This window comes from Roseateles sp. GW821-FHT09H10, from assembly GCF_059415865.1.
Genome location: NZ_JBWKOB010000005.1, coordinates 332,472 through 388,130 on the forward strand (window position 1 = coordinate 332,472; position 55,659 = coordinate 388,130).

General features: G+C 68.5%; 49 protein-coding genes and 1 pseudogene (2 of these 50 running past the window's edge). 23 read left to right on the top strand and 27 right to left on the bottom strand.

What is annotated here, in order from left to right:
• From AC07OY_RS22725 to AC07OY_RS22740, 4 genes are all read left to right on the top strand, one after another.
• Window positions 1–480, top strand: partial view of a 2OG-Fe dioxygenase family protein gene (locus AC07OY_RS22725; protein WP_495044849.1) — the 3' portion only. Its footprint begins 249 nt before the window's first position; only the last 480 of its 729 coding nucleotides appear in the window; its start codon lies off the left edge, out of view; the stop codon is at window positions 478–480.
• 95 nt (window positions 481–575) lie between these two features.
• Window positions 576–1,631, top strand: coding sequence for a Leu/Phe/Val dehydrogenase (locus tag AC07OY_RS22730; protein WP_495044850.1), 1,056 nt, complete (start codon window positions 576–578; stop codon window positions 1,629–1,631).
• A gap of 154 nt (window positions 1,632–1,785) precedes the next feature.
• Complete coding sequence (locus AC07OY_RS22735; protein WP_495044851.1) at window positions 1,786–3,258, top strand: OmpP1/FadL family transporter; 1,473 nt, start codon at window positions 1,786–1,788, stop codon at window positions 3,256–3,258.
• Window positions 3,259–3,271: 13 nt separating this feature from the next.
• Window positions 3,272–5,608 (top strand): alkaline phosphatase D family protein, encoded by a 2,337-nt coding sequence (locus tag AC07OY_RS22740; RefSeq protein ID WP_495044852.1) that lies wholly within the window; start codon window positions 3,272–3,274, stop codon window positions 5,606–5,608.
• Between the two features lie 142 nt (window positions 5,609–5,750).
• Here AC07OY_RS22740 and AC07OY_RS22745 read toward each other — a convergent pair whose 3' ends face one another.
• Genes AC07OY_RS22745 through AC07OY_RS22760 form a run of 4 tightly spaced genes read right to left on the bottom strand, consistent with a single transcriptional unit; the run spans window position 5,751 to window position 9,307 of the window.
• Complete coding sequence (locus AC07OY_RS22745) at window positions 5,751–6,473, bottom strand: ABC transporter ATP-binding protein (RefSeq protein ID WP_495044853.1); 723 nt, start codon at window positions 6,471–6,473, stop codon at window positions 5,751–5,753.
• A gap of 16 nt (window positions 6,474–6,489) precedes the next feature.
• Window positions 6,490–7,275, bottom strand: a complete 786-nt coding sequence (locus tag AC07OY_RS22750) for an ABC transporter ATP-binding protein (protein WP_495044854.1) — start codon at window positions 7,273–7,275, stop codon at window positions 6,490–6,492.
• Window positions 7,276–7,288: 13 nt separating this feature from the next.
• On the bottom strand, window positions 7,289–8,371 hold the full coding sequence (locus AC07OY_RS22755) for a branched-chain amino acid ABC transporter permease (protein ID WP_495044855.1): 1,083 nt from the start codon (window positions 8,369–8,371) through the stop codon (window positions 7,289–7,291).
• A 12-nt stretch (window positions 8,372–8,383) separates the two neighbouring features.
• Complete coding sequence (locus AC07OY_RS22760; protein ID WP_119047260.1) at window positions 8,384–9,307, bottom strand: branched-chain amino acid ABC transporter permease; 924 nt, start codon at window positions 9,305–9,307, stop codon at window positions 8,384–8,386.
• A gap of 298 nt (window positions 9,308–9,605) precedes the next feature.
• Between AC07OY_RS22760 and AC07OY_RS22765 the strand changes: the two genes are divergently transcribed.
• Entirely contained in the window at window positions 9,606–11,444 is a 1,839-nt protein-coding gene (locus tag AC07OY_RS22765) for a sensor histidine kinase (protein WP_495044856.1), read from the top strand.
• Window positions 11,437–12,777 carry a sigma-54-dependent transcriptional regulator gene (locus AC07OY_RS22770; RefSeq protein ID WP_495044857.1) on the top strand — a complete coding sequence of 447 codons (1,341 nt, stop codon included), beginning with the start codon at window positions 11,437–11,439 and terminating at the stop codon, window positions 12,775–12,777. Before AC07OY_RS22765 ends, AC07OY_RS22770 begins: the two co-directional genes overlap by 8 nt.
• On the opposite strand, the gene AC07OY_RS22775 is transcribed toward AC07OY_RS22770, so the two are convergent.
• From AC07OY_RS22775 to AC07OY_RS22795, 5 genes are read right to left on the bottom strand one after another with little or no spacing between them, the layout of a single operon-like run.
• Window positions 12,774–13,673, bottom strand: coding sequence for an amino acid ABC transporter substrate-binding protein (locus AC07OY_RS22775; protein WP_495044858.1), 900 nt, complete (start codon window positions 13,671–13,673; stop codon window positions 12,774–12,776). The genes AC07OY_RS22770 and AC07OY_RS22775 overlap by 4 nt on opposite strands.
• The gene (locus AC07OY_RS22780; RefSeq protein WP_495044859.1) at window positions 13,657–14,952 is read right to left on the bottom strand and encodes a replication-associated recombination protein A; all 1,296 of its coding nucleotides are present in this window, start codon (window positions 14,950–14,952) and stop codon (window positions 13,657–13,659) included. Before AC07OY_RS22780 ends, AC07OY_RS22775 begins: the two co-directional genes overlap by 17 nt.
• Window positions 14,953–14,959: 7 nt before the next feature.
• Entirely contained in the window at window positions 14,960–15,565 is a 606-nt protein-coding gene (lolA, locus tag AC07OY_RS22785) for an outer membrane lipoprotein periplasmic chaperone LolA (protein WP_495044860.1), read from the bottom strand.
• Window positions 15,562–17,958: a DNA translocase FtsK gene (locus AC07OY_RS22790; RefSeq protein WP_495044861.1), complete on the bottom strand. Its 2,397-nt coding sequence runs from the start codon at window positions 17,956–17,958 to the stop codon at window positions 15,562–15,564. The genes lolA and AC07OY_RS22790 overlap by 4 nt, the downstream gene beginning before the upstream one ends.
• Before the next feature lie 16 nt (window positions 17,959–17,974).
• A complete protein-coding gene (locus AC07OY_RS22795) occupies window positions 17,975–18,643 on the bottom strand; it encodes a Crp/Fnr family transcriptional regulator (RefSeq protein ID WP_025564077.1) in 669 nt (222 codons plus the stop codon).
• A gap of 164 nt (window positions 18,644–18,807) precedes the next feature.
• Here AC07OY_RS22795 and trxB point away from each other — a divergent pair, with 164 nt between their 5' ends.
• The 3 genes from trxB (at window position 18,808) to rpmG (ending at window position 20,390) form a co-directional block, all read left to right on the top strand.
• A complete protein-coding gene (gene trxB / locus AC07OY_RS22800; RefSeq protein WP_495044862.1) occupies window positions 18,808–19,767 on the top strand; it encodes a thioredoxin-disulfide reductase in 960 nt (319 codons plus the stop codon).
• Window positions 19,768–19,951: 184 nt separating this feature from the next.
• Window positions 19,952–20,185, top strand: a complete 234-nt coding sequence (gene rpmB / locus AC07OY_RS22805; RefSeq protein WP_025564080.1) for a 50S ribosomal protein L28 — start codon at window positions 19,952–19,954, stop codon at window positions 20,183–20,185.
• A gap of 34 nt (window positions 20,186–20,219) precedes the next feature.
• Window positions 20,220–20,390, top strand: coding sequence for a 50S ribosomal protein L33 (gene rpmG, locus AC07OY_RS22810; RefSeq protein ID WP_025564431.1), 171 nt, complete (start codon window positions 20,220–20,222; stop codon window positions 20,388–20,390).
• Window positions 20,391–20,485: 95 nt separating this feature from the next.
• Here rpmG and AC07OY_RS22815 read toward each other — a convergent pair whose 3' ends face one another.
• The 3 genes from AC07OY_RS22815 to AC07OY_RS22825 all read right to left on the bottom strand — a co-directional run bounded on the left by AC07OY_RS22815 (window position 20,486) and on the right by AC07OY_RS22825 (window position 23,683).
• Complete coding sequence (locus tag AC07OY_RS22815) at window positions 20,486–20,980, bottom strand: DUF3016 domain-containing protein (RefSeq protein WP_495044863.1); 495 nt, start codon at window positions 20,978–20,980, stop codon at window positions 20,486–20,488.
• Window positions 20,981–21,078: 98 nt separating this feature from the next.
• Entirely contained in the window at window positions 21,079–22,290 is a 1,212-nt protein-coding gene (locus tag AC07OY_RS22820; protein ID WP_495044864.1) for a DesA family fatty acid desaturase, read from the bottom strand.
• Between the two features lie 130 nt (window positions 22,291–22,420).
• On the bottom strand, window positions 22,421–23,683 hold the full coding sequence (locus AC07OY_RS22825; RefSeq protein WP_495044865.1) for an RsmB/NOP family class I SAM-dependent RNA methyltransferase: 1,263 nt from the start codon (window positions 23,681–23,683) through the stop codon (window positions 22,421–22,423).
• 26 nt (window positions 23,684–23,709) lie between these two features.
• On the opposite strand from AC07OY_RS22825, the gene AC07OY_RS22830 reads away from it, so the two are divergent.
• Window positions 23,710–24,357 (top strand): DUF1345 domain-containing protein, encoded by a 648-nt coding sequence (locus tag AC07OY_RS22830; RefSeq protein WP_495044866.1) that lies wholly within the window; start codon window positions 23,710–23,712, stop codon window positions 24,355–24,357.
• Here AC07OY_RS22830 and purN read toward each other — a convergent pair.
• Window positions 24,350–24,982: a phosphoribosylglycinamide formyltransferase gene (gene purN / locus AC07OY_RS22835; RefSeq protein ID WP_495044867.1), complete on the bottom strand. Its 633-nt coding sequence runs from the start codon at window positions 24,980–24,982 to the stop codon at window positions 24,350–24,352. The genes AC07OY_RS22830 and purN overlap by 8 nt on opposite strands.
• 44 nt (window positions 24,983–25,026) lie before the next feature.
• Between purN and trpS the strand changes: the two genes are divergently transcribed.
• The 3 genes from trpS to AC07OY_RS22850 all read left to right on the top strand — a co-directional run bounded on the left by trpS (window position 25,027) and on the right by AC07OY_RS22850 (window position 27,855).
• Window positions 25,027–26,031, top strand: a complete 1,005-nt coding sequence (gene trpS, locus AC07OY_RS22840) for a tryptophan--tRNA ligase (protein ID WP_495044868.1) — start codon at window positions 25,027–25,029, stop codon at window positions 26,029–26,031.
• 73 nt (window positions 26,032–26,104) lie between these two features.
• Window positions 26,105–26,515: a DUF3717 domain-containing protein gene (locus AC07OY_RS22845; protein ID WP_495044869.1), complete on the top strand. Its 411-nt coding sequence runs from the start codon at window positions 26,105–26,107 to the stop codon at window positions 26,513–26,515.
• Entirely contained in the window at window positions 26,512–27,855 is a 1,344-nt protein-coding gene (locus AC07OY_RS22850) for an MATE family efflux transporter (RefSeq protein WP_495044870.1), read from the top strand. The genes AC07OY_RS22845 and AC07OY_RS22850 overlap by 4 nt, the downstream gene beginning before the upstream one ends.
• On the opposite strand, the gene AC07OY_RS22855 is transcribed toward AC07OY_RS22850, so the two are convergent.
• The 5 genes from AC07OY_RS22855 to AC07OY_RS22875 all read right to left on the bottom strand — a co-directional run bounded on the left by AC07OY_RS22855 (window position 27,852) and on the right by AC07OY_RS22875 (window position 33,634).
• Window positions 27,852–29,231, bottom strand: coding sequence for a sensor histidine kinase (locus AC07OY_RS22855; protein ID WP_495044871.1), 1,380 nt, complete (start codon window positions 29,229–29,231; stop codon window positions 27,852–27,854). The two genes, AC07OY_RS22850 and AC07OY_RS22855, sit on opposite strands and share 4 nt — an antisense overlap.
• A gap of 228 nt (window positions 29,232–29,459) precedes the next feature.
• Window positions 29,460–30,179: a response regulator gene (locus AC07OY_RS22860; RefSeq protein ID WP_495044872.1), complete on the bottom strand. Its 720-nt coding sequence runs from the start codon at window positions 30,177–30,179 to the stop codon at window positions 29,460–29,462.
• Window positions 30,180–30,270: 91 nt separating this feature from the next.
• Window positions 30,271–30,759: a Spy/CpxP family protein refolding chaperone gene (locus AC07OY_RS22865; RefSeq protein WP_495044873.1), complete on the bottom strand. Its 489-nt coding sequence runs from the start codon at window positions 30,757–30,759 to the stop codon at window positions 30,271–30,273.
• Between the two features lie 120 nt (window positions 30,760–30,879).
• Window positions 30,880–32,544 (bottom strand): energy-dependent translational throttle protein EttA, encoded by a 1,665-nt coding sequence (gene ettA / locus AC07OY_RS22870; RefSeq protein WP_495044874.1) that lies wholly within the window; start codon window positions 32,542–32,544, stop codon window positions 30,880–30,882.
• Between the two features lie 97 nt (window positions 32,545–32,641).
• Window positions 32,642–33,634, bottom strand: a complete 993-nt coding sequence (locus AC07OY_RS22875) for a PEP-CTERM sorting domain-containing protein (protein WP_495044876.1) — start codon at window positions 33,632–33,634, stop codon at window positions 32,642–32,644.
• A 184-nt stretch (window positions 33,635–33,818) separates the two neighbouring features.
• Between AC07OY_RS22875 and AC07OY_RS22880 the strand changes: the two genes are divergently transcribed.
• The 7 genes and pseudogenes from AC07OY_RS22880 to AC07OY_RS22910 all read left to right on the top strand — a co-directional run bounded on the left by AC07OY_RS22880 (window position 33,819) and on the right by AC07OY_RS22910 (window position 44,823).
• The gene (locus tag AC07OY_RS22880; protein ID WP_495044877.1) at window positions 33,819–35,396 is read left to right on the top strand and encodes an ABC transporter substrate-binding protein; all 1,578 of its coding nucleotides are present in this window, start codon (window positions 33,819–33,821) and stop codon (window positions 35,394–35,396) included.
• 165 nt (window positions 35,397–35,561) lie between these two features.
• Window positions 35,562–37,076 carry a DEAD/DEAH box helicase gene (locus tag AC07OY_RS22885; protein ID WP_495044878.1) on the top strand — a complete coding sequence of 505 codons (1,515 nt, stop codon included), beginning with the start codon at window positions 35,562–35,564 and terminating at the stop codon, window positions 37,074–37,076.
• A gap of 175 nt (window positions 37,077–37,251) precedes the next feature.
• Complete coding sequence (locus AC07OY_RS22890) at window positions 37,252–39,054, top strand: methyl-accepting chemotaxis protein (protein ID WP_495044879.1); 1,803 nt, start codon at window positions 37,252–37,254, stop codon at window positions 39,052–39,054.
• Between the two features lie 24 nt (window positions 39,055–39,078).
• A complete protein-coding gene (locus tag AC07OY_RS22895) occupies window positions 39,079–39,711 on the top strand; it encodes a Rossmann-fold NAD(P)-binding domain-containing protein (RefSeq protein ID WP_495044880.1) in 633 nt (210 codons plus the stop codon).
• On the top strand, window positions 39,708–41,576 hold the full coding sequence (gene mnmC / locus AC07OY_RS22900; protein WP_495044881.1) for a bifunctional tRNA (5-methylaminomethyl-2-thiouridine)(34)-methyltransferase MnmC2/FAD-dependent 5-carboxymethylaminomethyl-2-thiouridine(34) oxidoreductase MnmC1: 1,869 nt from the start codon (window positions 39,708–39,710) through the stop codon (window positions 41,574–41,576). The genes AC07OY_RS22895 and mnmC overlap by 4 nt, the downstream gene beginning before the upstream one ends.
• A gap of 539 nt (window positions 41,577–42,115) precedes the next feature.
• A pseudogene (locus AC07OY_RS22905) lies at window positions 42,116–43,003 on the top strand (methyl-accepting chemotaxis protein); the annotation flags it as partial.
• Between the two features lie 236 nt (window positions 43,004–43,239).
• Window positions 43,240–44,823, top strand: a complete 1,584-nt coding sequence (locus AC07OY_RS22910) for a M4 family metallopeptidase (RefSeq protein WP_495044882.1) — start codon at window positions 43,240–43,242, stop codon at window positions 44,821–44,823.
• Between the two features lie 10 nt (window positions 44,824–44,833).
• Here the strand turns inward: AC07OY_RS22910 and AC07OY_RS22915 are convergent, their stop codons facing one another.
• Window positions 44,834–45,409 carry a hypothetical protein gene (locus tag AC07OY_RS22915; RefSeq protein ID WP_495044883.1) on the bottom strand — a complete coding sequence of 192 codons (576 nt, stop codon included), beginning with the start codon at window positions 45,407–45,409 and terminating at the stop codon, window positions 44,834–44,836.
• A 4-nt stretch (window positions 45,410–45,413) separates the two neighbouring features.
• Window positions 45,414–46,085 (bottom strand): ribose-5-phosphate isomerase RpiA, encoded by a 672-nt coding sequence (gene rpiA, locus AC07OY_RS22920; RefSeq protein WP_495044884.1) that lies wholly within the window; start codon window positions 46,083–46,085, stop codon window positions 45,414–45,416.
• Between the two features lie 149 nt (window positions 46,086–46,234).
• Between rpiA and AC07OY_RS22925 the strand changes: the two genes are divergently transcribed.
• Window positions 46,235–46,561, top strand: a complete 327-nt coding sequence (locus tag AC07OY_RS22925) for a hypothetical protein (protein WP_495044885.1) — start codon at window positions 46,235–46,237, stop codon at window positions 46,559–46,561.
• 46 nt (window positions 46,562–46,607) lie between these two features.
• Here the strand turns inward: AC07OY_RS22925 and AC07OY_RS22930 are convergent, their stop codons facing one another.
• From AC07OY_RS22930 to AC07OY_RS22960, 7 genes are all read right to left on the bottom strand, one after another.
• A complete protein-coding gene (locus AC07OY_RS22930) occupies window positions 46,608–48,365 on the bottom strand; it encodes a glycoside hydrolase family 16 protein (protein ID WP_495044886.1) in 1,758 nt (585 codons plus the stop codon).
• A 5-nt stretch (window positions 48,366–48,370) separates the two neighbouring features.
• A complete protein-coding gene (locus tag AC07OY_RS22935; protein WP_495044887.1) occupies window positions 48,371–49,009 on the bottom strand; it encodes a PEP-CTERM sorting domain-containing protein in 639 nt (212 codons plus the stop codon).
• A gap of 15 nt (window positions 49,010–49,024) precedes the next feature.
• On the bottom strand, window positions 49,025–49,690 hold the full coding sequence (locus tag AC07OY_RS22940) for a PEP-CTERM sorting domain-containing protein (protein WP_495044888.1): 666 nt from the start codon (window positions 49,688–49,690) through the stop codon (window positions 49,025–49,027).
• A gap of 192 nt (window positions 49,691–49,882) precedes the next feature.
• Window positions 49,883–51,364: a carotenoid oxygenase family protein gene (locus tag AC07OY_RS22945; RefSeq protein WP_495044889.1), complete on the bottom strand. Its 1,482-nt coding sequence runs from the start codon at window positions 51,362–51,364 to the stop codon at window positions 49,883–49,885.
• 10 nt (window positions 51,365–51,374) lie between these two features.
• Window positions 51,375–51,803 carry a DUF2141 domain-containing protein gene (locus AC07OY_RS22950; protein ID WP_495044890.1) on the bottom strand — a complete coding sequence of 143 codons (429 nt, stop codon included), beginning with the start codon at window positions 51,801–51,803 and terminating at the stop codon, window positions 51,375–51,377.
• 105 nt (window positions 51,804–51,908) lie between these two features.
• Window positions 51,909–53,030 carry a 3-deoxy-7-phosphoheptulonate synthase gene (locus tag AC07OY_RS22955; RefSeq protein WP_495044891.1) on the bottom strand — a complete coding sequence of 374 codons (1,122 nt, stop codon included), beginning with the start codon at window positions 53,028–53,030 and terminating at the stop codon, window positions 51,909–51,911.
• Between the two features lie 31 nt (window positions 53,031–53,061).
• Window positions 53,062–53,988 carry a DMT family transporter gene (locus AC07OY_RS22960; RefSeq protein ID WP_495044892.1) on the bottom strand — a complete coding sequence of 309 codons (927 nt, stop codon included), beginning with the start codon at window positions 53,986–53,988 and terminating at the stop codon, window positions 53,062–53,064.
• A 105-nt stretch (window positions 53,989–54,093) separates the two neighbouring features.
• Between AC07OY_RS22960 and AC07OY_RS22965 the strand changes: the two genes are divergently transcribed.
• Together AC07OY_RS22965 and AC07OY_RS22970 are read left to right on the top strand one after the other, a co-directional pair.
• Window positions 54,094–55,044 (top strand): LysR family transcriptional regulator, encoded by a 951-nt coding sequence (locus AC07OY_RS22965; RefSeq protein WP_495044893.1) that lies wholly within the window; start codon window positions 54,094–54,096, stop codon window positions 55,042–55,044.
• 14 nt (window positions 55,045–55,058) lie between these two features.
• A protein-coding gene (locus AC07OY_RS22970; protein WP_495044894.1) for a quinone-dependent dihydroorotate dehydrogenase crosses the window boundary here: on the top strand, window positions 55,059–55,659 show its 5' portion. It continues 440 nt past the right edge of the window; 601 of the gene's 1,041 nt are visible here — the first part of the coding sequence; its start codon is at window positions 55,059–55,061; the stop codon falls past the right edge of the window.

A 55,659-nucleotide genomic window follows, 5' to 3' on the forward strand; every position in this document is an offset into this window, starting at 1 on the left:
CACTGGCAGCCACTGGACTACAACGCCCTGCACGGCGGCATCCAGCGCTGGTTCGTGCCGCTGGCCCAGGAGATGGTCATTTCACCCGCCTGGACGGCCCTGCTGCTCGGCCTGGCGAAGACCGCCTCGGCGCTGAAGGGCGAACAGGCCTGGTTCATCGAGGCCCATCCTTTTCGCATCGACACCAGCGACGGCATCGGCCGTCCCACGCCCGAGGGCGCCCACCGCGACGGCGTCGACCTGGTGGCCGTGCTGTTCGTCGGCCGCCAGGGCATCAAGGGCGGCGAATCGCGCGTCTTCGACGCCGACGGCCCGGCCGGCCAGCGCTTCACCATGACCCAGCCCTGGACAACGCTGCTGCTGGACGACGCCCGCGTCATCCACGAGACCACGCCCATCCAGCCGGTGGAGCCGGGCGAACGCGGCTGGCGCGACACCCTGGTCATCACGCTGCGCAGCGGCGGATTCCAGGGCCCCTGATCGGCCCCAGACGCCAGATCCGTAGAATCCCGAACGGCTCCACCAAAAGTGGGGCCGTTTTCTCATCTACTGCCGCGCCAAAAGCGCCCACCGTCATGACCCCGACCTCCCTCTTCGGCCTGCCCGAGCAAGCACCCCACGAGCGCGTGCTGCTCGCCACCGACCCGGCCACCGGCCTCAAGGCCATCCTCGCCGTGCACAGCACCGCGCGTGGCCCTGCCTTTGGCGGCTGCCGCCTGTGGCACTACGAATCCGAAGCCGCCGCGCTGAACGACGCGCTGCGCCTGTCCCAGGGCATGAGCCTGAAGAACGCCCTGGCCGACCTGCCCTTCGGCGGCGGCAAGGCCGTCATCCTGAAGCCCGAGGGCCAGTTCGACCGCCCCGCCCTGTTCGCCGCCTTCGGCCGCGCCGTGCAGTCGCTGAACGGCGCCTACATCACCGCCGAGGACGTCGGCACGACGACTGCCGACATGCGCGGCATGCAGGCCGTGACGCCCTATGTGAGCGGCATCCCGCGTGAAGGCGCCTTCGGCGGCGACCCCAGCCCCAAGACGGCCTGGGGCGTGTTCGTCTCCATCCAGGCCGGCGCCCGCCTCGTGCTGGGCCGCTCGTCGCTGGAAGGTGTGCGCGTCGCCCTGCAGGGCCTGGGCGCCGTCGGCTGGCATCTGGCCGAGTTCCTGCACCAGGCCGGCGCCAAGCTGGTCGTGGCTGACGTGGACGCCGCCAAGGTCGAGCGCGCCGTCGCCCAGTTCGGCGCCACCGCCGTCAGCGTGGCCGACATCCTCGCCGTTGACGTCGACGTGCTGGCGCCCTGCGCCCTTGGCGCCTCGCTGAACGAGCAGACCGTCCCCACCATCCACGCCAAGCTCATCGCCGGCGCCGCCAACAACCAGCTCGCCACGCCGACCGACGGCGACGCGCTGCAGCGCCGCGGCATCTGCTACCTGCCCGACTACCTGGTGAATGCCGGCGGCATCATCAGCGTGGCCCGCGAGTACCGCAACGAGGGCGAGGAGAAGGCCGTCATGGCCGAGGTCAGCAAGATCGCCGAGCGCGTGGAAGAGCTGCTGCAGCGCGTGCAGTCGGCCGACTCGACCCCGGCCCGCGTGGCCGACGACTGGGCCCGCTCCAAGCTCGTGCGCCTGGCCTGAGTCCAGCCCCTAGTTGGCTGGGCGGTTGCGCCCAGCCAACACCTAGAGAGCTCTCCCCAGTCCAGGGTTTGTCTCAGGCGGTTTGTCCTCCAGGTGACACAGCCGATGCGCACAATTCGCGTCGGTTACGCACGATTACGGAGACAAACACATCATGAAGAACCCACGTCCTGCGGGCCCGTTGCGCCCGCTGCTGGCGGCCATCGCACTGCTGCCGCTGGCCCTGACCGCCCAAGCCGCCGGCTACCGCTTCGGCACCCAGAGCGCCGCCTCCGAGGGCACGGCCAATGCCAATGCCGCCGAGGCCGCCGACGCCAGCACCCTGTTCGCCAACCCCGCCGGCCTGACCCGGCTCAAGGGCTGGAACTTCTCCGGCGTCATCGACTACGTCGACCCCAAGGCCAAGTTCACCGACCAGGGCTCCTATATCTCCCTGCCCGGCAGCGGCCTGCAGTCGCGCCCTACGGGCACCGTCGGCGACACGCAGACCTTCGCCAAAGCGGCCGTCGTGCCCCACTTCTACGGCAGCTACCAGGCCTCGGACACCCTGGCCTACGGCGTCGGCTTCTTCGTGCCGTGGGGCACCAAGCTCGATTACCGCCCGGACTGGGGGGGCCGCTACAACCTGCAAAAGGTCGAGCTGAAGTCCTTCTCGCTGAACCCCAACATCGCCTGGAAGGCCACGCCTGAGCTGTCCGTCGCCGGCGGCATCAACCTGCAGTACATGGAAGGCAAGCTGAAGCGCGCGACACCCTACGCTTCGGCCTACGCCAAGGGCCTGCTCGGCGCCGCCCAGCAGGCTGCCGCGGCCGGTGCGCCGGGCCTGGCGCTGCAATTGCAGCAGCAAGCAGCCCAGGTCTTCGGCAACACCGCCTATGACGGCTCGGTCGCCATCGAGGGCAAGGACTGGGGCCTGGGCTTCAACCTGTCGGCCCTGTGGGAGCCGGTCGCCGGCACGCGCGTCGGCGTGGCCTACCGCAGCAGCGTCAGCCACAAGCTCAAGGGCGATGCCGACTGGACCCAGCCGGCCAACCTGCCGCCCGAAGTGCTGGCCGCCATCACCGGCAAGCCCTACAACGGCACCTCGGCCCTGGACCACAACGACTCCGGCGCCAGCCTCGCCGTCACCACGCCCGAGTCGCTGTCCCTGCACGGCTTCCACCAGCTGACGCCGACCATCGCCATCATGGGCGACTTCACCTTCACGCGCGACTCGCGCCTGAAGCAGCTGCGCATCGACTTCGACAACTCGACGGCCGACTCCATCACGCCCGAGCACTGGAAGGACAGCACCAAGGTCTCCGTGGGCGCGCAATGGCAGGCCCTGCCCTCGCTGCTGCTGCGCGCGGGCTATGCCAAGGACCTGTCGCCCGTGCCTTCGGCCACGCGCAGCCCGGCCCTGCCCGACGCCCACCGCACCTGGCTGGCCCTGGGCGCCAACTTCGCGGTCATGGACAACGCCAGCGTCGACTTCTCCTTCGGCAAGGTCAAGCTGAAGGACGCCGCGATGAACGCGACGGACGATGCCGAAGGCGAGACGCCGTGCAACTGCTCCTACGCAACCGCACGCGGCAACTACACCACCAAGGCCACCATCTTCGGTGTCCAGTTCAACTACAAGTTCTGAGGAGGCGAACACCATGGATCGCCGCAGTTTTCTACGCCGCAGCGCCGCGCAAGCGGGCGCCCTGATCACCGCCTCCACCGCCCTGTCCAGCCTCGTCGGCTGCGGCGGCGGTGGCGACGCGGGTGCGCCCATCGAGCCCTTGCCCGCCACCTTCCCGGGCAGCAGCACGCCGCTGCCGGCCACGCCCGCCGCCAGCGGTGCGTTCAAGTTCCCGCAGTCGGTCGCCTCGGGCGACCCCAAGCCCGACGGTGCCGTGCTGTGGGCCCGCGTCGTGCCGAACTCGGCCGATGACGTGGCCAGCGCCAGCGGTGGCGGCAGCTTCACGGTGACGCTGAAGATCAGCAGCGCCGCGGGCAATGCCGCCCTGCTGGGCACGACGACGGCCCTGACCGGCACCGCCGACGCCAGCGCCGAGGTGCCCGTCTACGAGTTCTACGACCACACGCTGCGCCACCGCATCAGCGGCCTGCAGCCCAACACGGTCTACTACTACCAGTTCACGGCCGGCAGCAACAGCTCGCGCGTGGGCCGCTTCAAGACGGCCCCGGCCGCCGACGCGGACAACAGCACGCTGAATTTCGCCTTCGCCTCCTGCCAGGACTGGAGCGTGAACCACTGGGCCGGCATGGACACGCTGGCGCAGGAAAACATCGACTTCATCGTCCACCTGGGCGACTACATCTACGAGGCCGTCGGTGCGGACTACCAGGCCGGCGGCGTCGAGAGCGCCCACACGGCCCTCAGCCTGCCCGCCGGCACCACCCTGCCCACGGGCGGCAAGTACGCGACGACCATCGCCGACTACCGCTACCTCTACAAGCGCTACCGCACCGACCGCCGCCTGCAGAACCTGCATGAGCGCTTCGCCTTCGTGGCCGTCTGGGACGACCACGAGTTCAGCGACGACTGCTGGCAGGATCGCGAAACCTACGACAACGGCACGTTCAACCCGACCACCCAGGTCGGCGACAACACCGCCCAGACCTCGCGCCGCCTGGCCGCCAACCAGGCCTGGTTCGAGAACATGCCGGCCGACATCAGCTTCACGCTGGACCCCGGCCAGGGCATCACCGGCATCCGCATCTACCGCGACCTGAAGTTCGGCAAGCTGATGCACCTGGTCATGACCGACCAGCGCCTCTACCGCGCCGACCACCTGATCCCCGAAGCTGCGCCCAGCCCGCTGACGGGCCAGGCCGTGGGCTCCATCGGCGCACGCTATCTGGTGCCGCAGGCCACGCTGGCCGGCGTCGAGGCCGCCAAGCTGGCCGCCGGCGCCGCCCTGCCCGACCCGCTGGCCCTGGTCAGCGTGCTGGGTGGCGCCCAGCGCCAGTGGTGGACGCAGACGATGACGACGTCCACGGCGCTGTGGAAGGTCTGGGGCAACGAGGTCTCGCTGCTGCGCATGGGCATGGACGGCAACAAGATCCCGACCGCGCCGGCCGCCTTCAAAGCCAAGTTCGTGCTGAACGCCGACCAGTGGGACGGTTTCAACGCCGAGCGCAAATACCTGATGGGCCAGCTGCTGGCCAAGGGCGTGAAGAACGTGGTGGCCGTCACCGGCGACATCCACGCCTTCTATGCCGGCGTGGTCATGGCCGACTACGACGCCGCCACGCCAGTGCCGGCCATGGTCGACCTGGTCACGGCCGGCGTGTCCAGCAACTCCAACTTCAGCTACTTCTACAGCGCGGCCACCCAGCCGGCGTTCGCGGCACTGAAGCCGCTGGTCGCGACCAGCGAGTTCGAGTCCGAGGCCATCGCCATCCAGATGCTGAGCGCGGCCATCGCCATCGCCGCCGGCGTGACCGACCTGAGCAACACGGCCGCCATCCAGGCCGCCGTGCAGGGCGCCATCATGGCCGGCAAGGTGCCGGCCGCGGCCTTCGCGCCGACGGCCACGCTGTCCAGGGCCGTCATCAACACCTTCGACGAGACCCAGAACGGCAATATGGGCACCATCGTCGCAGGCACGATTGCGGGCCTGGCCGGTGCGGGCAAGTCGGTGGCCGCGATGACCCTCTACGGCCTGATCCAGCAATCGCTGGCCGCGGCCCTGGGCATCCCGGCCAACCTCGTGCCGGCGTCCGAGGTGATCAAGCGACTCAACCCCTTCGCCAACTCGACGACGGGCGTGCCGCCGACGGTCAACAACCCCTGGATCAAGCATGTCGACAGCGACGCCCAGGGCTATGCCGTCGTGTCGGTCAGCAAGACGGAGATGCTCTGCACCTTCAAGAAGATGGCACGTCAGGTCGGCGGCACGGCACCGGCCAGCCCGGTGGCCAGCGTCAAGACCGTGCGCGTCGCGGCCGGCGTGACCGACGTCAGCGTGGTGGCCAGCCTCTAAAACCAGGCCGTCGCTCGAAAACACAAACGCCCGGTTCAACCGGGCGTTTGTTCATCCAGCGGCCGCCGTGGAACTGGCTTTGCCAGGCCACTGGCGGCGCCCCCTTGAGGGGGAGGCGCGTGAGCGCCTCGGGGGTGGGCTATTACTCGCCGAGGTAGGCGGCGCGGACTTTCGGGTCGTTCAAAAGGGCCTGGCCCTCGCCGTCCATGGTCACTTCACCGGACTCCATCACATAGCCGCGGTTGGCCAGCTGCAGCGCCCGGCTGGCGTTCTGCTCGACGAGCAGCACCGTCACGCCCTGCTGGTGGATGTCGTTCACGACCTCGAAGATCTTGTCCACCATGATGGGCGACAGGCCCATGGAGGGCTCGTCCAGCAGCAGCACCTTGGGGCGGGCCATCAGCGCGCGGCCCATGGCCAGCATCTGCTGCTCACCGCCGGACATGGTGCCGGCCAGCTGCTTGGCGCGCTCCTTCAGCCGCGGGAACAGCGCGAAGACCTTGTCCATGTCGGAGTCGATCTCGCCGTCGTTGCGGTTGTAGGCGCCCATCTGCAGGTTTTCGGTGATGGTCATGCGCGTGAAGGTGCCACGACCCTCCGGCACCATCACCAGGCCCTTCTTGGCCAGGTCCCAGGCGCCCTTGCCCTTGATGGACTCGCCCAGATAGCTCACGTCGCCGGCGGCGATCGGCTGGATGCCGGTGATGGCCTTCATCGTCGTCGTCTTGCCCGCGCCGTTGGCGCCGATCAGCGACACCAGTTCGCCCTCGCGCACCTCGAAGTTGACGCCCTTGACGGCCTGGATGCCGCCATAGGCCACCTTCAGGCCGCTGACCTTGAGCAGGGTTTGCTTTGCTTCTGCCATGTTGTTGTGTCCCCGTTCAATGAGCTTTGTGACCGGCGCCGAGATAGGCTTCAATGACCTTCTCGTTGTTCTGCACTTCGGCCGGCGTGCCTTCGGCGATCTGCTTGCCGTAGTCCAGCACCGTCACGCGGTCGCACAGGCCCATCACCAGCTTCACGTCGTGCTCGATCAGCAGGATGGTGCGGCCGTCGTTGCGGATGCGGTCGATCAGCTCGCGCAGCACGACCTTCTCGGTCGCGTTCATGCCGGCGGCGGGTTCGTCCAGCGCGATCAGCTGGGGGTCCGTCGCCAGCGCACGGGCGATCTCCAGGCGGCGCTGGTCACCATAGCTCAACGTGCGGGCCTTGTACTCCGCAAACTGACCGATGCCGACATAGTCCAGCAGCTCCTGAGCACGCGCCTTGATGGCGGCTTCCTCGGCCTTGAACTTGGGTGTGCGGAAGACCGCACCGACGAGGCCGGACTTGGTGCGGATATGGCGGCCCACCATCACGTTCTCCAGCGCCGTCATGTCGGCGAAGAGGCGGATGTTCTGGAAGGTGCGGGCGATGCCCGCCTTGGCCACCTGGTGCACGGCCTGGGGCGCATAGGGCGTGCCGCCGAGGGCGAAGCTGCCGCCATCCGGCACATACAGGCCCGTGATGACGTTGAAGAAGGTCGTCTTGCCGGCGCCGTTGGGGCCGATCAGGCCATAGACCTGGCCGCGCTGGATCTGGATGCCGACGTCGGACAGGGCCTGCACACCGCCGAAGCGCTTGGAGGCGCCGCTGACGTTGAGAACGATGTTGTCGTGTTGTGTCATGTGCGTGCTCCCCTCACTTCGCGGCCGGCGGTGCGACCTTGCCATGCTCCGGTGACGGCCACAGGCCGCGCGGGCGGGCCAGCATGATGCCGATCATGGCCAGGGCCACCAGCAGCTGGCGCAGGATGGAAGCGTCCAGGCGGCCGTCCGTCATCTGCTGCAGCGGACCGGCGACATAGCGCAGCACCTCGGGCAGGGCCGACAGCATCAGCGCGCCGAGGATGACGCCCGGGATGTGGCCGATGCCGCCCAGCACCACCATGGCGACGATCATGACGGACTCCTGCAGGCTGAAGGACTCGGGCGACACGAAGCCCTGGAAGCTCGCGAACATCGCGCCCGACACGCCGCCGAAGGTGGCGCCCATGCCGAAGGCCAGCAGCTTCAGGTTTCGGGTGTTGATGCCCATGGCCTTGGCGGCGATCTCATCCTCGCGGATGGCCATCCAGGCACGGCCGATGCGCGACTGCTCAAGCCGGTAGCAGATGATGACACCGGCCACCACGAGCGCCAGGAAGAGGTAGTAGTACAGCGTCACAGACGGCAGCGTGAAGCCGAAGACGTCCCAGGACTTGCCCAGATCCACGCCAAAGACGCGGAAGGAGTCGATCTGGCCGATGCCGCGCGGGCCGTTGGTGATGTTGAGCGGGTACTCGAGGTTGTTCAGGAAGACGCGGATGATTTCGCCGAAGCCGAGCGTGACGATGGCGAGGTAGTCGCCGCGCAGCTTCAGCGTCGGCGCGCCCAGCATCACGCCGAAGAAGGCCGCCAGCGCCGCCGCGGCCGGAATGACCAGCCAGAGCGGCGAGTGCAGGCCGGTCGGGAAAGCGGCCTGGAAGGCCTCGAAGTTCTCGCTCAGGTGCGGGCTGGCCAGCAGCGCGAACATATAGGCGCCGACCGCGTAGAAGGCGACATAGCCCAGGTCCAGCAGGCCGGCGTAGCCGACGACGATGTTGAGCCCCAGCGCCAGCAGCACATAGAGCAGGGCCAGGTCGATGATGCGGACCGGGCCGTTGCCGAGTTGCTGAGCGAACAGCGGCACGACCAGCAGGCCGACGGCGGCGATGAGGAAGGTGATGATCTTCTTGGTTTGCATGCTGTGCTCCCGTCAGGCGCGATCCGCCACACGCTCGCCGAGCAGGCCCGAGGGGCGCAGCGTCAGCACGAGGATGAGGGCGACGAAGGCGAAGATGTCGGCGTAGTGGCTGCCCAGCACACCGCCGGTCAGGTCACCGAGGTAGCCGGCGCCGATGGCTTCGATCAGGCCCAGCAGCACGCCGCCGACGACGGCGCCGGCCAGGTTGCCGATGCCGCCCAGCACCGCGGCCGTGAAGGCCTTCAGGCCAGGCATGAAGCCCATGGTGTGCTGCACCGTGCCGTAGTTGGCCGCCCACATCAGGCCGGCGACGGCCGCGAGAGCGGCGCCGATGACGAAGGTGGTGGAGATGATGAAGTCGGGCTTGACGCCCATCAGGCCGGCCACGCGCGGGTTCTCGGCGGTGGCGCGCATCGCGCGGCCCAGCTTGGTGTAGTTCACCAGGTACATCAGCCCGGCCAGGATGCAGACCGTCAGGCCCAGGATCAGGCACTGCGTGACCGTGATGACGGGGCCGCCGAGGTCGAACGGCGTCGTCGGCAGCAGCAGCGGGAAGGGCTTGGGATTCGGCTTCCAGATGATCATCGCGAGCACCTGCAGCAGCAGCGACATGCCCATGGCGGTGATCAGCGGGGCCAGGCGCGGCGCGTTGCGCAGCGGCCGGTAGGCGATCTTCTCGACGGCGAAATTCAGCACCGAGCAGACGACCACCGCACAGGCCAGGCCGATCAGCATCAGGCTCCAGCCCGGCAGGCCGCTGTCGGCCAGGGCACTGACGACGGTCCAGCTGACCAAGGCCCCCACCATCAGGATCTCGCCGTGGGCGAAGTTGATGAGGTTGATGATGCCGTAGACCATCGTGTAGCCCAGGGCGACGAGGGCATACATGCTCCCCAGCACCAGGCCGTTGATGATCTGTTGAATCAGAGTCTCCATGAGGGCTCCAGGAATATTGTTGGGGCGCAGCATGCGCCAAGCGACCTGCGTTAAATCGCAACCCTCGTGCCAATCACGGCGTTTCAAGGGTATTCACCGACGGTATGAAACGGCCGACCGTTCGATCCGTCCCACGGGGGCGGGCCTGGTCAGATTTCACGAGTGTCGGCCCACCCAAACTGGGCGGAAATCCGCACAAACCTGACGCGCCGAGAGCGGTTCTCCGCCAACGCTGAAAAAACTGGCTTCGGGCCTGTCCCGCGGTCCACGGCATGGGCACACTACACGGCCCCTTGCCATGGTTGTGCCTGCCTCTTTCCGCCCGCGCGCGCTGCGCCTGATCCGCCTGCTGAGCCGGCCGGGCTTCCATCTCTTCCTGACCGGCCTGCTGATGGTGCTCGGCTTCGTGCTCGCGCACCGCTTGAGTGAACGCAGTGGCCGCGAGCAGCTGTCGGCGCTCAGCACCGAGAGGCTGGAGCTGTACGCCAGCAACCTGGCCGCCGAACTGGGCCGCCATGCCTCTCTGCCCAGCTTGCTGGCCATCGCGCCGACGCTGCAGGAGCTGATGAAGGCGCCCGACAAGGCCGAGGCCCGCCGCGCTGCCAGCCAGATGCTGGCCCGCGTCAATGTGCGTGCCGGCACCCACCAGATCTTTGTCGCTGATGCCGCGGGCCAGGTCTTGTCGGCCAGCGAGGCGCTGATGCCACCGGCCCGCCTCGCCGAAGCCCTGGCCCAGGGCCGCACCCACTTCTTCGCCGCCGACGCCGTCACCGGCAGCACCGACTTCTATCTGCTGCATCCGCTGCGCCAGGCAAGCGCCGCCCCCGGCGTCATCGTCGTGCGCTTCAACCTCGCGCCGCTGGAGGCGACCTGGATCGACCTCGGCCTGCGCTCGCAGAACGAACGCATCCTCATCGCCGACGACCAGGACGTCGTCATCATGAGCTCGGTCCAGCCCTGGAAATACGCCGTGCTGGGCCATGCCGACCCGTCGCGCCGCCAGGCCCTGCAGGCAAGCGCCCGCTATCCCCAGGCCATCGGCCCCAACCTGGAACTGCCGGCTTCGCTGGAGGTGCACCAGGGGCTGCAGGTCAAGCTGCCCGGCCAGGCCGCCATGCTGGCCCAGCAGCGCCAGCTCGTGCCCCTGGGCCTGCGCCTGGTCGCCCTGTCCGACCTGACCGAGGTCAAGCAGCGCGCCCAGTTGGCAGCCTGGGGAGGCGCGGCCTTTGGCGCCAGCATCGGCCTGCTCGTCCTCTACCTGTCATCGCGCCGGCGTGCACTGCGCCAGCTCACCAAGGCGCAGACCGAGCTTCAACAGGCCCATGCCCTGCTCGAACAACTGGTGGACAGCCGCACCGCCGAATTGCGCCAGACCAATGACGCATTGAAGACCCAGATCGCCCAGCGCCTGCAGACCGAGGGCGAGCTGCTGCAGGCCAGCAAGCTGGCCGTGCTGGGCCAGATGTCGGCCGGCCTGTCCCACGAGGTCAACCAGCCGCTGACGGCGCTGCGCGCCCTGGCGCGCAATTCCATCCGCCTGCTGGAAAGCGGCCGCCAGGACGCCGTGGCGACGAATCTGAAGCTGATGGACGAGATGGTCGAGCGCATGGGCCAGATCACGCGCCAGCTGAAGAGCTTCGCGCGCAAGGCCGACGAACAGGTGACCGGCGTCGTGTCGCTGCTGGACAGCGTGCGCAACGCCCAGGTGCTGCTGGAGCACCGCAGCCGGGCTCTCGGCATCGCGATGGAAGTCGACGTGCCGGCGGGCCTGCGCGTGCGGGCCGAGGCCAACCGGCTGGAGCAGGTGCTGGTCAATCTCTTCGGCAATGCCATCGATGCAATGCAGAACGAGGCCGACAGGCGGCTGCTTGTGCGGGCAACCGCACACGAAGGCAGCGGGCGTGTGCTCGTGCAGGTTCAGGACAGCGGCACGGGCGTCGGCGACGAGCAGCTGGCCCATCTCTTCGAGCCCTTCTTCACCACCAAGCCGGCCGGCGAAGGCCTGGGCCTGGGCCTGGTGATTTCGGCCAAGATCGTCCATGAATTCGGCGGCACCCTGCGTGCCCATCGTCTGGAGCACGGCATGAGTTTCGAATTCGACCTGGCGGTCGAAACCTGGGAGTCTGAAGATGTTTGAAGGCTACAAGGTCGTGTTCGTCGAGGACGACATGCCGGTGCGGGTCAGCCTCACGCAGACGCTGGAATTGGAAGGCTTCACGGTCGCCCCCTGCCGCAGCGCCGAGGAGGCCCTGCCCCATATCCAACCCGGCGCGCCCATCATCGTCATCACCGACGTGCGCCTGCCCGGCATGGACGGCCGCGCGCTGCTGGCCCATGTGCAGGCCACCGACGCCAGCATTCCCACCATCCTCATCACGGCGCATGGCGACGTGACCATGGCCGTGCAGTCCATGCGCGCCGGCGCCTACGACTTCATCGAGAAGCCCTTCGCGCCCGAGCGCCTGCTGGACGTCGCCCGCCGCGCCCTGGACCTGCGCACGCTGCGCCATTCGGCCGACGAGCTGCGCGCCCAGCTGCAGCGCGCCAGCGGCATCGAGGCCGCCCTGCTCGGCCAGTCGCCGGCCATGCAGCAGCTGCGCCGCCAGGTGCTCAACCTGGCCAGCACCTCGGCCGACGTGCTCATCGTCGGCGAGACCGGCACGGGCAAGGAGCTGGTGGCGCGCTGCCTGCACGATCAGAGCGCGCGCCGCGACCGCCACTTCGTCGCCATCAACTGCGGCGGCCTGCCCGAGGCCCTGTTCGAGAGCGAGCTGTTCGGCCACGAACAAGGTTCCTTCACAAGCGCCGCCAAGCGCCGCATCGGCAAGATCGAGCATGCCAATGGCGGCACCCTGCTGCTGGACGAGATCGAGACCATGCCGATCGCGCTGCAGATCAAGCTGCTGCGCGTGCTGCAGGAGCGGCGCATCGAGCGCCTGGGCTCCAACGAGGAGCTGCCGATCAATGTGCGCTTCATCGCCGCCAGCAAGGGCGACCTGCGCGAACAAGCCCAGCGCAACGAGTTCCGCAACGACCTCTACTACCGCCTCAACATCGCGACGCTCAATCTGCCGCCGCTGCGCGAACGCCGCGAGGACATCCCGCTGCTGTTCGAGCACTTCGTCGTGCAGGCCTGCGCCCGCTACGAGCGCGCCGCGCCCGAGCTGACGCCCGAGAAGCTGCGCGAGCTGATGGCCCACGACTGGCCCGGCAATGTGCGCGAGATCCGCAACGCCGCCGACCGCTTCGTGCTGGCGCTGGACGACCTCGACCCCCAGGCCGCGCTGCAGGCCCTGCCTTCGCTCAACCTGGCGCGGCAGATGGACCTCGTCGAGAAGACCTTGATCGAACAGGCCCTGCGCCGCTGCCACGGCAAGGTGCCCGCCGCCATGGAGCTGCTGGGCACGCCGCGCAAGACCCTCTACGACAAGCTGAACCGGCACGGCATCGTGCTGGACGACTTCCGCTAGCGATAGCGCTCGGGATCCGGCGAGTCGGTCGGATTCGAGATGACGCGGCGGAAGGCCGCGCTCATCGGCAGCTTCAGGTTCAGCCCCTGCGACGGCAGCGGCGACTCGAACCAGCGGCGGTAGATGGCGTGGATCTCGCCGCTGCGGTACAGCCCGGTCAGCACCTCATCGACCATCGCCTTGAACTGCGGGTCACCCTTGCGCAGGCCGATGGCATAGGGCTCGACCGTCAGGGCTTGGTCGGAGATGCGGTAGTCGTCCGCGCCCGGCCCCTGCTGGGCCAGCAGGGCGCGCAGCAGCACGTCGTCCATCAGGAAGGCCGAGGCGCGGCCGCTGCGCAGCAGCTGGAAGCCCTCGGGATCGTCCAGGCCGCCCAGGATGCGGATGCCCAAGGCCTGCTGGTCGTTGACCTTGGCCAGGTGCTGGATGCTGGTGGTGCCGACGGTGGACGCGACCGGGCGGCCACGCAGGTCGGCCAGGCCCTGCACGCGCTCGGCGGCGCGCGTCATCAGCCGGGTCTCGGCGATGAAGATGGTCAGCGAGAAGGCCTGCTGGCGGGCCCGTTCGGCCGTGTGCGTCGTGATGCCGCATTCCAGGTCCAGCGTGCCGTTGATGACCAGGGGCATGCGCGTGGCCGAGGCGACCTCGACGCGGCGCACTTCCAGGTCGGGCAGCTGCAGCTTGCTGCGTACGGCAGCGACGATGCGGTCGCAGAGCTCGACCGTATAGCCGGTGGGGCGCAGCTGGGCGTCGAGATAGGAGAAAGGCAGGGACGCCGGCCGGTAGCCGATGACGATGACGCCGGTGTCACGCACCCGGGTCAGCGTGGGGCCGTCGGCCGCCTGCGCGGCGAACGCGCACAGCGCGAGCAGCGCCGAGCTAAGTCGCTTCATCATCCAGGCGCCGCAACTGGGCCAACTTGTCGGCAATGCGCAGCTCCAGGCCGCGGGGCACGGGCTCATACCAGCGCTGCCCCTCCAGCCCGTCGGGCAGGTATTGCTCGCCCGCTGCGTAAGCGTTGGGCTCGTCGTGGGCATAGCGGTAGGCCTTGCCATAGCCCAGGTCCTTCATCAGCCGCGTCGGCGCATTGCGCAGATGCTCGGGCACAGGGCGGGTCTGGTCCTGCTTGATGAAGGCCTTGACCGCATTGAAGGCCTTGTAGACGGCGTTGGATTTGGGCGCGATGGCGAGGTAGACCACAGCTTCGGCCAACGCGAGCTCGCCTTCGGGCGTGCCCAGGCGCTCGTAGGTGTCGGCCGCGTCCAGCGTGATGCGCAGCGCCCGCGGGTCGGCCAGGCCGATGTCTTCGCTGGCCATGCGGATGAGGCGGCGCGAGATGTAGCGGGCGTCCACGCCGCCGTCGATCATGCGCACGAACCAGTAGAGGGCGCCGTCCGGGCTGCTGCCGCGCACGGACTTGTGCAGGGCCGAGATGACGTCGTAGAACTGGTCGCCACCCTTGTCATAGCGGCGCAGCTGCTCGCCGAGAGTCCGCTCCAGCAGGGCTTCGTCGATCTGGGCGCCATTGGCCAGCGAGGCCGCGGACTCCAGCGCGTTGAGCAGCCGGCGCGCATCGCCATCGGCATAGCCGATCAGGCGGTTGGCGGCGTCCTGGGTCGGCGTGGGGATGCCCAATTCGGCGGCGCCGCGCTCGATCAGCTGCTGCAGCTCTTCGGCATCCAGGCCCTTGAGCACCTGCACCTGGGCGCGCGACAGCAGGGCCGAGTTGACCTCGAAGCTGGGGTTCTCGGTCGTCGCGCCGATGAAAGTGAAGAGGCCGGACTCGACATGCGGCAGGAAGGCGTCCTGCTGGGCCTTGTTGAAGCGGTGCACCTCGTCGACGAAAAGGACCGTGCGACGGCCCTGCTGGGCGGCCAGTTGGGCGCGGTCGACAGCCTCGCGGATGTCCTTCACGCCACCCAGCACGGCGCTGATGGGAATGAAGAGGGCGTCGAAGGCACCCGCCATCAGGCGCGCCAACGTCGTCTTGCCGACGCCCGGCGGGCCCCACAGGATCATGCTCTGCAGCCGGCCCGCGTCGAAGGCCGCACGCAGCGGCATGCCCGGGCCGAGCAGATGGCGCTGGCCGATGACTTCGTCCAGCGTCTTCGGGCGCAGGCGCTCCGCCAGCGGCTGCGCCGGCGGCTCGGCGTCGAAGAGGGACGCTGTACTCACCTTTCGGTCACTGTTCGATCAGGTCGGCTCCGGCCGGCAGCTTGAACTGGAAGCGCTCGGCCGCCAGCGGCACATTGGCCTGTACGGCGCTGAAGTCCAGGCGCGAACGCTGACCGAAGCCGTCGACGATTTCCATGGCCGCCAGCTCCTTGGCCTTGAAGCCGAGCTTCAGCGACTGGATGGTGGACTCGGCCTGCTTCGGAACCGCCTGCACCCAGTCGATGCCGCCTTCCGAAGGCTGGGCCTTCAGCGTGAAATCGCGCTCGATGTTGGTGCCGGCCAGCAGGGCCGCGGGCGTGGCGCCCAGCGCGTCGGCCAGCTTGCGGGAGCTGGCCTGATTGAGGTCGGCATCGAAGATCCAGACCTTCTGGCCGTCGGCGACGATGACCTGCTCGAAGGGCTTGGCGTAGGCGAAGCGGAACTGGTTGGGGCGCTGGAACTCGAAGTTGCCCGAGGACACCTTCTTGCGCTTGCCGTCCGGCGAGGTGACGGTCTGCGTGAAGTTGGCCTTGCCGCTCTTCACCTCGCTGGCGAAGGCGCGCAGCGCGTCGACGGCGTCAGCATGCGCTGCCACGGCGGCAGACAGGGTCAGGGCAATGAGAAGGTGCTTCATTCGTCTCGCTTGGGAACAATCAGCTCGCGGCTGCCATTGGCGGCCAGGGCGCCGACCAGGCCGGAGTTCTCCATCTGCTCCAGCAGGCGCGCGGCACGGTTGTAGCCTATGCGCAGATGGCGCTGCACCAGCGAGATGGACGCCTTGCGATGCTGTAGGACGATGGCCACGGCTTGGTCGTACATCGGGTCTTGCTCACCGCTGGCCTCGCCTGGCGCCGGCGCCTCGCCGTCGATACCGTCGAGCACGCCACCTTCAAGGATGCCTTCGATGTAGTTGGTTTCACCCTGGGACTTGATGTACTCCACAACGCGGTGGACCTCGTCGTCGCTGACAAAGGCGCCGTGCACGCGGATGGGCAGGCCGGTGCCCGAGGGCATGTAGAGCATGTCGCCCATGCCCAGCAGGGCCTCGGCGCCCATCTGGTCGAGGATGGTGCGGCTGTCGATCTTGGAGCTGACCTGGAAGGACAGGCGGGTCGGGATGTTGGCCTTGATCAGGCCGGTGATGACGTCGACCGACGGGCGCTGCGTGGCCAGGATCAGGTGGATGCCGGCCGCGCGGGCCTTCTGCGCCAGGCGGGCGATCAGCTCCTCGATCTTCTTGCCGACCACCATCATCAGGTCGGCCAGCTCGTCGATGACGACGACGATGAAGGGCAGGCGCTCCAGCGGCTCGGGGTCGTCGTTGTTCAGCGCAAAGGGGTTGGGGATGCTGATGCCGTTGGCCTTGGCTTCGTCGATCTTCTTGTTGTAGCCGGCCAGGTTGCGCACGCCCATCTTGGACATGAGCTTGTAGCGGCGCTCCATCTCGCCGACACACCAGTTCAGCGCGTTGCCGGCCTGCTTCATGTCCGTCACGACGGGCGCCAGCAGGTGCGGGATGCCCTCGTAGACGCTCATTTCCAGCATCTTGGGGTCGATGAGGATGAGGCGCACATCGCGGGCCTCTGCCTTGTAGAGCAGGCTGAGGATCATCGCGTTGATGCCCACCGACTTGCCCGAGCCGGTGGTGCCGGCCACGAGGCAGTGAGGCATCTTGGCCAGGTCGGCCACCACCGGCAGGCCGATGATGTCCTTGCCCAGACCCATGGTCAGCTGCGAGGCCGCATCGGCATAGACCTGGGAGCCCAGGATCTCGGACAGGCGGATGGTCTGGCGCCGCGCATTGGGCAGCTCCAGGGCCATGTAGTTCTTGCCCGGGATCGTCTCGACGACGCGGATGGACACCAGGCTCAGGCTGCGCGCCAGGTCCTTGGCCAGGCCGACGATCTGCGAGCCCTTCACGCCGGTGGCCGGCTCGATCTCGTAGCGCGTGATGACGGGGCCCGGCGAGGCGGCCACGACGTGGACTTCCACGCCGAAGTCGCGCAGCTTCTTCTCGATGAGGCGGCTGGTCATCTCCAGCGATTCGGGCGTCACCGTCTCTTGGCGGCCGGGTGCGGCGTCCAGCAGGTCGACCTGGGGCAGCTTGGCATCGCCGACGTCGGCAAACAGGGTCTGCTGGCGCTCCTTGGCGACGCGAGTGGATTGGGGCACCTCGACGACGGGCGCCTCGATGACCAGAGGGGCGTGTTCGGGCCCGCCCTGTTCCCACTGGCGCTCGGCCTGGCGCTCGACCTCGACCTCCTGCTCGCGCTCCTTCACGGCGAGTTCGCCGGCCTTCTGGTCGGCCTTGATTTCGCGCTTCTCGATGCGCTGCTCGCGCAGCTGCTCGATGCGCTCGCCGATGCGCTCGGCCAGGTGGCCCCAGGAGAAGCGGAAGGCCCAGGCCATGCCGGTCAGCAGCAGCACGATCCAGACCACACCCGAGCCGGCAAAGCCAAGACCCTTCATGCCCAGGGGGCCGAGGGTGTAGCCCAGCAGGCCGCCGGCATGGCCGGGCAGGCGCGGTTCCAGCGCGTAGAGGCGGCTCCATTCCAGCGCGCAACTCGCACCGACCAGCAGCAGCACGCCGGCCCACCAGCGGGCACGCTGGCTCCAGCGCAGCACGGGGGCGACATCATGGCGCAGCAGGCCGGCCAGGCTGCGCAGCCAGCCGCGCAGGGCCAGCATCGGCAGCCACCAGGCCGAGAAGCCGAACAGGAAGAGCAGGCCGTCCGACACCCAGGCGCCGAAGCCGCCGACGCGATTGCCGACCAGCGCGCGCTGGCCGCTGGTGCTGAAGGCGGCGTCACGCAGGTCGTGCGTGGCCAGGGCCAGCACCAGCAGGGCGAGGGCAAAGGCCGTCAGGGCCAACCACAGGGGCGTGCGCAGCAGCCGCGACGCGGCCGACGGCGGGGCCGCCTCGCGCTTGGGCGGCTGGCGGCGGGTGGGTTTGGCGGGGGCGGCGGGCTCGCTGGCGGCTGTGGACTCGTCCGGGCCGCCAAGCAGGGAACCGAGGGGAAAACTCATCCCCGCATTGTCGCCGTCAATCGTGGGTCAGCCGTTCCTTGATGACCACCGAACCGTTCTCAAGCGTTTCAATGACGCCGCGCTCTTCCAGGTCCTTCATGACCCGGCTGACCATCTCGCGCGACGCGCCGACGACCTTGGCCATGTCCTGGCGCGAGACCTTGCCGCGGATGAGCTTGATGCCCTTCTCGTCCTCGGCCATGTCCAGCAGCGTGCGGGCGACGCGGCCATAGACGTCCAGCAGGGCCAGCGACTCGATCTGGCGGTCAGCGTTGCGCAGGCGGGCCACCAGGCCGCGCAGGATGCCGTAGGACAGGCTGCTGCTCTCGGGCAGGCAGCGCGCGAACTCCAGGCGGCCGAGCACCAGCATGTCGGTCTGGACCTCGGCGCGCACCGTGGCCGAGTGCGGCTCGTTGTCGATGAGGCTCATCTCGCCGACGTAGTCGCCCGACTGCAGCACGGCCAGGATGACCTCGCGCCCGCGGTGGTCGGCCGTCAGCACGCGGGCGCGGCCGTTCAGCAGGATGAACAGAGCATTGGACTTGGTGCCCTGCTCGACGATCAGTTCACCGCGCTTGAAGCGGCGCTTGACGACGCTGTCGGCGATGGACTGGGCCTGATCGGTCGTCAGCATCGAGAACAGCGGCACCCGGCGGATCAGGTCGAGGTTGGAAATCATCGCCATATGCAGTCTCCAGGTTTGGGCCCCAGGCCGACGCGAATAAATGCGCCTGCCTAAAATGGCGTGCATTGTGCACACGCGGCAGGCTCCTCCGCATCGGGTTAGGCCGGGGTTTTCACCCCTAAGACTACCTTGCGAGCCGGCAACCCGCCCTCATCTTTTCTGCCATGACCGCTACGACCCAACACCACGGCCTGCTCATCCTCGGTTCCGGCCCCGCCGGCTACACCGCCGCCATCTATGCAGCACGCGCTAATCTCAAGCCTACGCTGATCACCGGCATGGCCCAAGGGGGTCAGCTCATGACCACGACCGAGGTCGACAACTGGCCGGCCGACGTGATGGGCGTGCAGGGCCCCGAGCTGATGCAGCGCTTCCAGCAGCACGCCGAGCGCTTCCAGACCCAGATCGTCTTCGACCACATCAATGCGGTCGACTTCTCCAAGCGCCCTTTCACGCTGACGGGCGACAGCGGCACCTACACCTGTGACGCCCTCATCATCGCCACCGGCGCTTCGGCCAAATACCTGGGCCTGGAGTCCGAGCAGGCCTTCATGGGCCGCGGGGTCAGTGGTTGCGCGACCTGCGACGGCTTCTTCTACCGCGGCCAGGAAGTCTGCGTCGTCGGTGGCGGCAACACGGCCGTGGAGGAGGCGCTGTACTTGTCCAATATCGCCAGCACCGTCCACCTGATCCACCGCCGCGACAAGTTCCGCGCCGAGCCCATCCTGGTCGACAAGCTGCATGAGAAGGCCGCTGCCGGCAAGATCAAGCTGCACCTCTTCCAGCAGCTCGACGAGGTGCTGGGCGATGCCTCCGGCGTGACCGGCGTGCGCACCGTCAGCACTCTGGACGGCGCCAAGGCCGATATCCCCGTGCACGGCTGCTTCATCGCCATCGGCCACCAGCCCAACACCGACATCTTCAAGGGCCAACTGGAGATGAAGGACGGCTACATCATCACCAAGAGCGGCCTGAACGGCTTCGCCACCATGACCAGCGTGCCGGGCGTGTTCGCTGCCGGCGACGTGCAGGACCATGTCTACCGCCAGGCCATCACCAGCGCCGGTACGGGCTGCATGGCCGCCCTGGACGCGCAGCGCTTCCTCGACCAGGAAGCCGGCTAAGACAGGTCGATTGCGGAACCCCTGGCCTGATCAGGGGTTTTCCGCTATACTCGCGGGCTTGCCTGCCGGATGGACCGCATCCGACGCCACGAACCGAGTTCTGGCTGAGGACTAGCAGGCATTTGCGGTCAAAGGGTTGCTCTTCCCGAGCAACTGGTCAGAGAAGTCAAACCGGAGAAGCGTCATGGCACGCGTCTGTCAAGTCACGGGCAAGAAGCCCATGGTCGGGAACAATGTTTCCCACGCCAACAACAAAACCAAGCGTCGGTTCCTGCCGAACCTGCAATACCGCCGTTTCTGGGTGGAATCGGAAAACCGCTGGGTGCGCCTGCGCATCACGAACGCCGCTCTGCGTTTGATCGACAAGGTCGGCATCGACCAAGTCGTCGCCGATCTGCGCGCCAAGGGCGAACTCTGATCGTCGTTCACTGACTCACTAAAGGAATACGACCATGGCATCCAAAGGCGGCCGCGAAAAGATCAAGCTGGAGTCCACTGCGGGCACCGGCCACTTTTACACGACGAACAAGAACAAGAAGACCACGCCCGAAAAGCTCGAATTCATGAAGTTCGACCCCAAGGCGCGCAAGCACGTCCTGTACAAGGAAATCAAGCTGAAGTGATGCATCGGGCGGTCTGGCCGCCCTGCTCTCTCAGCCAAAACAAAACCCGCCAAGCGGCAACGCTGGCGGGTTTTGCTTTTGGGCAGCTGGAATCATCAGCGGCCGGTTGCGGCAGCCACCGTCGGGCTGAACTCGGCCTGCATCCAGCGATCGAGCATGCGCTTTTCATAGCGCAGCGGATCGCTGCCGTAGTAGGCATTGAAGCCATCCTGGTAGTTCATGTCGCGCAGGCGCGTCTTGCCCTGCTGCACGACCTTGCCGGCCTCACGGATCTCGTAGCTCAGCTCGATGGAGGGAGAGGTCACCGAACGCATCACGCGCAACCACTGGCCGCGCCAAGCAAAGGGCTCGACCTCGCCAGCAAGGTCCACGTCCGACACATCGATGCGGACGTCACGCCCGGGCAGGCGCTTGGCGGCCTGCGCCACCAGATGCGCCTCGATGTCCTTCAGCACATCGGGCTGGCGAAAGCCGTTGTTGTCCTTGGTGTCCGAGAACTTCTCGGGGTTGATGAAATTCACCTGCACGTCAGCTTGTGCGGCAGCAGACGCAAGAGCCATCACGGCCAGGGCAATCCAGCGGGTTTTCATGGCAAGCCTCCTAAATCAGTGACTGCATGCCTCGAGTCTAGGCCAGCCCAAGAAAAAGGGCGCCACCAAGGGCGCCCTTTACTTCGAGAAACGCTGACTCAGGCGTGAGCGGCGCGCAGGCGCATCGAGAAGGCCTGCAGCTCGGCAATGCCACTTTCCTCGGCGCGGCGGCACCAGGCCTGCAGATCGGCCACCAGCTGTTCGGCCGACACATTGGTGCGGGTCCACATCTGGCGCAGTTCTTCGCGCATGGTCACCAGCTTGTCGATGACGGGGCTGGCCGCGCGCGCCTTGGCCAGATCACCCTGCACGGCGGCCGGGATGCGGTCCTCGTCACGGTGCAGCCAGCGCTTGGCCTGCTTGAACTCGGCGAAGCGGGCGCTGTGCTTGCCACCTTCGGCCTGGATCTTGGCCAGTTCGGCCGCGCAGGCCGCCTTCAGGCCACGGGCATAGCTGGCCATGACTTCATAGCGGTTGGCGATCAGCGCCTCCAGCGTGCGGGCGTCGGCCGGCTTGATTTCGCCCAGGCTCAGCTTGGGCGCCGTCTTGCGGACCTTGGCCCAGCCCAACATCTCCAGGCCGCGGATATACATCCAGCCGATGTCGAACTCATAGGGCTTGACCGAGAACTTGGCCGAGGTCGGGTAGGTGTGGTGGTTGTTGTGCAGTTCTTCGCCGCCGACGATCAGGGTCCAGGGCGTCAGATTGGTCGAGGCGTCGGGCGCTTCGAAGTTGCGATAGCCCCAGAAGTGACCGATGCCGTTGATGACGCCAGCAGCCCAGAACGGGATCCAGGCCATCTGGATGGCCCAGATGGTCGCGCCAAGCGCGCCGAAGAGCGCGACGTTGATGATCAGCATCAGAGACACGCCGAGCGCGCTGTGCTTGAGATAGACATTGCGCTCGATCCAGTCGTCCGGCGTGCCGCGGCTGTACTTTTCGATGGTCTCGGCGTTCTTGGCCTCGGCGCGGTAGAGCTCGGCGCCTTCGGCCATGACCTTCTTCAGGCCGCGGGTCTGGGGGCTGTGCGGGTCTTCCTCGGTTTCGCACTTGGCGTGGTGCTTGCGGTGGATGGCGACCCATTCACGGGTGACCATGCCGGTCGTCATCCACAGCCAGAAGCGGAAGAAGTGGGACGGGATGGGTCCCAGATCCAGGGCGCGGTGAGCCTGGGCACGATGCAGGAAGATCGTGACCGATGCGATCGTGATGTGGGTCACAACCAGCGTGTAGATCACCAATTGCCAGACGCTGAGGCCCAGCAGGCCGGAGCCTACCCAGTCGATCAGCGCGTTCAGGAATTCGTTCATGCGTCCAGGACCTCGGCCGCAATGGCCATGCGAAGGAAAGACAATTGTAGAGGAGCCACCCCAAATTCAAGGGATTTGGCGCACCGCAATCAGGCGGTGACGTGCGAATCGACGCGTTATTTGATCCGGGTCAACCCTGACGCTCCCAGGCGACGGCGAAAAAGCCGTCCGTGGCGTGTCGGTGGGGCCACAGCCGGAGTGCGCCGTTTTCCACGAGTTCGCCGGCGCGCTCGGCCTGGGCCTTGACCAGCGCCTCCTCGGCCGCCAGCGGCTTGAAGTCGGGATGGGCGGCGGCGAATTCGGCCGCGATGGTCTCGTTCTCGGCGTCCAGCAGGCTGCAGGTCGCATAGACCAGGCGGCCGCCCGGCTTCACCAGGCGGGCGGCGCTGGCCAGGATGGCGCGCTGCTTGGCCTGCAGTTCCGTCACGGCCTGGGGCGACTGGCGCCATTTCAGGTCGGGGTTGCGGCGCAGCGTGCCCAGGCCCGAGCAAGGAGCATCGACCAGCACGCGGTCGATCTTGCCGGCCAGGCGCTTGATGCGCTCGTCGCGCTCGTGGGCGATCTGGGCGGGGTAGACATTGGACAGGCCGCTGCGCGCCAGACGGGGTTTCAGCGCGTCCAGGCGGTGGCCGGAGACGTCGAAGGCATAGAGGCGGCCCGTGTTGCGCATCAAGGCGCCCAGGGCCAAGGTCTTGCCGCCGGCGCCGGCGCAGAAATCCACCACCATCTCGCCGCGCTTGGGCGCCAGCAGCAGGGCCAGCAGCTGGCTGCCCTCGTCCTGGACCTCGATGCTGCCGTTGGTGAAGAGCTCCAGCTTGTTCAGCGCCGGCTTGCCATCGATGCGCAGCCCCGTGGGCGAGTACGGCGTCGGCGTCGCCTCGATGCCAGCCGCCTTGAGCTGGGCCTGGGCCTCCTCGCGCTTGAGCTTCAGCGTGTTGACGCGCAGGTCCAGCGGCGCGGCCTCGTTCAGCGAGGTGGCCAGCTTCCAGAACTCCTCCTCGCCGAGGCGGGCCAGCAGGGGCTCGGCCAGCCAGTCAGGCATGTTGTGGCGCAGCTTGGACGCCAGGCTTTTCGGATCGATCGCGTTGACTTGCTGCAGCCATTGCTGCTCCTGGGGGCTCAGGGCGCCGCGCAGGAAGCTGTCGCTGCCGCGCCAGGCCAGCATGGCCAGGCGGCGCGGCATGGGGCCGCTGCCTGACTGGGCCAGGTTCTGGAACTTGAGCCGCTCGCGCAGCAGCGCATAGACGGTTTCGGCCAGACTGGCGCGTTCGCGCTGGCCGAGGTTCTTGTGTTGACGGAAAAAGGCCGAAACGGTCGAGTCGGCCGGCGCGTCGAGCTTGTTGACGACGGCGATCAGCTCGGCGCACAGCTCCAGCAGGGCATTAGGATGCATCGAGCCATTATCCCAAGCCTGCACGAATGAAGCTCTGGACCCAGTTGCGCCTGCGCCCTCGCCTGTTGACGGCGATCTTCGCGGGCAGCGCGCTGGCGGCCGCCATGCCGGGCGCCATCAGCCTGCAGACCCGCCTGCTGATCGGCTGGAACCTCGTCATCTGGATCTATCTGCCGCTGGCGCTGTGGATGATGCTGGGCCGTGCCGGCTCGGTGGACGTGCAGAGCCGGGCCAAGAGCCTGAACGAGGGCGTCGTCCCGATGTTGATGCTGGCCGCACTCGGCGCCCTGGCCAGCCTGGCCGCCATCACGCTGGAGTTGCAGGCCGCGAAACAGCAGCACGACACGCGCTATGTGCTGCTCGCGCTGACGACGGTGGCCGGCTCCTGGCTGCTGCTGCCGGTGGAGTTCGGCATCGCCTATGCGAGCCGCTATCACAGCAGCCGCCAGGGCGGGCATGGACTCGAGTTCCCGGGCGATGAGAAGGAGCCGCCGGACTACGGCGACTTCCTCTACTTCTCGATCACGGTGGCCGCGACCTCGCAGACCTCGGATGTCTGCGTCAGCTCGCGCGCCATGCGACGGCTGGTGCTGGTTCAGGCCTTGCTGGCCTTTGTCTTCAACACGGGCGTCTTGGCGCTATCCATCAACATCCTGGCCGGCGTGGTCAGCTGACGAAGAGTTGCTGTGCTGCTCCGTCGCAGTGGCTCACCACCTCGCCGTCCCACACCAGCGCATCCTCGACGAACCAGCGCACCGCCTGCGGATAGATGCGGTGCTCGGCCGTCAGCACGCGGGCCGACAGCGTCTTGGCGTCGTCGCCGGCCAGCACCGGCACCACACCCTGCATGACGATGGCGCCGTGGTCGAGCTCGGCGGTGACGAAATGCACCGTCGCGCCGGCCAGCTTGCAGCCCATCTCGATGGCCCGCTCATGGGTGTGCAGGCCGGTGAACGCCGGCAGCAGCGACGGGTGGATGTTGAGCATGCGGCGGGCGTAGCGGGCCGTGAAGCCGGGCGTCAGGATGCGCATGAAGCCGGCCAGCACGACCAGATCGGGCGCAAAGCCATCGATGACGCGCGCCAGCTCGGCGTCGAACGCCTCGCGGCTCTCGTAGGCCTTGTGGTCGACGACGGCGGTCGCGATGCCGTGTTCGGCCGCGAACTGCAGGCCACCGGCATCGGGCCGGTTGCTGATGACGGCGGCCACCTCGGCCGGCCAGCCCTCGGCCTTGCAGGCCTTCACGATGGCCTCCATGTTGGAACCGCGCCCCGAGATCAGAATCACCAGCCGTTTCATGACCGTCAGTGTAGGTGGCGCCCTTGAACGACAATCCGCGCCCCATGTCGACGACACCCACCCTCACCCGCCCGCGCGTGCTCTCGGGCATGCGCCCGACCGGCGCCCTGCACCTTGGCCACTACCACGGCGCCATCAAGAACTGGGTGCGGCTGCAGGACACCCATGAGGGCTTCTTCTTCGTCGCCGACTGGCATGCGCTGACCACCCAGCGCCCCAGCGGCGAGACCCTGAGCCGCCACGTCTACGAGATGGTGACGGACTGGCTGGCCGCCGGCCTCGACCCCGAACGCTGCACCCTCTTCCTGCAAAGCCGCATGCCCGAGCACGCCGAGCTGTTCACGCTGCTGGCCATGTGCACGCCCTCGTCCTGGCTGGCGCGCATGCCCAGCTACAAGGACCAGGTCGCCGCCGACCCCGAGCTGGCCACCTACGGCTTCCTCGGCTACCCGCTGCTGCAGGCGGCCGACATCCTCATGTACAAGCCCGCTGGCGTGCCGGTGGGTGAGGATCAGGCCGCCCACGTCGAAGTGACCCGCGAGGTCGCGCGCCGCTTCAACCGCCTCTACGCCGAAGCCTCGCCCATCTTTGTCGAGCCCCAGGCTCTGCTGACCGAGACCGCCCGCGTGCCGGGCCTGGACGGCCAGAAGATGAGCAAGAGCCTGGACAACGCCATCGCCATGCGCGACGAGCCCGAGGTCGTCGCCACCAAGATCCGCACCATGCCGACCGATCCGCAGCGCGTGCGCCGCAGCGATGCCGGCGACCCGGCGCGCTGCCCGGTCTGGCCCTTGCACCAGATCTACAGCGACGAGGCCACGCGCACCGCCTGCGACACCGGCTGCCGCACGGCCAGCATCGGCTGCCTGGACTGCAAGCAGCCGTTGATCGAGGCCATCCAGAAGGAGCAGGCCCCCTGGCGGGAGCGCGCCGCGGCCCTGGACCCGCAGCAGGTGCAGTGGACGCTGGAAGTCGGCACCGAGCGCGCCCGCGCCGTCGCGCGCAAGACGCTGCGCGAGGTGCGCGCGGCCATGGGACTGGTCGCTTGAGCGCGGCGCCGGGCCGTCCCAAGCAAGCTCGCTCCCGCTTGGCGGGACAGGCCGCAGGCCGAAGGGTGCATCAGTGAGCTCAGAGAAGATCCATGTCACCGACCTCGAGGCCGCCATCAACTGGTGGCGCGAGCGTTCGCCGTCCGCCGACGGCGTCAGCGCCGCTCCCGAGGTCCGCGCGCTGGCCGAGGCCTATGCCCTGCTGGCCTGGACCCGCGCGACCGAAGTCGACATCGAGGCCCTGAGCGACAAGGCGCTGGGCGCCTGGCTGGACTGGTACGAAACGACGCCCGACTCGCCCTGCATCGCCATCTGCTCGACCGCCCAGGGCGACCCCATTTGCAAGGGCTGCGGCCGCACGTTTGATGAAGTGCAGCACTGGCCCGGCCTGGATCCCTTCGAGAAGCGCATCGTCTGGCAGCGCATCACGCAGGAAGGCACGGCCTGGCGCTTCAATCGCTACGCGGAAAGGGCTGTGCGATGACCCGCATCCGCTTCATCGGCAGCGTCCGCCGCCTGGTGCCGCTGGCCTGGCCCGTCCTCGTCGGCCAGATCGCCGTGATGATGTTCAGCACGGTCGACACGCTGATGATGGGCCGCGTCGGCCCGCAGGACCTGGCAGCCCTGGCCGTGGGCTCGGCGGCCTATGTGTCCATCTTCGTCGGCCTGATGGGCGTGGTGCTCGCCGTCGGCCCCATCGCCGGCCGGCAGTTCGGTGCCGACGACCTGCCTGGCTCGGGCCGCAGCTTCGTGCAGGCCCAGTGGCTGGCCGTGCTGCTGTGCGTGCCCGGCTGCCTGCTGCTGTGGTTCCCCGACCCCTTCATCTGGCTGGCCCAGCTCGACGCCGCCCAGGCCGACAAGGTGCGGGCCTACACCCGGCCCGAGGCCTTCGCCCTGCCGGCCGCCCTGCTCTTCACGGCCTTCCGTGGCTTCTCGACCGCCATCAGCCGGCCCAAGGCCGTCATGGCCATGCAGCTGACCGGCCTGGCCGCCAAGGTGCCGTTGAACGCCGTCCTCGTGTTCGGCTGGGGGCCCGTCCCGGCCATGGGCGTGGCGGGCTGCGGCTGGGCCACGGCCATCGCGATGACGGCCCAGGCAGCCGCGGCCCTGATCCTGCTGAGGCGCGACGCCTTCTACCGGCCGTTCCACATCCCCTTCCTGTGGCAGACGCGCCCGCAATGGGGCGAACTCTGGGCCCTGGTGCGCCTGGGCCTGCCCATGGGCGGCTCCATCCTCGTCGAGGTGACGGGCTTCACCTTCATGGCCTTCTTCATCGCCCGCCTGGGCGCCACGCCGGTGGCCGGCCACCAGATCGCCGTCAATCTCGTCGCGATGATGTTCATGACCGCCCTGGCCCTGGCCACGGCCGCCGGCACCCTGGTGGCCCAGCATCTGGGCGCCGAGCAAAAGCGCGAGGCCCGCATCGTCGGCCGCCACGCGATGGCTCTGGCCACGCTGGTGGCGGCAGGCCTGGGCGCCATCGTCGCCCTGGCGCGCGAGCCCATCGTCACGCTGTACACGGACAACCCCGAGGCTGCGGCGGCCGCGTTGCCGCTGCTGGTCTGGGTCTGGTTCTTCCACCTCGGCGATGCGCTGCAGACGGTGGCGGCCTATGTGCTGCGCGCCTACCAGGTCGCGACACTGCCCATGATCATCTACGTCGTGGCGCTGTGGGGCCTGGGCATTGGCGGCGGCTACTTCCTCGCCTTCGGCACGACCGGCAATGGCGCGGTCGGCTTCTGGCAGGCCGCCACGGCCGGCCTGATGATGGCCGCGCTGCTGCTGAGCCTGCTGCTCAAGCGCGTCTTCAACGAGAACCGCTAGGACTTCGCCGCCGGAACAAACAGCACGAAACGGCTGCCGCCGCCCTCGCGCTGCAGGCAGCGCACGCTGCCGCCGTGGCGCTCGGCGATCTGCTTGACCAGGCTCAGGCCCAGGCCCACGCCGCCCGCCATCTCGGCATGGCCGGGCAGGCGGTAGAAGGGCTCGAAGATGCGTTCGCGCAGATCGGCCGGCACGCCCGGGCCGCGGTCGGCGACGATGAACTCATAGCCGCCGGCCACCGGCTTCAGCACCAGCTCCACATCGGGGCCGCCATAGCGGCGCGCGTTGTCGAGCAGATTGCGCAGCGCACGCCGCAGCAGGCGCTCCTGGCCGTCGATGCGGGCGGAATCGGTCTCGGGCTCGAAGGCCGCTTCGGCGCGGGCCGCCTCCTCGGCGCCCAGGGCCAGCAGTTCGACGGGATGGGTCTCGCCGACCGCGCTGCCGGCCTCCAGCCGGCTGGCCAGCAGCACTTCCTCGACCAGGGCATCGAGCTCGGCGATGTTGACGTCGATCTCGTGCACCAGGCGCTGGCGTTGGGCCGGCGCGGCATCGTCGAGCATGGCGAAGGCCATCTTCAGCCGCGCCAGCGGCGAGCGCAGCTCGTGGCTGGCATTGGCCAGCAGGGTCTGGTGGGAGCGCAGCAAAGTCTCGATGCGGTCGGCGGCCTGATTGAAGCTGGTGGCCAGGGCCGCGACCTCATCGCGCCCGCCATCATCGACACGGTGGCCGAGCTGGCCCGAACCGAATTTCTCGACGCCGCGCTTGAGCGCCTCGAGACGGCGTGTCAGCCGGCGCACGACCGGGTAGGCGCCCACCGCGACACCGATGAAGAGCAGCACCAGCACGACGGCCAGCGTCGACACCGCCGGGGCGCCGGGCGAGACGGGGCGGTGCAGCCAGGGCCCGGTGAACGGTCCTTCGTCCGCACGCAAGGGTCGGACACCCGGACCACCGGGACCGGACGCTCCCGAGGCGCCGGCCTGCGGGCCGGGCGGGCGCACGCTGCGCACCATCTCCAGGCTGCGGCCGTCACCGAGGTTGGCACTGACGACGATGGCACCCGGATCGTCGACGCGGCGCAGGAACATCTGTGTCGTCGCGATGCGCTTGCCCGCGGCATCCTCCAGCGCGATGGGCATGCGCAGGCGCTGGCCCCAGTCGGCAAAGGCCGCCGCCTGCTCGTCGCGCGGCGCCGTGACGGGCGGCAGCGCGAGCTTGAGCAGGCCGGCCATCGCGTTCAGGCGCTCACCGGCCGCCGTCTCGACATTGCCGCGCTCCTGCTCGATATGGCGCTGGAACAGCCAGGCCGAGCCGAAGGCGAACGCCAGCAGCAGCGCCACCAGCGTCAGGTAGATGCGGACGTAGAGCGATTTCAATTCAGGGGCGTGGAAAGTAGGACATTTGCGGGCCGAGCGCCGGGCCGCTCCCTAGCCGGCCCGCGTTCGGCGATGTGCTTGCCGGTCGATCGGGCAAGCATCGCCGTCCCCTCGGGGGCTGAGGCCGGACACATGGCGCCCAGTGGGCGGCATGTGCCTGCCGAAGCTCTGCGGCCAGTGACCGCAGAGCGGTCCCGGCCCATGTACTCATTGGACGAGGGGCTCCGTTCAAGCTGCGTCGGCGTCAGCGTCTTGCTTGCGCGCAAAGACGTAGCCTGCGCCCCGGACGGTCAGCACGCGGCGCGGGTTCTTGGGGTCGTCCTCGATGACGGCGCGGATGCGCGAGATGTGCACGTCGATGGAGCGGTCGAAGGCTTCCAGCGGATGGCCCTTCAGCGCATCCATGATCTGGTCGCGGCTCAGCACCCGGCCCGGGCTTTGCGCCAGCACGACGAGGAGGTCGAACTGGTGGCTGGTCAGGTCGCAGATCTTGCCGTCCAGGCGCGCCACGCGGGCGGCCAGGTCGATCTCCAGGCGGCCGAAGCGCAGCACCTCGTCGCCGTCGAGCTTGGGCTCCAGGCGGCGCAGCAGGGCCTTGATGCGGGCCTGCAGCTCGCGCGGCTCGAAGGGCTTGGCGAGGTAGTCGTCGGCGCCGAGTTCCAGGCCGAGGATGCGGTCCATGGGTTCGCCACGGGCCGACAGCATCAGCACCGGCTGGTGGCGCCAGCGCGGGTCGCCGCGCAGCCAGCGGCAAAAGTCCAGACCGTCGCCGTCGGGCAGCATCAGGTCCAGCACCAGCAGCTCGAAGCGGCCATGGGACAGGGCTTCGCGAGCCTGGGCCAGGCTGGCGGCCGTGCTGACCTCGAAGCCGGCGGCGCGGAGGTAGTCGCCCACCATGCCGGTCAGGCGGGCATCGTCATCGATCAACAGCAGTCGGGCGCTACTCATCACCGGGGCGAGGGAGGAAAAGGGAATCCGGCGCGCTTCCGCGCCGGTGGAACGAGGCTCAAGCATCGCAGAACTCCTCGCAGAGAGCCAATCAACCGGCGTGACGCGCGGCCATGCGCGCCTGACGCTTCTTCATGAGTTCGCCGATCTTGGCGCGCTGCTCGGGGGTCAGCACGCGGGCGGCATCGATGCTGGCCTGGCTCAGGCGCTTGGAGGCGGCTTCGCGCTGGGCGCTCAACTGCACGCGCACGGCCTCGATGGCGGCGGCGTCGACATTGGTGGCCGTGTACAGCGTGGCCATCTGCTCATGCAGCTTCTTGCCAGCTTCGCGCTGGCCGGACAGGTCCTGGCGGGCGGCCTTGAAGATGGCGTCGATCTGGCTGCGCTGGGAGTCCGTCGCGTTGACGAGGTCCAGCAGATGCTCCATGTGGCCGCCGAACAGGCCGCCGGGCGCCATCATGGCCGGGCCGCCATGGTGGCCGCCGTGGCCGGGCTGGGCGTGGGCGGCAGCGCCGCCGAGAACCAGTGCCGCAGCCACGGTGGCGGCGCGCAACAGGTTCTGAATCTGGATGGCTTTCATCAGGATCTCCTGGAAGAAGAGGGAGTGATGTGATCTTCCAGGGAGCCTGTGTGGCCTCTTTGGGCCCGCGGTAAAGAACTGTGTCCCGTTGTCGTCGCGAGCCTTACAGCTGTGACCAGATCACTTGATCGGCTTGAAGCGCATGCGCTTCGGACGCGCGCCTTCCTCGCCCAGGCGCTTCTTCTTGTCGGCTTCGTACTCGTGGAAGTTGCCGTCGAAGAAGAACCACTGCGAGTTGCCTTCGCAGGCCAGGATGTGGGTGCAGATGCGGTCCAGGAACCAGCGGTCATGGCTGATGACCATGGCCGAGCCGGCAAACTCCAGCAGCGCTTCTTCCAGCGCGCGCAGGGTTTCGACATCGAGGTCGTTGGACGGTTCGTCCAGCATCAGCACGTTGCCGCCCTGGGCCAGGGTCTTGGCCAGGTGCAGGCGGCCGCGCTCACCGCCGGAGAGCTGGCCCACCAGCTTCTGCTGATCGTTGCCCTTGAAGTTGAAGCGGCCCAGATAGGCGCGGCTGGGCATGACGAACTTGCCGACGATGATGTTGTCCAGGCCACCGGAGACGTCCTGCCAGACGGTCTTGTCGGCTTCCAGGCTGGCGCGGCTCTGGTCGACGAAGGCCAGCTTGGCGGTCTTGCCGATCTTGACCGTGCCGCTGTCCGGCTGTTCCACGCCTTGCAGCATGCGGAACAGCGTCGACTTGCCGGCGCCGTTGGGGCCGATGATGCCGACGATGGCGCCGGCCGGCACCTTGAACGACAGGTTGTCGATCAGCACGCGGTCGCCGAAGCTCTTGCTGACATTCTCGAACTCGATGACTTCATTGCCCAGGCGCTCGGCCACGGGGATGAAGATTTCGTTCGTCACGTTGCGCTGCTGGTATTCGACGTCGCTCAGCTCCTCGAAGCGGGCCAGACGCGCCTTGCTCTTGGCCTGGCGGCCCTTGGCGTTCGAGCGAACCCACTTCAGTTCCTCCTTCATCGCCTTCATGCGCGCGTCTTCGGACTTCTGCTCGGTCTCCAGGCGGCGTTCCTTCTGGTCCAGCCATTCGGAGTAGTTGCCCTTCCAGGGAATGCCGTGGCCGCGGTCCAGTTCCAGGATCCACTCGGCGGCGTTGTCCAGGAAGTAGCGATCGTGGGTGATGGCCACGACGGTGCCAGGGAAGCGCTGCAGGAACTGCTCCAGCCACTCGACACTTTCCGCGTCCAAGTGGTTGGTCGGTTCGTCGAGCAGCAGCATGTCGGGCTTGGACAGCAGCAGGCGGCACAGGGCCACACGGCGCTTCTCGCCACCGGACAGCACGCCGATCTGGGCATCCCAGGGCGGCAGATTCAGCGCGTCGGCGGCCAGTTCCAGCTGCAGGTCGGTGTTCTCGGAGCCCGCGGCGGCAATGATGGCTTCCAGCTCGCCCTGCTCGGCGGCCAGGGCGTCGAAGTCGGCGTCCGGCTCGGCATAGGCGGCATAGACCTCGTCCAGGCGCTTCTTGGCGGCCAGCACGCCGCCGATGCCCTCTTCCACGGCCTCACGCACGGTCTGGTCGGCGTTCAGGCGCGGCTCCTGCTCCAGGTAGCCGATCTTGATGCCCGGCATCGGGATGGCTTCGCCCTCGTACTCCTTGTCGACGCCGGCCATGATCTTCAGGATGGTCGACTTGCCAGAGCCGTTGACGCCCAGCACGCCGATCTTGGCGCCGGGGAAGAAGGACAGCGAGATGTCCTTGAGGATGTGGCGCTTGGGGGGAACCGTCTTGTTGACGCGGTTCATTGAAAAGACGTACTGGGCCATGGCGCTGCTCCGAGACAAAAAACAGCGCAGGCCCCGACGGATCGGAGCCTGCGCATCAATGGGTTTGGGGGGGATTGTCGCCGATGCCGGCGGCCCCTCAAGCGCGGCGGCGTTTCCTCAGGGCGATCACGGCCAGGCCGCCCAGACACAGCGCCGCCGTCGTGGGCTCGGGCACGGGGGTCAGGAGCAGGCCGTAGGACGAGCCATCGAGCTCGCCCGCCGTGCCAGTCAACCACCCCGCGTCATTGATGCCACGCACGATGGTGTATTCGCTGCCGTAGTCCAGGCTTTGGTAGCCTTCGAGCGTGCCCACGAAGCCGTGATACAGCCCTGGGTCGCCGTAGAAGCCAACGATCACGCCGGAGGCATTCATCTCGCGCAGGGCAGTACGGCGGAACCCCGCCACGCTCGCCAGATGGGTCGGCTGGCCGGTCGTGATGTCGAAGCTGAATGCGCTGAAGCTCCAGGAGCCATTCGCATTGCGTTCGCGTTGATCGCCCAGCACGACACCGACATCGTTGATCTTCCCGACGAGCGAGTAGCCATCGGTCGTTCCGCCTCCGATCAACGCCACGGCTCCGGTCGAGCGGTCCATCGCAAAGGATTGGAGGGCTCCGTTGCTCAGCACGCCATAGCCAGACAAGTAGCGGCCGTTCGACGAGATACCCGTCAACGACGTCTCCTGCGCCCAGGGCATGCTGACCGTCTGGTACTGCCCGCCCTCGTAGATGAAGCCCTGCGAAAAGCCAACCCAGGTGCTGCCCTCGGGGTCGACGTAGGTGCCAGTGGCATAAGCCCCCACGATGGCACCGGTCTCCGAGATGCCCGACGCACTGGTACCCAAGGAGCCTGAGGGACCGGACAGCGTCGTCAGCGCGCCAGCCTCGTAGACATAGGCCCGTCCGTAGTCGGTGTCCGACATCGCGTAGTAGCCGACCACTTGCCCCCGGTTGTTCACGTCATCCGCCGTCACCCAGTAGGCGCCGGGCACGTCAATGCGGGTCAGCTTGTAATTGGCGGCCGAAGCGATGGCTGCCGCCAGCGCAAGGCCAACGCCCAGAACCAGCCTAGGCAGATTGCGTTTGAACATTGGAGATTCCCTGAAGTCTTGGTGCGGGCCGAGCCCGCCGGCCGCGCATTCTGGTGACGGCCATTGCACGCCACAGGCGATGAGCACCGAACCCGGGGGCATCGTTTTCCCTAGACGGTGGAGATGGCTTCGCGGCCACCGTGGCGTCACTAGACTGCGCCATCCCAACATCCACGAGATGTCCATGCGTGTCCTGACCGTCATCTGCGCGGCTGCAGCGTTTTGCCTGACCTCGGTCGCCCCTGCCCAGACCCTGAAATGGTCCAGCCAGGGCGACATGCAGACCACCGATCCGCATTCGCAGAACGAGGTCATGACCAACAGCCTGAACAACCAGGTCTATGAAACCCTGACCCGGCGCGGCAAGGATCTGGCCCCGATGCCGGCCCTGGCCACCGAGTGGACCCAGGTCACGCCGCTGATCTGGCGCTTCAAGCTGCGCCCGGGCGTCAAGTTCCACGACGGCACGCCCTTCACGGCCGACGACGTCGTGTTCTCGATGCAGCGCCTGCGCGACGACAACTCGCCCCAGCGCGTCTACGCCAACGCCGTGGGCTCGCCCAAGGCCGTCGACCCGCTGACCGTCGTCTTCACGCTGGACAAGCCCAACCCCATCGTGCCAGAGCTGATGACCACGCTGTTCATCATGAGCCGCAAGTGGTGCGAGCAGAACCGCGTCGCGCGGCCGCTGAACTTCAAGCAGCAGGAAGAGTCCTTCGCCAGCCAGAACGCCAATGGCACCGGCCCCTTCATGCTGGTCAGCCGCCAGCCCGGCGTGAAGACGGTCTTCAAGCGCAATCCGAACTGGTGGAACAAGTTCGAGGGCAATCTGCAGGAGTTCGTCTACCTGCCCATCGCCAACGACGCGACGCGCACCGCGGCCCTGATCACGGGCGAGATCGACTTCGTCCTCGACCCGCCGCCGCGCGACATCGCCCGGCTGCGCGCCATGCCCGAGCTCAAGATCCTCGACGGCCAGGAGAACCGCATCGTCTACGTCGGCATGGACCAGAGCCGCGACAAGCTGCTCTACGGCCAGACCTCCGATGGCAAGAACCCGCTGAAGGACCTGCGCGTGCGCAAGGCCCTGTATCAGGCCATCGACATCGAGGCCATCAAGACCAAGCTGATGAGCGGCTATTCGGCACCCACCGGCGGCCTGACCGCCTCGTCGCGCGGCGCCTATGGCGACCCCAAGCTGGAGAGCCGCCTGCCCTATGACCCCGCTAGCGCGAAGAAGCTGCTCGCCGAGGCCGGCTACCCCGACGGCTTCGACATCACGCTGGACTGCCCCAACAACCGCTATGTCAACGACGAGCGCATCTGCATCGCCCTGGCCAGCATGTGGGCCCAGGTCAAGGTCAGGGTCAAGGTCAACGCCATGCCGCGCACCCTGTACTTCCCCAAGATCGAGAAATTCGACACCAGCCTCTTCGTGACCGGCTGGGGCGGCGGCTCCACCGACGCCGAGACCATGCTGACCCCGGTGCTGCGCAACCGCGGCGAGCAGGGCGTGGGCGTGGCCAACTATGGCGGCATCGTCAACGCCGAAGCGGATGCGCTGGCCGCCGCCTCCACCATCGAGATCGACCCGAAAAAGCGCGAGACGCTGGTGAAATCCGCCCTGCAGGCCTACCGCGACCAGGTCAACATCATTCCCCTGCACCGCCAGGTCATTCCCTGGGCCATGCGCAAGGAAGTCAGCCTGCCTCATTCAGCCAACAACTGGGCAAGCATGGATTGGGTCACGATCCGTAAATAATTCAGCCGCTAGAATGCCAATCAACGCCGCGCTGACAGTCTTGCGCGGCGTTTCACTTTTAGAGCCCCCGCACGCGGCCTGGCTTGCCCGAAGACTGGTGTCGCCTCCCCGGCGGCACGGCGAGCCCCGGTGATTTTCGGCGTGCCCTCCCCTTTTTAGGATTCGATGAGTTTCGACACCCTGGGCCTTGCAGCGCCGCTGCTGAAGGCCATTGCTGACGCCGGCTACACCTCTCCCACCCCCATCCAGGCCCAGGCCATTCCCGCCGTTCTGAACGGCGGCGACCTGATGGCCGGCGCCCAGACCGGCACCGGCAAGACCGCCGGCTTCACCCTGCCCATGCTGCACCGCCTCGCCACCGGCGAGAAGCTGCTCAACAAGCGCGGCAAGATCGCCATCCGCGCCCTGGTGCTGACGCCCACCCGCGAACTCGCCGCCCAGGTCGAGGAAAGCGTGCAGACCTACGGCAAATACCTGCCGCTGAAGAGCATGGTCATGTTCGGCGGCGTCGGCATGCAGCCGCAGATCAACAAGCTGCGCGACGGCGTCGACATCCTCGTCGCCACGCCCGGCCGCCTGCTCGACCACGCCCAGCAAGGCACCCTGGACCTGAGCCAGGTGCAGATCCTGGTGCTCGACGAAGCCGACCGCATGCTGGACATGGGCTTCGTGCACGACATCAAGAAGGTGCTGGCCCTGCTGCCCGCCAAGAAGCAGAGCCTGCTGTTCTCGGCCACCTTCAGCGACGAGATCAAGAACCTCGCCGACCGCCTGCTCAACGCCCCGGCCCTCATCGAAGTGGCCCGCCGCAACCAGACCAACGACGCCATCGCGCAGAAGGTCCATCCGGTCGGCCGCGAGCGCAAGAAGGAGCTGCTGGCCCACCTCATCAAGAGCGGCGACTGGCACCAGGTGCTGGTCTTCACGCGCATGAAGCACGGCGCCAACCGCCTGACCGACTTCCTGAACGACAGCGGCATCAGCGCCATGGCCATCCATGGCAACAAGAGCCAGGGTGCCCGCACCAAGGCCCTGGCCGACTTCAAGAGTGGCGACCTGACCTGCCTGGTGGCGACCGACATCGCCGCCCGCGGCATCGACATCGACCAGCTGCCCCACGTCGTCAACTTCGAGCTGCCCAATGTGCCGGAGGACTATGTCCACCGCATCGGCCGCACCGGCCGCGCCGGCGCCCAGGGCGAGGCGGTCAGCCTCGTCTGCGTCGACGAGAACGGCTTCCTGCGCGACATCGAGAAGCTCATCAAGCGCGAGATCCCCAAGGAGATCGTGCCCGGCTTCGCACCTGACCCCAACGAGCGCGCCGAGCCCATCGTGCTGGGTCGCACCGTGCTGAACCCCAATGGCAGCCGCGGCCGCAACCCCAACCCGCCGCCACACGCGGGCCGTGGCGGTCGTGGTGGCAATGGCGGCGGTGGTGGTGGTGGTGGCCGTGGTGGCGACAATCGCGGCGGCCAGCGCGACAGCGGCCGTCCGGGCGGCGGCAAGCCCCAGGCCCATGCCGGCCACGGCGGCGCCAAGCCGGCCGGCCACACCGGCCATGGCGGCGCCCGCACGGCCCCCAAGCCGCAAGGCCAGCGCCCAGCCGGCAGCCAGCCCAGCCGTGACGGCGGCGCCCCACGCCACAACAACGGCCCGCGCCTGACCCAGCCCAAGCGCTGATCAGCGCCCGACCCGTCTGCCAGGCCTGCCTCTCACGAGGCAGGCCTTTTTCTTTTCTCCTCGGCGCAACTCCCTATCCATCGGCACGCTCTGATGCCGATACTTGGCCGCACGGGCCGGCTGCAACGACGCAGCATCGCGCTGGCATGACCCGGCACCGACAAGAGGAGAACCCATGTTCAATTCCATCCAGAAGCGTCTGACGGTGGGCTGCATGGCCGTCGTCGTGGTCAGCCTGCTCAGTGCCACGCTGTTGAACCACGGCATCGTCAGCAAGCATGTGAAGGCGCAGACGACGCAGGGCCTGAACGAGCTGAGCGCCGCGCATGCGCAGGCCATCGGCGAGTGGGTGGGCACGCAGAAGGCCGTCGTGGCCGCCGTGGTGCCCGCGGCGCTGACGGACGACCCCAAGGCCTTCCTGGTCCAGGCCCAGAAGTCGGGCCGCCTGGCCTCCGCCTACGCCGGCTACCCCGACAAGCGCATGATCTTCGACGTGCCGCAGCAGCTGCCCGAGGGCTACGACCCGACCATCCGCCCCTGGTACAAGGGCGCCGCGGCGTCCGACAAGCCCATCCTGACCGCGCCCTATGCCGACGCCGCCACCAAGCGGCTGCTCGTGACCTTCGCGATGGCCGTGAAGACCGACGGGGAGATCAAGGCGGTGGTGGGCAGCGACGTCTTCCTCGACGACGTGTCCAAGATCGTCGCCTCCATCCACCCGACGCCGCGCGGTCTGGCCTTCCTCATCGACACCGACGGCCAGGTCATCGCCCATCCGGACACGCAGCGCATCCTGAAGAAGGTGTCCGAGCTGTCGCCCGCCCTCACCCCCGAGGCGCTGAAGCAGGCCACCGAGCCCTCGGGCCCGTGGGTCGAGGTGCGCATGGGCGAGGACGGCTATCTGCTGCGCGGCGCCGCCGTGCCGGGCACGAGCTGGACGCTGATGACGGCCGCCCGCGCTGACGAAGCCCTGGCCTCGCTGGACACGCTGCTGAAGGCCGCCGCGCTGGCCCTCGTCGTCATGGCGGGCCTGGCCGCGATGGCCGCCGCCTGGCTGGTGCGCTCCATGCTGACGTCGCTGAACCGCGTCAACGCCGCGATGGCGCAGATCGGCAGCGGCGACGCCGACCTGACCCGGCGCCTGCCCGAGCACGGCAGCGACGAGATCGCGCGCATCGCGCAGAGCTTCAACATCTTCTGCGCCAAGATCGAATCCACCATCCGCGAGGTGCGCACCGCGTCCGACTCGATCTCGACGGCGTCCTCCGAGATCGCCACCGGCAACGTCGACCTCAGCCACCGTACGGAAGAAACCGCGTCCAACCTGCAGCAGACGGCCAGCGCGCTGGAGCAGATCACCAGCACGGTGCGCCAGAGCGCCGACAACGCGTCCACGGCCAATGAACTTGCGGGCAACGCGGCCGGCGTGGCGCAGCGTGGCGGCCAAGTGGTGACGCAGGTGGTGCACACCATGGCCGAGATCACCCAGTCCAGCCAGAAGATCGCCGACATCATCGGCGTCATCGACGGCATCGCCTTCCAGACCAACATCCTGGCGCTGAACGCCGCCGTCGAGGCCGCGCGTGCCGGCGAGCAGGGCCGCGGCTTCGCCGTCGTGGCCACCGAGGTGCGCAATCTCGCCCAGCGCAGCGCCGCGTCGGCCAAGGAGATCAAGGCCCTGATCGGTACCAGCGTCGAGCGCGTCGAGGCGGGTTCGCGCCTGGTCGAGGACGCCGGCAAGACCATGACCGAGATCGTCAGCAGCGTGCAGCGCGTCACGGAGGTCATCGCCGAGATCACCGCCGCGGCCAAGGAGCAGAGCTCGGGCATCGACGTCGTCAATGGCGCCGTCAACACGCTGGACCAGATGACGCAGCAGAACGCCGCCCTGGTCGAGGAAAGCGCCGCCGCCGCGGAAAGCCTCAAGGACCAGGCCCACCGGCTGGCGGGCGTGGTGTCCACCTTCCGCGTGAGTTGAGCCCGGCCGGCTAGCATGCCGGCCATGCCCGACTCCATGCCGACCTGGATCGCCGGCGCTACAGGCCTTGTCGGCCGGGCGCTGTGCGCCGAACTGCCCGACGCGCTGGCGCTGGTGCGCCGCCCGCAAGCCGGTGCGTCGACGGTGGACTACAGCCGCCCCGAATCCTTTGCCGCCCTGCCCGCGCCGCGCCGCGTGTTCATCGCGCTCGGCACGACGATGGCTCAGGCCGGCTCGCAGCAGGCCTTTCGTGCGGCGGACTTCGACACCGTGCTGACCGTGGCCCGCGCCGCGCAGGCGGCCGGCGCCACGCACTGCGGGCTGGTGTCCGCGCTGGGCGCCAGCGCGCGGTCTGCCGTCTTCTACAACCGGGTCAAGGGCGAGGCCGAGGACGCGCTGGTCGCGCTCGGCTTCGAGCGCCTCGTCATCGCGCGCCCCTCGCTGCTGGACGGCGACCGCGAGCGGCTGGACCAGCCCCATCGCAGCGGTGAAGCCTGGACGCTGCGGCTCACCCGCCCGCTGGCCGGACTGATCCCGGCCATGTGGCGGCCGATCTCGCCCCAGCGCATCGCGCGGGCCATGCGCATCGCCATGGAGGCGCCCGGCCCGGCCGTGCTCGTCATCGAGTCCGGCGAGATGCAGCGCCTGGGCGCATGAAGTCACCCGCGGTCCCACCGGCCGAGGTCGACTTCTCCGACCCCGAGGCACCGGCCTCGCCCACCTTCGGCGACGTCTACCACTCGCGCGCCGGCGCGCTGGCGCAGGCCCGCCATGTCTTCGTCGCCGGCAATGGCCTGCCCGGCCGCTGGCAGGGCCGCGAGCGCTTCGTCGTGCTGGAGACGGGCTTCGGCCTGGGCAACAACTTCCTCGCCATCTGGGATGCCTGGCGGCTAGACCCGGCACGCTGTGAACGCCTGGTCTTCGTCAGCGTCGAGAAGCACCCGCTGCGCCGCGATGACCTGGCCCGTGCGCATGCCGCCAGCCCGCTGCCCGAGCTGGCCCGGCAGCTCGTCGACCGCTGGCCGCCGCTGACGGCCGGACTGCACACGCTGAGCTGCGAGGGCGGCCGCGTCGAGCTGCTGCTGGGCCTGGGCGACGGGCGCGACCTGCTGCGCGAACTGGTGCTGCAGGCCGACGCGATCTGTCTCGATGGCTTCGCGCCCAAGCTCAACCCCGCGCTGTGGGACGAATGGCTGCTGAAAAGCCTTTCCCGGCTGGCGGCGCCGGGCGCCACCCTGGCGACCTGGAGCATCAACCGCCCGATGCGCCGCGCCTTGACGTCGCTGGGCTTCGAGGTCGAGCTGGCACCCGGCTTTGCCAACAAGCCCGAGATGACCACCGCCCGCTTCGCGCCACGCCACGCGCCGCAGCGCCCGGCGGGCCGCGAAGCCATCGCGCCGCAAGCGCGCCAGGCCGTCATCGTCGGCGCCGGCCTCGCGGGCGCCGCCTGTGCGCTGGCCCTGTCGCGGGCCGGCGTGGCCTGCACCGTTGTCGACGCCCTGCCCGGTCCGGCCCAGGCCAGTTCGGGCAACCCGGCAGGCCTCTTTCACGGCACGCTCAACCCTGACGACGGCCTGCACGCGCGCTTCAACCGCGCGGCGGCCCTGGCCACGCAGGCCCAGGTGGCCGAGCTCGGCCTGCCCCACCGGCGCGGCCTGCTGAGGCTGGAGACGCGCCTGCCTGCCGCCGCCATGCAGGGCGCGCCGGGCTATGTCGAAGCCTTGTCGGCCGAGGCCGCCTCGGCCCTGGCCGGTATCCCGCTCGCCCATCCGGCCTGGCTCTACCCCGGCGGCGGCGCGCTGGACCCGGCCGCCTACACCCGGGCCATGCTGGCCGCCAGCGGCGCCGCACTGGCAGCGGGTCGCCGTGTCGGCGCCCTGGAGCGCTGCGACGACGGCTGGCGCCTGCTCGATGACGAGGGTGAATTCATCGCCGAGGCGCCCCTCGTCGTGCTCGCGGGCGGCCATGCCCAGTTGCCGTTGCTCGGCGAACTCGCCGCCGACCTCGTCGTGCAGCGCGGCCAGCTGACCCATCTGCCCGCGGCGCCCTGCTGCCCCGCCCTGCCCATCGCTGGCGACGGTTACGCCATCGCTGACGGCCAGGGCGGCCTGTGGTGTGGTGCGACGGCACAAGATGGCGAGCTTGACCCCGCGCTGCGCGAGGCCGACCAGGTCGACAACCTCGCCCGCTACGCCCGCCTTGCCGGCCTGGCGGCAGCACCCGAAGCGCCCCTCGCCGGCCGGGTCGCCTGGCGCCTCATCGCAACCGACCGCCTCCCGCTGATCGGCGGCCTGGCCCTGCCCGGCACGCCCGAGGCCGACCAGCTGCGCCTGCAGTCCCGCCTGCCCGGCCTCGTCGTCTGCACTGGTTTCGCCTCGCGCGGCATCACCTGGGCAGCCCTGGCCGGCCGTCTCGTCGCGGCCCTGGCCCTGGGCTCACCCAGGCCGCTGGAGGCCGAACTGCTGGATGCCGTCGACCCGCTGCGCTTCGCGTTGCGCCGGCGACGCAAGCCCGGCCGCTGACGCCAAGTTCAAGCAACTATTGCCGCTTCCTCCCCCATATCGCTCTTCCACCTCGCCAAGGCCGGCGGCAAACTGCGCCGTTGACTCCGGCCTGGCCGGAGTTCCTTTCCCTTTCTGATGGAGACGACGGCATGAGCGGTTCGCAGCGATTGAAGTTGGCACTGGGCGTCGTGCTCGGTGTGGTGACCGTGGGCGTCGGCGTGGCGCTGTCCGGCCTGGGTGACAACGCCGGCTCCGCCAAAGGCTGGCTGTATGCCGTGCTGGTGCTGACCTGGGTGGCGGGCCTGTTCGGCCTGCTGGCCGGCGGCGGCGCGGGCGGCAGCCTGCATGCAGCCACCGAGGCGGCCGAGGCCCTGGCCCGTTTCGACCTGACCCATCCCATCCCGCGCGGCGGCAGTGGCGACATCGGCCGCCTGCTCGGCGCGCTGGACGACACCCAGCAATCCCTGCAGAAGCTCATCGGCAAGGTGCGCGAGGCCGCCGACAGCATCGGCACGGCCAGCGCCGAGATCGCCACCGGCAACCTGGACCTGAGCCAGCGCACCGAGCAGACGGCCAGCAATCTGCAGAACGCCGCCTCGTCCATGTCGGAGCTGACCGGCACCGTCAAGCAGACGGCCGACGCCGCCATGACGGCCAACCAGCTCGCCAGCTCTGCGGCAAGCGTTGCCAAGCGCGGCGGCGAAGCGGTATCCCAGGTCGTCGCGACCATGGACCAGATCAGCCACAGCTCGCGCAAGATCAACGAGATCATCGGCACCATCGACGGCATCGCCTTCCAGACCAACATCCTGGCCCTGAACGCCGCCGTGGAAGCGGCCCGCGCCGGTGAACAGGGCCGCGGCTTCGCCGTCGTGGCCGGCGAGGTGCGCCTGCTGGCCCAGCGCAGCGCCGAAGCCGCCAAGGAGATCAAGAGCCTCATCAGCGCCAGCGTCGAGCGCGTGGACTCCGGCACCCAGCAGGTGCAGGACGCCGGCGCCACCATGACCGAGATCGTCGCCAGCGTGCAGCGCGTGACCGACATCATTGGCGAGATCAGCGCCGCGGCCCGCGAGCAGAGCGAGGGCATCGGCGTCGTCAACGGCTCCGTCGTGCAACTCGACCAGATGACGCAGCAGAACGCGGCCCTGGTGGAGGAATCCGCCGCCGCGGCCGAGAGCCTGCGCGAGCAGTCGGCCCGCATGGCCGAGGCCATCAGCGTGTTCAAGCTCGGCGGCGGTGCCGCCCATCGCCCTGCCCCGGCCAAGTCGCCGGCCGTGCACAAGCCCGCCCCTGCCAAGCCGGCAGCCAAGGCGGCCGCCCCCAAGCCGGCGGCCGCGCCCAGGCCGGCTGCGACGCCCGTGGCCAAGGCCGCGCCCGTTGCCGCGCCGCGTCCCGCCGCTTCTCCGGCTCCGGCCGCCGACGACGGCGACTGGGAAACCTTCTGAGAAGGTTCTGAAAAAGTTCTGGCGCGCGCCAAACCGCGCCGTTGAACGGAGCCGGGCCATGCCCGGCTCTTTGCATTGGGAATCCGGGGCTACCCGTCACTGCCCCCGGTGACGGGCTGCCGCCAGTGGGCACTCCCCAGGGCCTTGCCCATAGTCCTGCAGGCACCGCGCGCCCATCCGGCGCCGCGGGCCGCTGCCGCAGTACTCCGCAGCAACACCCCCAAAGGAGTCCCACCATGTTCCGAACCAGCCACAAGCTGTCCCTGCTCGGCCTTGCCGCCCTCACCTCCCTGGCCCAGGCCCAGAGCCTGGACGCCAAGCCGGCCGAGGCCAGCGCCACCGCGCAGGGCCTGCTGCGCGCCAGCGCCGAAGGCCTTGCCCGCCAGTTCCCGGGCCTGAGCCTGCACGGCAGCGACCACAGCTACGAGATGCGCCGCGTCGTGCAGGAAGACGACGGCAGCAGCCATGTCCATTTCGATCGCCGCATCGCCGGCCTGCGCGTCATCGGCGCCGACCTCATCGTGCAGACCGACAGGCGCGGCAACCTCGCCACCATGCACCGCAGCAACCGCATGCTGCCCAGCCTGTCGACCAAGCCGGGCGTCAGCGCGGCGCGCGCCCTGCTGAGCGTTCTCGTCGAGCATCCGCTGGCCGAGGTGCAGCCACGCCCTGAGCTCGTCATCTGGGCCCGCGAGGACCTGCCCCGCCTGGCCTGGGAGGTCAGGGTCAGCGGCGACGGCGACGACGGCACGCCCTACGACAAGCACGTCATCGTCGACGCCGGCAACGGCCAGCAGCTGGACGCCTGGGACGACGTCCAGACCGCGGCGGCCAGCGGCACGGGCAAGACCCTGTACAGCGGCAATGTCGCACTGACGACCAACAGCATCAGCGGCGGCTACGAGCTGCGCGACCCCAGCCGCGGCAGCACCTACACCATCAACATGAAGAACAGGACGAGCGGCGGCAGCATCGCCACCGACGCCGACAACAGCTGGGGCAACAACGCCACCAGCGACACCAACAGCGCCGCGGCCGACGCCCAGTACGGCACGTCGGTCACCTGGGACTACTACAAGAACATCCACGGCCGCAGCGGCATCGCCAACGACGGCCGCGGCGCCTACAACCGCGTGCACTACGGCCGCAACTACAACAACGCCTTCTGGTCGGACTCGTGCTTCTGCATGACCTATGGCGACGGCGACGGCAGCACCTTCAAGCCTCTGGTGGCCCTGGACGTGGCTGGCCACGAGATGACCCATGGCGTCACCAGCCGCACCGCAGGGCTGATCTATTCCGGCGAGTCGGGCGGCCTCAACGAGGCCACCTCCGACATCTTCGGCACCATGGTGGAGTTCCATGCCGCCAATGGCAACGACGCCGGCGACTACCTGATCGGCGAGAAGATCCGCGTCGGCGGCGGCTCGCTGCGCAACATGATCAAGCCCAGCAGCGACGGCAAGTCGGCCGACTGCTGGTACTCGGGCGTGGGCAACCTCAACGTCCACTACAGCTCGGGCGTGGCCAACCACTTCTTCTTCCTGCTCGCCGAGGGCACGAACAGCAGCTACGGCAGCAGCCCCACCTGCGTCGCCGGCAACACGCGCGTCGCCACCGGCAGCGGCTCGCTGACCGGCATCGGCCGCGCCGCCGCGGCCAAGATCTGGTACCGGGCGCTGACGACCAAGTTCACGTCGTCCACCACCTATGCAGGCGCACGCAGCGGCACCATCGCCGCCGCCAACGAGCTCTACGGCGCCGGCAGCGTCCAGGCCAATGCCGTGGCCGCCGCCTGGAGCGCCGTCGGTAGGAACTGAGCCTTGGGGCTTACTCGGAAGGGGCGTCCTCGGACGCCCCTTTTTTCTGGACGTAGCTGGCCTTGCGACCCCTTGCGGGATACCAGACCTCGCGCTCCACCCAATGCGCCAACCGCCCGGCCCGCTCGCCCCGCTGCTCGCGCAGCCAGGCCAGCGCGACGTCATCGAGCACATAGCTGCCGTCGCGCAGCTCACGCAGGGCCTGGGGCTGGCGACGCCGCAGCACGGCGGCGGGCATGGGCGCCTCGAGTGCCTTGACCAGATCGTCCAGGGCGATCCAGCGCTGCGGCAGCAATTCATCGTCCAGCACGCGGATGCGCTGGCCCTTGAAGGCGTAGAACTGCCCCTGCACCTGCCGGAAGGCCTGCTGCTTCAAGCCTCGCCCCAACGCCTCGCCGAGTGCGACGAGATCGCCAGCGAAGGCCTTGGCCCACAGCATCAGCGCCACCAGCAGGCCAGCCCAGCCGCTGGCCCACCACAGCAGCGCCGTCACGGAACCGCAGACGGCCAGCCTCAGCAGCAGGCTGCGCCACCAGTGGTGCTTCTCGTGGGAGGCGGCGTCAAAGCCGAGCGGCCCGCGCGCCATGCGCTCAGAACTTCAGCGTCTTCACGCCTTCGGCGCCACCCAGCAGGCAGACGCTGGCCTTGTGGCGGGCGAACACGCCGACGGTGACGACGCCGGGCCACTGGCTGACCTCGGCCTCGAAGGCCAGCGGGTCGGTGATGGCCAGGCCGCGCACGTCGAGGATGTGGCCGGCGTTGTCGGTGACGACGCCGGCCCGCAGCGTGGCTGCGCCGCCAAGCTTGGCAAAGCGCCGCGCCAGCTGGGCTGCGGCCATGGGAATGATCTCGACCGGCAGCGGGAACTTGCCCAGCGTGGGCACGAGCTTGGAGTCGTCGGCGATGCAGACGAACTGGTCGGCCAGGTCGGCGACGATCTTCTCGCGCGTCAGCGCGGCGCCGCCGCCCTTGACCATGAAGCCCTGGCCGTCGATCTCGTCGGCGCCGTCGATGTAGACGGCCAGGCGCTCGACCTCGGTGGCATCGAAGACCTTGATGCCATGCTTGATGAGGCGCTGCGTCGAGCGCTCCGAGCTGGACACGGCGCCGGGAATGGCGATGCCCCCCTCTGCAATCCGTGCGGCGAGGGCATCGATGAAGCAGTCCACCGTGGAGCCGGTGCCGACGCCGAGGATCTGGCCGGCGGGGACGTAGTCCAGGGCCGCGCGGCCGACGAGTTGCTTGAGCTGGTCTTGGTTCATGGCGCCGGATTGTCCGGCAAGCGGGGTCGGGAAAGTTCTAGGCCCGCAGCCCGCCCGGGCCGGCGAAGGCTGGCAATACTCCGCCCCACCACCGCGAGGCCGAGCCATCAGTCGCCCGCGACACAACAAGCTCGGGAGGGAGAGAAGACATGGATTCGCACACCAAGGTGTTTCGCGCGCATCGCGCACTGGCATGGTTCTATGCGGCGATAGGCATCTGCTTCGCGGCGATAGGCGCAGTGGCAAAGGAAAGCTTTGTGAGCATGCTGCCCCTGGTGCTCACCTTCGGGATCATCTTCTCGGTGCACTACTTCACCGCGCGCGCCTGCCGGCAGGGCAAGGCTGGCGGCCGCACCGCCTCCATCGTCATCGCCTGCCTGATGCTGCTCGGTTTCCCGGTCGGGACCCTGATCGGCATCTACCTGCTGGCCAACACCTGGAAGCCCTGGGGGCCCGCCGCCTCGGGCACCGCCTGAGGCGGACCGGAGGGGGCAAGCCCTCCCCGGTCCGAGACCCGCAGGCCTACTTCATGACAACGCGCTTGGCCGCCGAGTCGACGGCCACCTGGCTCTTGCCGTCCCAGGACGTGAAGCGGTACTCCACGACGTCACCCTTCTTCAGGCCGCCCAGCGTGTAGCGGCTGGCCGAACCATCCTGGCGCATGCGCACGGTCTGGGTCTCGCCGCCATTGACGGTGTAGTGCACATCCACCCCGCCCGCCGCGGTCGCGGCGAGTTCGAGGGTGGTGGCGCCGGTCTGGGCCGAGGCCGTCGGCACCGCCGTCGTCTTCGCCTTGGCCGGCGCAGTCACCGCCACGTTGTTGACGCTCGCCAGGCCGGAGTCCCAGATGATGTCGTCGAAGGCCATCTGGAAGGGCGCGCCGGGCACGGCGCCATCCACGCTGAGGAACTCGAACAGCGAGTTCATGGACTGCAGCGCGACCAGCGGTCCGGCGAGTTCGGCCACGGGGATGGTCGCGGTGCCCCATTCACCGTTGCGCACCAGGCCGTAGGCGGTGGTGTTGGCGGGGAAGGTCACCCAGTTGTGGTTGGTGTAGGTGTCCAGGATGCCGATGCGGAAGGCGACGTTGGCCGGCGCCTTGATCTTCAGCTTGACATGGCCGTTGCGGAAGCCGCTCATGTCATGCACCTGGCGCGACTGCACGGCGCCACCGAACCACTGCCCCGGCGCGAAGTAGTTCAAGGCCAGCACGTTGGAGCCCTCGAACGGCGGGGTGCTGCCGCCGCCCATGGAGCCGGTGTTCCAGATGAAGAAGTCCGACGTGGCGCCGAGGGTCTGGCTGTTGTTGACCGCCGTGGTGTCGGTGAAGACGCCGAACTTGCCGACCTCGGGCTGGATGCCGTTGCCCAGCTTGACCTCGCCCAGGCCGTCCAGCTCATAGACGCGCACATAGTCCACATAGGTCGTGGCCGGCAGCGGCGCCGTGATCTGGGAAGGCGTGGCGGCGGGCGTGAAATTGCCGCCGACCGCCATGTTCATCAGCAGGTAGAAGGGCTCCTTCAGCGACTGCGAGGCGATGGTGATGGGGGCCTTGTACATGTCGTACTCGCGGCCGTTGTCCACCACCGTGAAGCGCATCTGCGTGTCCGTCCAGTAGAGGCGGTAGCTCACGAAGCGGTTGGCCAGGGAGCGCGACGGCGTGTACCAGTTCTTGGTCTGCCAGGCGGTGGAGGCGGCGCAGCTCTCGTTGCCCGGCACGCAGGCGTCCTGGTGGAAGAAGATGACGTTGGAGCCGACGAACTGGTTGGGCGAGATGGCCGGCAGGCCGGCCGGCTGGCGGCCGCCCTGCTCCATGATGTCGATCTCGCCGTTGCGCGGCCACACCTGCGGGCTGGTGCCCAGCAGCCAGGCGGCCGGCCACAGGCCCACGCCGACATTGGGCGTGGCCATGCGGACCTCGATCATGCCGAACTTGACCTGCACCTTGCCGGACGAATCGATCTTGCCGGAGGTGAACTGGTTGCTGCCCATGACCTCGCGCCGCGCAGTGATGGCCAGGGCCCGGGTGCCGGGCTCGAAGGGCACGTCGGCGATGCTGAGGTTGTTGGGGCGGTAGTACTGCAGCTCCTGGTTGCCGTAGCCGCAGAGGTTGATCTGGCAGCCATTGCCATCGCTGGGCGTCCAGAGGTTGGTGTTCAGGCTGGCGCCATTGAACTCCTCGGACCAGAGCAGCTTGCCGATGACGGGGCTGGTGACGCTGGCGGAAGCGGCTGTGCTGGCGGCCAGCAGCAGGCTGGCCATGAGTTGTTGATGCTTCATGGTTTTCATCCTTGGGCGTTGGACTTCCGACGGGCGGCAGCGGCCAGCAGCAGGCCGCCGGCGAGCATCAGGCCGTAGGTGGAGGGTTCGGGCACGGCGGCGGCGACGGTGATTCGCACCCCCGGCATGCCGAGGAAGGTCGAGGTCTCTTCGGTCCACACGCCCGGCGCGGTCGTGTAAGCCCAGTTGCCGCTGTAGTCCTGTGTGGCGCTGATCCACTGGCCGGCAAAGCCGGCGTCAGCGGTGGCAACCAGCCAGTAGTTGCCGGCATCCAGCGCCCAGCCGGTCGGGGTCACCGTGGTGTTGACGAGGGGGTCGTCGAGGTGGGTGCTGTAGAGCCAGCTGGCGCCGCTGGGCAGCGCGCCGGAACGTGTCACGACGCCCAGGGTGACGCCGCCCGTGCTGTCCCATTCGGGATTGCGCTCGATGGCGGTCAGGATGGACTGGATGGAAGTGGCGCTGCTGATCTGGAAAGGCACGGCGATGCTGTTGCCGGCCTTCAGCGGCGTGGGCCAGCCGTCGAGGAAGCTGATGTCCGGGCCATAGCTGTTGAGCACGACGGTCTGCGCGCCGGCCTGGGCTGCCACGCCGCACAGCAGCAGCGATGCGGCAATCTTGGAGAGGACGTGGGTCTGGGTTTGCATGGTGTCTCTCCTCGATCAGGCGCGGCGGCGGGCGATGGCGCCGACGGTGAAGAGGCCGGCCAGCAGCAGTGCATAGCTGCTCGGCTCGGGCACGGCGGCGACGTTGAGCGCGAACTGCAGGTCGTCGACGAGGACGGCGTTGGCGCGGCCCTCCAGGATGGGGCCGACGGCAGTGCCGATCTCGAGGAAGACCGAGGTCGTGCCAACAGGAATGGCCGCGGCCTGGAAGCTGATCTGCGTCCAGCTGGTGCTGAGCTGGGTCTGGAACTGCTGGTTCAGGCCCGTGCTGATGATGCCGTTGGCGCCCATATAGCGCAGGGTCACGAAGGCGTTGCCGGTGACGCTGGCGTCGCCCTTGGCCCAGAAGCTCAGCCAGGGGGTGTCGCCCACATTGGCGGCGCCCAGCACCGGCATGCCGCCGTGGCCGACGGAGTCCTGCAGCGCGATGGAGGCATCGAAGCCGTTGGGGGCGCTCAGCAGCAGCGAGAAGCTGCCGGAGTGGGCGTCAGTGGAGCGCGAGGCCGGGCTGCTGGTGGCAGCCGTCAGCCAGCCGGCGGCGAGTTGGCCCGGGCCGCCCGCGGCCTCGAAGCCGCCGTTGGCAAAGGCGTTGGTGGTGGCGGCACCGGCGGCGCCGGCCAGGGTGAGCGCAGCGATGGCCACGCAGGTCTTCAGATTCAGCATGTTGTCGTCTCCATGGTTTTGACGGGGGAAATAGAAATCCCGGAACGAGGCGACGACGAACTGCTGCCGGTCGCCGAAAGTGAAAGCGCTTTCTGAAAGCGCTTTCAACAAACGGCGCGGACGATAGGAGGCTTGCAACTGCCTGTCAATGTGGAGTCCCCTGCCCTGTCCTCGATGCAGGGGGCTCAGCCCTCAGGTGGCGTAGAACTTGCCGTGGAAACCGTAGGGCACGGCATAGGGCAGCCAGGCGCGGGCCAGCGGGCCGTTGGCCAGGCGCATCGCGTCAAAGATGCTGAGGAAGCTGCGGGCGCGCTTCACGTCATAGCCCATGCCGACCAGCCAGCCCTCGCCTTCCCGGCTGCTGCCGGGCTTGGGAACGAGCACGTGCTCCTCGACCACGGTGTCCGCACCGAAGCTGAAGCGCTCGCGGGCGCCACTCTCGATGTCCAGCCGCATCAGGCCGTTGAAGCCCCAGCGCGCGCCGGTGTCGATGGCTGTCGGGTACCAGACGAAACGGTGGCGCCGGGAGACGACACGCGGATCGACGACGGGGAACTCGACGGCCTCGTCGCGCGTGGCCAGGCGCAGCCTTCCGGCCTGCAGGTCGATCTCCAACACTCGCGGCGACGACACCTCCCGACCGGTGCGCTGGCCGCGCATCATCTGCTCGGCGCTCACGTTGAACTCCGGCAACGGCACCCCTTGCACATAATCGACGCGCAGCAACCCGCCCTCGTCCCAGGCATTGCCGAAATGAAAGACATGGCAGGCCGGCATCTCGAAGACGCGCCGGCGCGAGAAGTCGGCCTTGTCAATGACGAGGACACGGGTGGGCTGGTCGGCGCCCCAGCGCATGGCGTCGATCATCGAGCCGCCGGCGCGCACGGCCGCGATGTCCAGCGTGATGGGGGCCAGCAGAAAGACAAGATGACGCTGGGACACGGCGAAGTCGTGCAGCATGGCGGGCGCGGCGACGTCATCCAGCACGGCATGGCGGCGCACGCTGCCAGCAGCGTCGATCTGGTACAGGGCCAACCGGCCGTTGGCGCTACCGAAGTTCCACACCGTGCCATCGGGTTCGACCTTGGGGTGGGCCGAGAAGGGCATGCCCAAAAGTTCGGGCGACCAGGTCTTGACGCCGCGCGTGGCCAGCGTCGCCGGGTCCAGCTCGTAGGCGCTGCCGCCTTCCCACAGCGCATACAGGCTCTGGCCCTGCAGCAGCACGCTGGTGTTGGCCGTGTTGACGCTGTCGGGCCCGCGCATGGGGCGCTCGGATCGGATGGCCGTGCCGAAGGCGGGCAGCAGGAAGCGGCCGGCCTGCTGCTCGGCCTGGAACTTGGCTGTCTGCACGAAGCGGGCGCGGTGGCTGGCGCGCCCCTCGGCCAGCGACCAGGCCTGGATGAGGCCGTCGCCGTCGAACCAGTGCCGATAGCGCTGCGAGCCGCGTTGCATCAGCCCCGGCCCGTTGCGGAAGTAGCGGCCGCGCAGGCCCGCCGGCAACCGCCCCTCGATGGCGGCAGCGGCGTCCATCGCCTCGCCGGCCAGGCCGCGCAGGGGGGCGAGCTCGGGCGCATCGGCGGCAAAGCCGTCCGCCGGCAGGCCCAGGGCCAGCAGTTCGGGGCTGAAGGCACCGGCCAGCAGCGAGGCCAGCAGGGAGCGACGCGTCGTGCTCATGGCCCGGCCCTCAGTTCAGCTTGACCTTGACGGTCGCGCCAGCCACGGGCGTGAGAACGGCCTGCTCGAACGTCGGCGGTCCGAAATTGCCGGCCGCGTTGTTGGAGAAGCCATAGGGCTCGACCGGGATGCCCATGGCATTCATGTCCAGGCGGCCGTTGGCATTGGCGTCCTGGAACAGGCTCAGCGCCAGCGAGCCGTCGGGCATATCCTTCAGCACGACGGTGAGCTTGCCGGCGACGGCAGCTTCCAGGCTGAAGCGCTGGCCGGCCTGCGGCTGGCGCAGCCAGCGCGTCGGCTCGGTGAAGACGGCCACCATCAGCGAGGCTCCCTGCAGCCGAGCGGTGTCCAGGCCTTCGACCTCGAGGGTGATGTCGGCCGCCTGGCCGCACAACGGCAGCAGAGCGGACAGGGCGGCAGTGGCAAGGGCTTTCTTCATCGCGGTCTCCAGGGTTCAGCAGTGGCAACAGGCTGAATGATGGAAACCGCGCCGCCGCGGCGCGAGCGCGCTGCGACGGGTGGGCGCCGGCCGGCGCGAGTGGGCTTAACCCCTGCGCTTCTGGACGGCGGCGGCGAGCTCTCGCAGCAGCGGCTCGGTCTGGGCCCAGCCCAGGCAGGCATCGGTGATCGACACGCCCGGCTTGAGATCGGCCTTGGTCTGGCCTTCCGCCAAGTCCTGGCGGCCCGGCTGCAGATGGCTCTCGATCATGACGCCGGTGATGCGGGCGTCACCGCCCGCGATCTGACCCGCGACGTCGTGGCCGACGTCGACCTGGCGCTCGTACTTCTTGCTCGAATTGGCATGCGAGAAGTCGATCATGACCTGCTCGCGCAGGCCCGAAGTCTTCAGCGCATCGCAGGCCGCGTTCACCGAGGCCGCGTCGTAGTTGGGCGCCTTGCCGCCGCGCAGGATGACGTGGCAGTCCAGGTTGCCGCGGGTCTCGAAGATGGCCGCCGTGCCCATCTTGGTCATGCCCATGAAGGCATGGGCGCTGCTGGCGGCCAGCACGGCGTCGCTGGCGACCTTGATGCCGCCGTCGGTGCCGTTCTTGAAGCCGACCGGACAGCTCAGGCCCGAGGCCAGCTGGCGGTGGCTCTGGCTCTCGGTGGTGCGCGCGCCGATGGCGCCCCAGGCGATGAGGTCGGAGATGTATTGCGGCGACAGCAGGTCCAGGAACTCGGTGCCGGCCGGCAGGCCCAGGCCGTTGACGTCCAGCAGCAGCTGGCGGGCCAGGCGCAGGCCCTCGTTCATGTGGAAGCTGCCGTCCAGGCGCGGGTCGTTGATATAGCCCTTCCAGCCCACCGTCGTGCGCGGCTTCTCGAAATAGACGCGCATGACGATCAGCAGGTCGCGCTTCAACTCGTCGCGGGCCACCAAGAGCCGCCGGGCGTAGTCCATCGCCTGGTCGTGGTCGTGGATGGAGCAGGGACCGACGATGACCAGCAGGCGGTCGTCGCGGCCATGCAGCACGTCGCTGATCTCCTGGCGCGCGCGCTCCACCAGTTCCAGCGTCGCATCGGGGATGGCCAGCTCTTCCAGCAGCAGGGCCGGGCTGATCAGGGCGCGCACGGCGCCGATGCGGGTGTCGTCGGTGCGGGTGGTGTCGCGGGTCTCGTCGCGGGAGCCGACTTCGCGGTCGTGTTGGGGGTTGTCCAAAGGTTTCATGATGCGGGGCTCCTCACAGAGCCCGCGATTGTCACCGCTTGGCTGCCGCGAAGCACACCGCCAGCGCAGAGAGCCCAAAACCGGCCAGGGCCAGCGGCTCCAGGCGTTCGCCCAGCAGCACGAAACCCATCAGGGCCGACACGCCCGGGATCAGGAAGAAGAGGCGTGCCACCTGCCCGGCCTGGCCGCGGCGGATCATGATGAACATCAGGCTGAAGGCGCCGATGGAGTTGACCAGGCCCAGCCACAGCCAGGAGCCCAGCAGCTCGGGCGACCAGTCGATGGCGAATCCTTCGGTCGGCCACGCCACCGCGGCCACGGCCAGGGCCGACACCGCCATCTGCACGCCGGCGCCGCTGCGCAGGTCCATGTGGGCGCAGAAGCGCTTCTGGTACAGCGTGCCGGCGACCAGGCCGAGCAGGCCCAGGCCGGCCACGGCATAGGCCGTCCAGGCGCCGTTCAGCGGCTTGTCGGCGATGACCAGGCCCACGCCCACCAGACCGCCAGCCAAGGCCAGCATCTGGCGGCGGCCGACGCGCTCGGCCAGCCACAGATGGGCACCCAGGGCCGTGGCCAGCGGCATCAGGCCGATCAGCAGGCCGGCCACGCCGGCGCTCAGCCCCCATTGCAACGCGAAATAGATGCAGGAGAAGTGAAGCACCTGCATCAGCAGGCCGACGATGGCCAGGTGGCCCCAGCCGCGCGCCCGATGCGGCCAGGGGGCGCCGGTGGCCATGGCGACGGCCAGCAGCACGACGGCGGCGAGGCCGAAGCGCAGGGTCAGCAGCGTGAGCGGCCCGGTATGCGGCAGGGCCAGCTTGCCAGCCACATAGCCGCTGCTCCACAGCAGGATGAAGAGCAGCGGCAGGCTGGAGGCGGCGGCGGCGCTCAGCAGGCGGTCGAAGGCGCTGGGCCGGAAGGACCGGGCGGCGCAGGGCGACAAGGTGGTGGTGGACATGGCGGCGGCTCCTTGAAGAGACATGGCTGCACTCTAGAAATTAACGATTGAAGACACAATCCGTCATAAAGTCGTTTCAGGGTTTCCAAACGGAGCACAGTCACCATGGGCCGCCTCGAGGATCTGCAAGCCTTTGCCCGCGTTGTCGACGCGCGTGGCTTTTCGGGCGCGGCCCGCCTGCTGGGCACGACCAAATCGGCCGTCAGCAAGCAGGTGGTGCGGCTGGAGGACCAGCTGGGCACGCGGCTGTTGCATCGCACGACGCGCAGCGTCAGCCCGACGTCCGAGGGCCGCGCCGTCTATGAGCGCGCGCTGCGGCTGCTGGACGAATCGCTGGCGCTGGAAACCGAACTGGCCGGCCGCCGCGACGAGCCGCGCGGCGTGCTGCGGCTGTCGGTGTCCACGTCCTTCGGCAATCTGCAGTTCACGGCCCTGATGGCGGAGTTCTGTGCCCGCCACCCGCAGATCGACGTCGTGCTGGGGCTCAACGACCGCTATGTCGACCTCGCCGAGGAAGGTTTCGACGTCGTCTTGAGGCTGACCCACAAGCCCTCGGACGGCCTGGTGGCGAGGCGCCTGGCGGCCATCCGCTTCGTGCTCTGCGCGGCACCCGCCTATCTGCAGACCCACGGCGAGCCGCAGACCGTGGACGACATCGCCGGCCATCGATGCCTGCGCTTTGGCTATCTGCAGTCGCCCGACTGCTGGCGCTTCCGGCATGCCGAGCAAGGCGAAGCCGAGGTCGAGACCCGTGGCGCGCTGCGCTTCGAGAGCGGGCTGACGGCCAACAGCAGCGAGAGCCTGCGCGTCGCGGCCCTGGCCGGCCTGGGCCTGGCTGTGCTGCCGACCTATGCCGTGGGAGCTGACCTGCGCGCCGGCCGGCTCCGAGCCGTGCTGCCCGGCTGGCAGCCCATCGGCGGACTGGCCGATGCCGACACCCTCTATGCCGTCTACCTGCCCAGCCGCCACCCGGCGCCCAAGGTGCGCGCGCTGATCGACTTCATGCTGGAGAAGATGGGCGAGGTGCCGCCCTGGGACCGCCCGGACGGCGGCTGAGAGAATCGCGGGCTATGCCGCTGATCCCCTACGCCCTCGCCCGCCCCTTCCTCTTCGGCCTCGACGCCGAGCACGCCCATGAGCTGACGCTGGGCAGCATCGCCAGGCTGCAGAACACGCCCGCCCAGCTGGCGTGGTGCGGCGAGCGCATCAGCGACCCGGTGACGATCGCCGGCCTGCGCTTTCCCAACCGCATCGGCCTGGCCGCCGGCCTGGACAAGAACGGCCGCTGCATCGACGGCCTGGGTGCCATGGGCTTCGGCTTCATCGAGGTGGGCACGGTGACGCCCAAGGGCCAGCCCGGCAACGACAAGCCGCGCATGTTCCGCCTGCCCGAGGCCAAGGCGCTGATCAACCGCCTGGGCTTCAACAACGAGGGCCTGGCCAGCTTCATCGCCAACGTGAAGCGCGCCCACAGCTTCCGCAAGGCCGGCGGCATCCTGGGGCTCAACATCGGCAAGAACGCCGCCACGCCCATCGAGAACGCGGCCGACGACTATCTGCTCGGCCTGGAAGGCGTGCATCCGCATGCCGACTACATCACCGTCAACATCTCCAGCCCCAACACCAAGAACCTGCGCGCCCTGCAGAGCGACGAGGCCCTGGATGCCCTGC

Bases quoted from the DNA above. Each gene is read 5' to 3' on its own strand.
- purN (WP_495044867.1), bottom strand. From the start codon at position 24,982: ATGAAACGGCTGGTGATTCTGATCTCGGGGCGCGGTTCCAACATGGAG.
- AC07OY_RS22880 (WP_495044877.1), top strand. From the start codon at position 33,819: ATGCGTGTCCTGACCGTCATCTGCGCGGCTGCAGCGTTTTGCCTGACC.
- AC07OY_RS22950 (WP_495044890.1), bottom strand. From the start codon at position 51,803: ATGAAGAAAGCCCTTGCCACTGCCGCCCTGTCCGCTCTGCTGCCGTTG.
- AC07OY_RS22860 (WP_495044872.1), bottom strand. From the start codon at position 30,179: ATGAGTAGCGCCCGACTGCTGTTGATCGATGACGATGCCCGCCTGACC.
- AC07OY_RS22740 (WP_495044852.1), top strand. From the start codon at position 3,272: ATGGATCGCCGCAGTTTTCTACGCCGCAGCGCCGCGCAAGCGGGCGCC.
- AC07OY_RS22955 (WP_495044891.1), bottom strand. From the start codon at position 53,030: ATGAAACCTTTGGACAACCCCCAACACGACCGCGAAGTCGGCTCCCGC.
- AC07OY_RS22865 (WP_495044873.1), bottom strand. From the start codon at position 30,759: ATGAAAGCCATCCAGATTCAGAACCTGTTGCGCGCCGCCACCGTGGCT.
- AC07OY_RS22795 (WP_025564077.1), bottom strand. From the start codon at position 18,643: ATGGCGATGATTTCCAACCTCGACCTGATCCGCCGGGTGCCGCTGTTC.
- AC07OY_RS22750 (WP_495044854.1), bottom strand. From the start codon at position 7,275: ATGACACAACACGACAACATCGTTCTCAACGTCAGCGGCGCCTCCAAG.
- AC07OY_RS22770 (WP_495044857.1), top strand. From the start codon at position 11,437: ATGTTTGAAGGCTACAAGGTCGTGTTCGTCGAGGACGACATGCCGGTG.
- AC07OY_RS22875 (WP_495044876.1), bottom strand. From the start codon at position 33,634: ATGTTCAAACGCAATCTGCCTAGGCTGGTTCTGGGCGTTGGCCTTGCG.
- AC07OY_RS22940 (WP_495044888.1), bottom strand. From the start codon at position 49,690: ATGCTGAATCTGAAGACCTGCGTGGCCATCGCTGCGCTCACCCTGGCC.
- AC07OY_RS22890 (WP_495044879.1), top strand. From the start codon at position 37,252: ATGTTCAATTCCATCCAGAAGCGTCTGACGGTGGGCTGCATGGCCGTC.
- mnmC (WP_495044881.1), top strand. From the start codon at position 39,708: ATGAAGTCACCCGCGGTCCCACCGGCCGAGGTCGACTTCTCCGACCCC.
- rpiA (WP_495044884.1), bottom strand. From the start codon at position 46,085: ATGAACCAAGACCAGCTCAAGCAACTCGTCGGCCGCGCGGCCCTGGAC.
- ettA (WP_495044874.1), bottom strand. From the start codon at position 32,544: ATGGCCCAGTACGTCTTTTCAATGAACCGCGTCAACAAGACGGTTCCC.
- AC07OY_RS22730 (WP_495044850.1), top strand. From the start codon at position 576: ATGACCCCGACCTCCCTCTTCGGCCTGCCCGAGCAAGCACCCCACGAG.
- AC07OY_RS22925 (WP_495044885.1), top strand. From the start codon at position 46,235: ATGGATTCGCACACCAAGGTGTTTCGCGCGCATCGCGCACTGGCATGG.
- AC07OY_RS22790 (WP_495044861.1), bottom strand. From the start codon at position 17,958: ATGAGTTTTCCCCTCGGTTCCCTGCTTGGCGGCCCGGACGAGTCCACA.
- AC07OY_RS22930 (WP_495044886.1), bottom strand. From the start codon at position 48,365: ATGAAGCATCAACAACTCATGGCCAGCCTGCTGCTGGCCGCCAGCACA.
- AC07OY_RS22945 (WP_495044889.1), bottom strand. From the start codon at position 51,364: ATGAGCACGACGCGTCGCTCCCTGCTGGCCTCGCTGCTGGCCGGTGCC.
- rpmB (WP_025564080.1), top strand. From the start codon at position 19,952: ATGGCACGCGTCTGTCAAGTCACGGGCAAGAAGCCCATGGTCGGGAAC.
- AC07OY_RS22915 (WP_495044883.1), bottom strand. From the start codon at position 45,409: ATGGCGCGCGGGCCGCTCGGCTTTGACGCCGCCTCCCACGAGAAGCAC.
- AC07OY_RS22765 (WP_495044856.1), top strand. From the start codon at position 9,606: ATGGTTGTGCCTGCCTCTTTCCGCCCGCGCGCGCTGCGCCTGATCCGC.
- AC07OY_RS22755 (WP_495044855.1), bottom strand. From the start codon at position 8,371: ATGCAAACCAAGAAGATCATCACCTTCCTCATCGCCGCCGTCGGCCTG.
- AC07OY_RS22760 (WP_119047260.1), bottom strand. From the start codon at position 9,307: ATGGAGACTCTGATTCAACAGATCATCAACGGCCTGGTGCTGGGGAGC.
- AC07OY_RS22825 (WP_495044865.1), bottom strand. From the start codon at position 23,683: ATGCATCCTAATGCCCTGCTGGAGCTGTGCGCCGAGCTGATCGCCGTC.
- AC07OY_RS22830 (WP_495044866.1), top strand. From the start codon at position 23,710: ATGAAGCTCTGGACCCAGTTGCGCCTGCGCCCTCGCCTGTTGACGGCG.
- lolA (WP_495044860.1), bottom strand. From the start codon at position 15,565: ATGAAGCACCTTCTCATTGCCCTGACCCTGTCTGCCGCCGTGGCAGCG.
- trxB (WP_495044862.1), top strand. From the start codon at position 18,808: ATGACCGCTACGACCCAACACCACGGCCTGCTCATCCTCGGTTCCGGC.
- AC07OY_RS22735 (WP_495044851.1), top strand. From the start codon at position 1,786: ATGAAGAACCCACGTCCTGCGGGCCCGTTGCGCCCGCTGCTGGCGGCC.
- rpmG (WP_025564431.1), top strand. From the start codon at position 20,220: ATGGCATCCAAAGGCGGCCGCGAAAAGATCAAGCTGGAGTCCACTGCG.
- AC07OY_RS22775 (WP_495044858.1), bottom strand. From the start codon at position 13,673: ATGATGAAGCGACTTAGCTCGGCGCTGCTCGCGCTGTGCGCGTTCGCC.
- AC07OY_RS22895 (WP_495044880.1), top strand. From the start codon at position 39,079: ATGCCCGACTCCATGCCGACCTGGATCGCCGGCGCTACAGGCCTTGTC.
- AC07OY_RS22965 (WP_495044893.1), top strand. From the start codon at position 54,094: ATGGGCCGCCTCGAGGATCTGCAAGCCTTTGCCCGCGTTGTCGACGCG.
- AC07OY_RS22910 (WP_495044882.1), top strand. From the start codon at position 43,240: ATGTTCCGAACCAGCCACAAGCTGTCCCTGCTCGGCCTTGCCGCCCTC.
- AC07OY_RS22935 (WP_495044887.1), bottom strand. From the start codon at position 49,009: ATGCAAACCCAGACCCACGTCCTCTCCAAGATTGCCGCATCGCTGCTG.
- AC07OY_RS22960 (WP_495044892.1), bottom strand. From the start codon at position 53,988: ATGTCCACCACCACCTTGTCGCCCTGCGCCGCCCGGTCCTTCCGGCCC.
- AC07OY_RS22885 (WP_495044878.1), top strand. From the start codon at position 35,562: ATGAGTTTCGACACCCTGGGCCTTGCAGCGCCGCTGCTGAAGGCCATT.
- trpS (WP_495044868.1), top strand. From the start codon at position 25,027: ATGTCGACGACACCCACCCTCACCCGCCCGCGCGTGCTCTCGGGCATG.
- AC07OY_RS22815 (WP_495044863.1), bottom strand. From the start codon at position 20,980: ATGAAAACCCGCTGGATTGCCCTGGCCGTGATGGCTCTTGCGTCTGCT.
- AC07OY_RS22745 (WP_495044853.1), bottom strand. From the start codon at position 6,473: ATGGCAGAAGCAAAGCAAACCCTGCTCAAGGTCAGCGGCCTGAAGGTG.
- AC07OY_RS22850 (WP_495044870.1), top strand. From the start codon at position 26,512: ATGACCCGCATCCGCTTCATCGGCAGCGTCCGCCGCCTGGTGCCGCTG.
- AC07OY_RS22820 (WP_495044864.1), bottom strand. From the start codon at position 22,290: ATGAACGAATTCCTGAACGCGCTGATCGACTGGGTAGGCTCCGGCCTG.